The organism is Paenibacillus spongiae, from assembly GCF_024734895.1.
Classification (GTDB): Bacteria; Bacillota; Bacilli; order Paenibacillales; family Paenibacillaceae; genus Paenibacillus_Z; species Paenibacillus_Z spongiae.
The window spans coordinates 5,056,096-5,113,766 of record NZ_CP091430.1 but is presented as its reverse complement, the minus strand read 5'-3'; the positions used below and the strand labels follow the sequence as shown (position 1 = coordinate 5,113,766).

Annotated in this window: 49 protein-coding genes (2 of these 49 only partly in view); 40 read left to right on the top strand and 9 right to left on the bottom strand. The window is 51.7% G+C overall.

Annotated elements, in window-relative coordinates; all coding sequences use genetic code 11:
- From L1F29_RS23240 to L1F29_RS23215, 6 genes are all read left to right on the top strand, one after another.
- Window positions 1-42 carry the 3' end of an AraC family transcriptional regulator gene (locus L1F29_RS23240; RefSeq protein WP_258384419.1) on the top strand. Its footprint begins 813 nt before the window's first position, so 42 of the gene's 855 nt are visible here — the last part of the coding sequence; its start codon lies off the left edge, out of view; the stop codon is at window positions 40-42.
- A 1,070-nt stretch (window positions 43-1,112) separates the two neighbouring features.
- The gene (locus tag L1F29_RS23235) at window positions 1,113-2,642 is read left to right on the top strand and encodes a HEAT repeat domain-containing protein (RefSeq protein ID WP_258384418.1); all 1,530 of its coding nucleotides are present in this window, start codon (window positions 1,113-1,115) and stop codon (window positions 2,640-2,642) included.
- A gap of 237 nt (window positions 2,643-2,879) precedes the next feature.
- The gene (locus L1F29_RS23230; RefSeq protein WP_258384417.1) at window positions 2,880-4,001 is read left to right on the top strand and encodes an endospore germination permease; all 1,122 of its coding nucleotides are present in this window, start codon (window positions 2,880-2,882) and stop codon (window positions 3,999-4,001) included.
- Window positions 3,985-5,487, top strand: a complete 1,503-nt coding sequence (locus L1F29_RS23225) for a spore germination protein (protein WP_258384416.1) — start codon at window positions 3,985-3,987, stop codon at window positions 5,485-5,487. Before L1F29_RS23230 ends, L1F29_RS23225 begins: the two co-directional genes overlap by 17 nt.
- Window positions 5,484-6,644 (top strand): Ger(x)C family spore germination protein, encoded by a 1,161-nt coding sequence (locus tag L1F29_RS23220; RefSeq protein ID WP_258384415.1) that lies wholly within the window; start codon window positions 5,484-5,486, stop codon window positions 6,642-6,644. Before L1F29_RS23225 ends, L1F29_RS23220 begins: the two co-directional genes overlap by 4 nt.
- A 177-nt stretch (window positions 6,645-6,821) precedes the next feature.
- Complete coding sequence (locus tag L1F29_RS23215) at window positions 6,822-7,886, top strand: Gfo/Idh/MocA family protein (protein ID WP_258384414.1); 1,065 nt, start codon at window positions 6,822-6,824, stop codon at window positions 7,884-7,886.
- A gap of 110 nt (window positions 7,887-7,996) precedes the next feature.
- On the opposite strand, the gene L1F29_RS23210 is transcribed toward L1F29_RS23215, so the two are convergent.
- Complete coding sequence (locus L1F29_RS23210; RefSeq protein WP_258384413.1) at window positions 7,997-8,617, bottom strand: L,D-transpeptidase family protein; 621 nt, start codon at window positions 8,615-8,617, stop codon at window positions 7,997-7,999.
- Between the two features lie 247 nt (window positions 8,618-8,864).
- Between L1F29_RS23210 and L1F29_RS23205 the strand changes: the two genes are divergently transcribed.
- Together L1F29_RS23205 and L1F29_RS23200 are read left to right on the top strand one after the other, a co-directional pair.
- The gene (locus L1F29_RS23205) at window positions 8,865-9,617 is read left to right on the top strand and encodes an SDR family NAD(P)-dependent oxidoreductase (protein ID WP_258384412.1); all 753 of its coding nucleotides are present in this window, start codon (window positions 8,865-8,867) and stop codon (window positions 9,615-9,617) included.
- A gap of 127 nt (window positions 9,618-9,744) precedes the next feature.
- Window positions 9,745-10,623 (top strand): SMP-30/gluconolactonase/LRE family protein, encoded by an 879-nt coding sequence (locus L1F29_RS23200; RefSeq protein ID WP_258384411.1) that lies wholly within the window; start codon window positions 9,745-9,747, stop codon window positions 10,621-10,623.
- 43 nt (window positions 10,624-10,666) lie between these two features.
- On the opposite strand, the gene L1F29_RS23195 is transcribed toward L1F29_RS23200, so the two are convergent.
- Window positions 10,667-10,951: a hypothetical protein gene (locus L1F29_RS23195; RefSeq protein ID WP_258384410.1), complete on the bottom strand. Its 285-nt coding sequence runs from the start codon at window positions 10,949-10,951 to the stop codon at window positions 10,667-10,669.
- Window positions 10,952-10,984: 33 nt separating this feature from the next.
- Between L1F29_RS23195 and L1F29_RS23190 the strand changes: the two genes are divergently transcribed.
- The 8 genes from L1F29_RS23190 (at window position 10,985) to L1F29_RS23155 (ending at window position 18,804) form a co-directional block, all read left to right on the top strand.
- Entirely contained in the window at window positions 10,985-11,839 is an 855-nt protein-coding gene (locus L1F29_RS23190) for a sugar phosphate isomerase/epimerase family protein (protein WP_258384409.1), read from the top strand.
- A gap of 4 nt (window positions 11,840-11,843) precedes the next feature.
- Window positions 11,844-12,893 carry a Gfo/Idh/MocA family protein gene (locus L1F29_RS23185; RefSeq protein ID WP_258384408.1) on the top strand — a complete coding sequence of 350 codons (1,050 nt, stop codon included), beginning with the start codon at window positions 11,844-11,846 and terminating at the stop codon, window positions 12,891-12,893.
- Window positions 12,886-13,656, top strand: coding sequence for a glucosamine-6-phosphate deaminase (locus L1F29_RS23180; RefSeq protein WP_258384407.1), 771 nt, complete (start codon window positions 12,886-12,888; stop codon window positions 13,654-13,656). Before L1F29_RS23185 ends, L1F29_RS23180 begins: the two co-directional genes overlap by 8 nt.
- A gap of 7 nt (window positions 13,657-13,663) precedes the next feature.
- On the top strand, window positions 13,664-14,818 hold the full coding sequence (locus L1F29_RS23175; RefSeq protein WP_258384406.1) for an N-acetylglucosamine-6-phosphate deacetylase: 1,155 nt from the start codon (window positions 13,664-13,666) through the stop codon (window positions 14,816-14,818).
- 283 nt (window positions 14,819-15,101) lie between these two features.
- Window positions 15,102-15,953 (top strand): sugar phosphate isomerase/epimerase family protein, encoded by an 852-nt coding sequence (locus L1F29_RS23170; RefSeq protein WP_258384405.1) that lies wholly within the window; start codon window positions 15,102-15,104, stop codon window positions 15,951-15,953.
- A 92-nt stretch (window positions 15,954-16,045) separates the two neighbouring features.
- Window positions 16,046-16,942 (top strand): helix-turn-helix domain-containing protein, encoded by an 897-nt coding sequence (locus tag L1F29_RS23165; protein ID WP_258384404.1) that lies wholly within the window; start codon window positions 16,046-16,048, stop codon window positions 16,940-16,942.
- Between the two features lie 20 nt (window positions 16,943-16,962).
- A complete protein-coding gene (locus tag L1F29_RS23160; protein ID WP_258384403.1) occupies window positions 16,963-18,051 on the top strand; it encodes a Gfo/Idh/MocA family protein in 1,089 nt (362 codons plus the stop codon).
- 366 nt (window positions 18,052-18,417) lie between these two features.
- Window positions 18,418-18,804: an iron chaperone gene (locus L1F29_RS23155; RefSeq protein ID WP_258389782.1), complete on the top strand. Its 387-nt coding sequence runs from the start codon at window positions 18,418-18,420 to the stop codon at window positions 18,802-18,804.
- 118 nt (window positions 18,805-18,922) lie between these two features.
- On the opposite strand, the gene L1F29_RS23150 is transcribed toward L1F29_RS23155, so the two are convergent.
- Both L1F29_RS23150 and L1F29_RS23145 read right to left on the bottom strand, forming a co-directional pair.
- Window positions 18,923-19,483: a GNAT family N-acetyltransferase gene (locus L1F29_RS23150; protein WP_258384402.1), complete on the bottom strand. Its 561-nt coding sequence runs from the start codon at window positions 19,481-19,483 to the stop codon at window positions 18,923-18,925.
- A 240-nt stretch (window positions 19,484-19,723) separates the two neighbouring features.
- A complete protein-coding gene (locus tag L1F29_RS23145; RefSeq protein WP_258384401.1) occupies window positions 19,724-19,951 on the bottom strand; it encodes a glycine zipper 2TM domain-containing protein in 228 nt (75 codons plus the stop codon).
- 702 nt (window positions 19,952-20,653) lie between these two features.
- Between L1F29_RS23145 and L1F29_RS23140 the strand changes: the two genes are divergently transcribed.
- The 13 genes from L1F29_RS23140 (at window position 20,654) to L1F29_RS23080 (ending at window position 38,818) form a co-directional block, all read left to right on the top strand.
- Complete coding sequence (locus L1F29_RS23140) at window positions 20,654-21,289, top strand: YqaA family protein (RefSeq protein ID WP_258384400.1); 636 nt, start codon at window positions 20,654-20,656, stop codon at window positions 21,287-21,289.
- Window positions 21,290-21,599: 310 nt separating this feature from the next.
- Window positions 21,600-22,256 carry an RraA family protein gene (locus L1F29_RS23135; RefSeq protein ID WP_258384399.1) on the top strand — a complete coding sequence of 219 codons (657 nt, stop codon included), beginning with the start codon at window positions 21,600-21,602 and terminating at the stop codon, window positions 22,254-22,256.
- Window positions 22,257-22,584: 328 nt separating this feature from the next.
- Window positions 22,585-23,058 carry a transcription elongation factor GreA gene (greA, locus tag L1F29_RS23130; protein WP_258384398.1) on the top strand — a complete coding sequence of 158 codons (474 nt, stop codon included), beginning with the start codon at window positions 22,585-22,587 and terminating at the stop codon, window positions 23,056-23,058.
- Window positions 23,059-23,366: 308 nt separating this feature from the next.
- Window positions 23,367-24,512, top strand: coding sequence for a GntR family transcriptional regulator (locus L1F29_RS23125; protein ID WP_258384397.1), 1,146 nt, complete (start codon window positions 23,367-23,369; stop codon window positions 24,510-24,512).
- Window positions 24,513-24,920: 408 nt separating this feature from the next.
- Window positions 24,921-26,351: an ABC transporter substrate-binding protein gene (locus L1F29_RS23120; RefSeq protein ID WP_258384396.1), complete on the top strand. Its 1,431-nt coding sequence runs from the start codon at window positions 24,921-24,923 to the stop codon at window positions 26,349-26,351.
- A gap of 87 nt (window positions 26,352-26,438) precedes the next feature.
- Window positions 26,439-29,390: an extracellular solute-binding protein gene (locus L1F29_RS23115; protein ID WP_258384395.1), complete on the top strand. Its 2,952-nt coding sequence runs from the start codon at window positions 26,439-26,441 to the stop codon at window positions 29,388-29,390.
- Between the two features lie 4 nt (window positions 29,391-29,394).
- Window positions 29,395-30,291 carry a carbohydrate ABC transporter permease gene (locus tag L1F29_RS23110; protein ID WP_258389781.1) on the top strand — a complete coding sequence of 299 codons (897 nt, stop codon included), beginning with the start codon at window positions 29,395-29,397 and terminating at the stop codon, window positions 30,289-30,291.
- Window position 30,292: 1 nt separating this feature from the next.
- On the top strand, window positions 30,293-31,159 hold the full coding sequence (locus L1F29_RS23105) for a carbohydrate ABC transporter permease (RefSeq protein ID WP_258384394.1): 867 nt from the start codon (window positions 30,293-30,295) through the stop codon (window positions 31,157-31,159).
- A gap of 14 nt (window positions 31,160-31,173) precedes the next feature.
- Complete coding sequence (locus L1F29_RS23100; protein ID WP_258384393.1) at window positions 31,174-33,231, top strand: YIP1 family protein; 2,058 nt, start codon at window positions 31,174-31,176, stop codon at window positions 33,229-33,231.
- Between the two features lie 39 nt (window positions 33,232-33,270).
- Window positions 33,271-35,868, top strand: coding sequence for a DUF5696 domain-containing protein (locus L1F29_RS23095; RefSeq protein WP_258384392.1), 2,598 nt, complete (start codon window positions 33,271-33,273; stop codon window positions 35,866-35,868).
- Window position 35,869: 1 nt separating this feature from the next.
- Window positions 35,870-36,766, top strand: coding sequence for a carbohydrate ABC transporter permease (locus tag L1F29_RS23090; protein WP_258384391.1), 897 nt, complete (start codon window positions 35,870-35,872; stop codon window positions 36,764-36,766).
- 15 nt (window positions 36,767-36,781) lie between these two features.
- Window positions 36,782-37,735 (top strand): carbohydrate ABC transporter permease, encoded by a 954-nt coding sequence (locus tag L1F29_RS23085; RefSeq protein ID WP_258384390.1) that lies wholly within the window; start codon window positions 36,782-36,784, stop codon window positions 37,733-37,735.
- 42 nt (window positions 37,736-37,777) lie between these two features.
- The gene (locus tag L1F29_RS23080) at window positions 37,778-38,818 is read left to right on the top strand and encodes a family 20 glycosylhydrolase (RefSeq protein WP_258384389.1); all 1,041 of its coding nucleotides are present in this window, start codon (window positions 37,778-37,780) and stop codon (window positions 38,816-38,818) included.
- Window positions 38,819-39,202: 384 nt separating this feature from the next.
- Here L1F29_RS23080 and L1F29_RS23075 read toward each other — a convergent pair whose 3' ends face one another.
- Window positions 39,203-39,619 (bottom strand): NUDIX hydrolase, encoded by a 417-nt coding sequence (locus L1F29_RS23075; RefSeq protein ID WP_258384388.1) that lies wholly within the window; start codon window positions 39,617-39,619, stop codon window positions 39,203-39,205.
- A 266-nt stretch (window positions 39,620-39,885) separates the two neighbouring features.
- On the opposite strand from L1F29_RS23075, the gene L1F29_RS23070 reads away from it, so the two are divergent.
- The 3 genes from L1F29_RS23070 (at window position 39,886) to L1F29_RS23060 (ending at window position 42,267) form a co-directional block, all read left to right on the top strand.
- Window positions 39,886-40,311 (top strand): MarR family winged helix-turn-helix transcriptional regulator, encoded by a 426-nt coding sequence (locus tag L1F29_RS23070; protein ID WP_258384387.1) that lies wholly within the window; start codon window positions 39,886-39,888, stop codon window positions 40,309-40,311.
- A gap of 30 nt (window positions 40,312-40,341) precedes the next feature.
- Complete coding sequence (locus L1F29_RS23065) at window positions 40,342-41,730, top strand: MFS transporter (protein ID WP_258384386.1); 1,389 nt, start codon at window positions 40,342-40,344, stop codon at window positions 41,728-41,730.
- Window positions 41,731-42,009: 279 nt separating this feature from the next.
- Entirely contained in the window at window positions 42,010-42,267 is a 258-nt protein-coding gene (locus tag L1F29_RS23060; RefSeq protein ID WP_258384385.1) for a copper amine oxidase N-terminal domain-containing protein, read from the top strand.
- Window positions 42,268-42,426: 159 nt separating this feature from the next.
- Here the strand turns inward: L1F29_RS23060 and L1F29_RS23055 are convergent, their stop codons facing one another.
- Window positions 42,427-43,515 carry a bifunctional 3-deoxy-7-phosphoheptulonate synthase/chorismate mutase gene (locus tag L1F29_RS23055; RefSeq protein ID WP_258384384.1) on the bottom strand — a complete coding sequence of 363 codons (1,089 nt, stop codon included), beginning with the start codon at window positions 43,513-43,515 and terminating at the stop codon, window positions 42,427-42,429.
- A gap of 682 nt (window positions 43,516-44,197) precedes the next feature.
- On the opposite strand from L1F29_RS23055, the gene L1F29_RS23050 reads away from it, so the two are divergent.
- Entirely contained in the window at window positions 44,198-45,019 is an 822-nt protein-coding gene (locus tag L1F29_RS23050; protein ID WP_258384383.1) for a phytanoyl-CoA dioxygenase family protein, read from the top strand.
- Between the two features lie 171 nt (window positions 45,020-45,190).
- Window positions 45,191-45,868, top strand: a complete 678-nt coding sequence (locus tag L1F29_RS23045; protein ID WP_258384382.1) for a GntR family transcriptional regulator — start codon at window positions 45,191-45,193, stop codon at window positions 45,866-45,868.
- Between the two features lie 122 nt (window positions 45,869-45,990).
- Here the strand turns inward: L1F29_RS23045 and L1F29_RS23040 are convergent, their stop codons facing one another.
- From L1F29_RS23040 to L1F29_RS23030, 3 genes are read right to left on the bottom strand one after another with little or no spacing between them, the layout of a single operon-like run.
- Window positions 45,991-47,013, bottom strand: a complete 1,023-nt coding sequence (locus L1F29_RS23040; RefSeq protein ID WP_258384381.1) for an NAD(P)-dependent oxidoreductase — start codon at window positions 47,011-47,013, stop codon at window positions 45,991-45,993.
- The gene (locus L1F29_RS23035) at window positions 47,010-47,873 is read right to left on the bottom strand and encodes a DUF6807 domain-containing protein (RefSeq protein WP_258384380.1); all 864 of its coding nucleotides are present in this window, start codon (window positions 47,871-47,873) and stop codon (window positions 47,010-47,012) included. The genes L1F29_RS23040 and L1F29_RS23035 overlap by 4 nt, the downstream gene beginning before the upstream one ends.
- 13 nt (window positions 47,874-47,886) lie before the next feature.
- A complete protein-coding gene (locus L1F29_RS23030; RefSeq protein WP_258384379.1) occupies window positions 47,887-49,005 on the bottom strand; it encodes a Gfo/Idh/MocA family protein in 1,119 nt (372 codons plus the stop codon).
- 171 nt (window positions 49,006-49,176) lie between these two features.
- On the opposite strand from L1F29_RS23030, the gene L1F29_RS23025 reads away from it, so the two are divergent.
- From L1F29_RS23025 to L1F29_RS23000, 6 genes are all read left to right on the top strand, one after another.
- Entirely contained in the window at window positions 49,177-50,364 is a 1,188-nt protein-coding gene (locus L1F29_RS23025; protein WP_258384378.1) for an AraC family transcriptional regulator, read from the top strand.
- A gap of 238 nt (window positions 50,365-50,602) precedes the next feature.
- On the top strand, window positions 50,603-52,864 hold the full coding sequence (locus L1F29_RS23020) for a helix-turn-helix domain-containing protein (protein WP_258384377.1): 2,262 nt from the start codon (window positions 50,603-50,605) through the stop codon (window positions 52,862-52,864).
- 181 nt (window positions 52,865-53,045) lie between these two features.
- A complete protein-coding gene (locus L1F29_RS23015) occupies window positions 53,046-53,981 on the top strand; it encodes an ABC transporter permease (RefSeq protein ID WP_258384376.1) in 936 nt (311 codons plus the stop codon).
- Window positions 53,982-53,997: 16 nt separating this feature from the next.
- Window positions 53,998-54,882, top strand: coding sequence for a carbohydrate ABC transporter permease (locus tag L1F29_RS23010; protein WP_258384375.1), 885 nt, complete (start codon window positions 53,998-54,000; stop codon window positions 54,880-54,882).
- Between the two features lie 71 nt (window positions 54,883-54,953).
- Window positions 54,954-56,591 (top strand): type 2 periplasmic-binding domain-containing protein, encoded by a 1,638-nt coding sequence (locus L1F29_RS23005; RefSeq protein ID WP_258384374.1) that lies wholly within the window; start codon window positions 54,954-54,956, stop codon window positions 56,589-56,591.
- Between the two features lie 648 nt (window positions 56,592-57,239).
- A protein-coding gene (locus L1F29_RS23000) for a sulfatase family protein (RefSeq protein WP_258384373.1) crosses the window boundary here: on the top strand, window positions 57,240-57,671 show its 5' end (the start). It continues 1,077 nt past the right edge of the window; 432 of the gene's 1,509 nt are visible here — the first part of the coding sequence; it begins with the start codon at window positions 57,240-57,242; its stop codon lies off the right edge, out of view.

Here is a 57,671-nt window from a genome sequence, read left to right as displayed (position 1 = left end):
TTCCGCAGACAGTATGGGTTAGGGGAGGAGTCGCTCTCTTGATCGCATACGGCGTGCTTTAACAGAAGAGGCGGTGAAAGCGGGAGGCTGTTGAGCCTTGTTGACCAGTTAACCGGTTAAAGGCTGACTTATTGATCCCTGTTGACCAGTTAACCGGTTAAAGGTTGACTTATTGATCCCTGTTGACCAGTTAACCGGTTAAAGGCTGACTTATTGATCCCTGTTGACCAGTTAACGGGTTAAAGGCTGACTTATTGATCCCTGTTGACCAGTTAACCGGTTAAAGGTTGACTTATTGATCCCTGTTGACCAGTTAACCGGTTAAAGGTTGACTTATTGATCCCTGTTGACCAGTTAACCGGTTAAAGGCTGACTTATTGATCCCTGTTGACCAGTTGATCGGTTGAAGGCTGACTTATTGATCTATTGAGTGTTGTTGACCGTGGTGGTCCTTGCTCGCAGCCTCTCCGTTGTGCAGGAGTGGTGGAGTGAGTTATCAATGTGTACGGCGCTGTAATCAAGATATAGTTTATCCATGAGTGGAGTAATCGGGAGATCATCGTATCCTGTAAACAGGCAATGAAACACCATTGTATGCAGGAGTTAAGATGCGAGTCGTTCATCATACGCAGCGATCAAGATACCTAGCCAAAAACCGCGATCCATATCGTGGTTTTTGGTGCTTAGGGGAGTATACAGCTACATATACCAACATCCGGCTGTATGACCGAAAAACGGCTCTACAGCCGGCCGTGGTGCGATCGAACGGGTCTGTAACGCCGGAAATCGGTCTTACAGAGCCGGATCAGCTCACGCGTGCGGCCGAAGGAAAGCTGTAAGACCTTAAAAAGGCGATACAGCCAGGCGCGGCGAGGCCGAGCGGGTCTGTAACGCCGAAAATCGGTCTTACAGAGCCGGAAACCAGCTCGCTCGTCCGCGATGCGCGAAAAACGGCGTGATTGCATCCATAATTGAGGCCCTTTACCGGTACCAAAACTGTTTAATTACTCCTTGACAAATTATATATAATAACAGTAAATTAAATAATATAATAACGTCGAATATAATATTCAAGCTTCAATAACGCTGATTATCGAGGGGAGCGATGGGTGATGAGCAACAGGCTGACGCTATTATCTGATGAACAGATTCAGCAATTTATTACGAACGGTTATCTGATCTTGAACGCGGAACTTCCAGCCTCATTTCATGAAAGCATTCTGAAACAAATCGAGGAGGTATACGACCGGGAAGGCAATGTGGGTAATAATCTTCTGCCGCGTATCCCCCAGATCGGGGAGATCTTCGAGCATCCGACCGTTCGAGGGGCGCTGACCAGCCTTCTTGGAAGCGGATACATCATGAGCAGCCATAGACACGGGCATCTGACCAAGCAAGGAACCGGCAGCGTGTTCTGGCACAAGGATAACTATTGGTTCAATGAGAAAATACGCAACCACCGCCCTTGGTCGGCCTTAATCTTTTATTACACCCAGGACGTAACGCCCGACATGGGGCCGTCGTCCATTATGCCCGGCACTCAGAACTACTATAATCTTCGCGGCGATGAATCGGAGTCATGGCTTCGAGTTTGCGGAAAGGCGGGAACGCTGGCATTGATCGATTATAATTTATGGCATACGGCAACCGAGAATGTCTCGAACATCGACCGTTACATGTTTAAGTTCCAATTCTTCCGCATGGAAGCTCCGGCCGCGCCCGAATGGGATAATCGAAATCCGGTCTGGATCCCTCCATCCGATCTGAAAGGAATTGATGAGCACCGCTTGCAGTGGCAATCCTACTGGAACTGGCTCTCAGGAAGCCCGTCGAACACGGAACCATACGCTGCTGCTGCGTCTGAAGGCATCATATCGGAGGAGCAGGACAGCTTGAAGGTCTATCGGGACAATCTGAATGCCGAGGATCGTCATATCCGTCTAAGGGCTATTGACGATATCGGGCTGCTGGGAGCCGCCGCCGCTGAAGCGATACCCGATCTGGCGCGTCTTTTGTACGATACGGACGAAGGGATTTCCCTTAACGCGGCCTATGCACTTGGAGCGATAGGAACGGAGGCGATTGCATCCTTAGTCGAAGGCTTGCGATCTTCATTCCATCCGACCGCCTGCAATGCGGCACATGGCCTGATCGAATGCGGTCCGGAGGCGGTTCCGGCATTGATCGCATTGCTCGAAGAAGGAGAAGGGGCAGGAGACGCCCGCGCTTACGCGGCTCTAGCATTGGGAGAGATCGGCCAGGAAGCCTCTGTCGCGATTCCGATGCTGATCGAGCTCCTGCAGGATTCGTCTCCATTCGTCCGCCAGCATGCAGTAGAAGCCTTTGGCATCATGCGAACGGGTGACTCAGAGGCGATTGAAGCGGTATGCAAAGTCCTTCTTCAGGATCCACAGGATTTTATCCGTTTCCAAGCGGGGCTTTCGATCGCCCGAATGGGTCCGCTTGCGGAGCAAGCCATCCCGGCCCTGAAGTCCGCTCTGACTGACCGTTATCGATATGTTCCGTCTATTACGGTAGACGCGCTTGACCGCATACACACCCCAGAAGCCATTACCCTCCTGCTATCTTTCCTCAAGAAATCCAGATGGTGTCCGGCCACCAATCGATCCAGCACTTTTTGAGTGATATCTATCATCCAGGAGTCCCGTCATTGCGATCGGCGACTCCATGTGGATCCGAGCCCTGATCGAATATTCGAAGCAGAAACGTTTGTCCAATCCACAAATTATCCAAAACCCTCTATCCGGCATTCGTCCGAATAGAGGGTTTTTCTTATGCACAATATGGTTCTTTTGTATAAGATGGTAAATTTTTGAGAACCCTATCCGCATCATTTAAGGGTGGGAGGAGTACCGTTCATGCATAGGCGAAGAGGCCAAATCAGCATCTGGCTCGCTTTTTCCATCATGCTGTTAAGCGGCGGTCTTGTCAGCCATGTACAAGCGATTCCGATTCTGCTCGGGGTTGCCGGACGCGATGCATGGGTAGCCGTATTGGTTGGAACACCGTTATTTTTGCTCTGGGTTCTGTTGTTCTTTTATATTTTGAAACAAATCCAAGGACAGCGGCTGCCTGACTGGATCGCGCGCGAGTACGGGGTTGTTGTATCGTGGATTTTCCGAATAGGTGCGGTATTGCTGCTGTTCACGATGGGGACCTATACGCTGGAAGATACGACCACATGGGCCGTCGTCACTTACATGCAGCAAACCCCTTTGTCCGTTATCGTGGTCGTGGGGGTGCTTGTATCCGCCTTGGCAGCCGGCAAAGGATTGCAATCCATTGCCATGACATCCAGCATCCTGCTGCCGGTAGTAATCGTTCTTGGTTATTTTGTCATGTCCGCCAACACCAAGTATAAAAACTATCATGTTCTGTTTCCTGTGCTGGAGAATGGCTGGATGCCGGTTCTTCAAGGCGCCTTCTACAGCGTGGCGGGCTTGATTGAAATTTGGGTGCTGATGCTGTATCAGCATCATCTGAAGAAGAAGCTTCGCTGGTGGCAGATGTTCCTGCTCGGTTTGTTCCTGGTCATGATGACGATCGGACCAACGATCGGCGCCATAACCGAATTCGGTCCGATGGAAGCGGCCAAGCAGCGGAATACGGCCTTCGAGCAGTGGAAAATATTACGGCTGGGCCAGTTATTCCAGCATGTCGACTTTCTGTCGATCTATCAATGGCTGTGCGGCGCTTTTGCCCGTGTATCCTTATCGCTGTATTTGATTACGGATTTGTTGAATGTGCGTAAGCCGTCGAAGCGATATTGGACGATACTCACGATTTCCGCCGCTATGAGCATCATTGCCATTCAACCTTGGAGCGATAGCCAGAGACTGGCCTTTATGACCTATATCCAGTTCCCGGCTTCGTTCATTTTCATTATGGTAACGACGTTGCTTCTTGCTCTGGCTGTGCTGATCAAGCAGCTTAAACAACGAACCAATAAGGAGGCTGCATCCAATGAGTCAGCAGGATAAAAAAGCAGCAGCGGATGATCCGTTCATTATAAGCGAGCATTCGCTTCAAAGCTTGTTCGGCCACTGCAACGACGTGCTTGTGCAAAGCAGTTATTTCGGGAAGCCGCCGGAAATTGCGCAGGTCATTCTGGTCTATTGCAGCGGGATGACGGATACCGGCATCATTAACGATATCATCCTGCCCGACTTGAAGAACGTCTATAACGCAACGAAATTCATCCGCAAGGAGGAAATGGCCCGGGAAGCGGAAGTGCAGTGGACCGAACTCGAATCGCTGACGCCGGAATTGCACCAGAAGATGATTACCGCCAACGTATTCGAAGGCCATCTGCTCATCTGTTTTCCTTCCCTGCAGAAGATCTGGACGATCGATATCTCCAAATTCCCGAGCCGCAACCCGGAGGAACCATCTACAGAGGTATCCATACGCGGACCCAAGGACGGCTTTGTCGAGCTTGTCACCATTAATGTCGCTCTGATCCGCAAGCGTCTCCGCTCTCCCTCGCTGGCATGCGAATATCATCTCATCGGGGAGAGAACGACGACGAAGGTCGCGTTTATGTACGTCAAGGATATCGCCGAACCGTCGATGATCCGATATATCAGACGGAAGCTGAAGCGGGCGGACATCGAATCGCTGCTGTCCACCAATCAGATCGACGAGCTGCTAAGCGAGACGAGTCTAAGTTTGTTCCCGCTTACGCATTACACCGGCAGACCCGATTTTGCCGTCGAATGTTTGCTAAACGGACGCTTCATCGTTCTTGTGGACGGCAATCCGACGATTCTAATTGCTCCGGTCAATCTATTCCTGCTGCTCAAATCGGCCGAGGACACCTATATCTCGTTCCTGGGTGTTAATGTAGGCCGCCTTCTCCGTCTGATCGGTCTGCTGGTGACGATTTTTCTTCCGGGATTCTATATTGCGCTGACGGTATTTCATCTCGATCAGGTCCCGTTCACGCTGCTGGCTACGATCTCCTTGGGGAGGGCGGGTCTGCCGATGGAATCCGGTTTGGAGATGTTCTTTATCATGTCGTTAATGGAGCTCTTCCGCGAAGCCGGGGTAAGGCTCCCAAGCACCATCGGACAGACGCTGACGGTCGTAGGCGGACTCATTCTCGGAGACGCCGCCATCCGAGCGGGCTTAGTATCGCCGCTCATGATCGTCGTTACCGCGGTAACGGTAGTAGCAGGCGCGACGCTGGTCAATCAGGTGCTGATCAGCACCTCGATCTTTCTCCGGTTCGCATCGTTTATTCTATCGGCTACATTGGGGATGTACGGTTTCATCCTCTCCGTGATTCTGCTCGTGATTTACTTGACGGGACTCAAGTCATTCGGCGTTCCCTATCTCGCTCCGGTAAGCCCGTTGAATTTGAAGTCAGCGGTGAATTCGCTGTTCAGGCTGCCGTTCATGTGGAGGAATCGCCGGCCATCCTACCTCCATACCCAACAACCGGTAAAGAAAGGAAGGAAGGAATGAAACGGTTGCGTCAGACTGCGTCTATTCTTGTCACGGTCATGCTGCTGTTCCCGTTATGCGGCTGCTGGAGCGCCAAGGAAATTCAAGTCCAGGGCTACGCCAAAGCAATCGGAGTCGATTTTGTGGACAATGAATATGTCGTCTATATCCAAATGCTTGATTTCACGAGTATAGCCAAATCAAGCGGAATAGGCGGCCCGGCTGCAAAATCGCCTGTCTGGGTGGCCAAAGGCCGAGGGAGTACATTGAACATGGCGTTCGACGATATCTATAAAAGCTCCCAGCTTCCGGTCTCCTGGGGGCACGTGACGGCGATCGTATTGTCCGATAAGGTGTTGGCGGCCAAGAACGAGCATCTCTTGGACATGATTAATCGGTATCCGGAAATCAGGTACAACGCATGGTTTTTCGGAACGAGAACGTCATTAGACCGGCTGCTGAGCGCCACGCCCCAGTTCAATCTGTCGCCGCTCGTATCGATTCTGCACAGTCCGCGGCCGAATTTCGAGCAATATTCGCTGTTCAATCCGGTACTATTCTTCCAATATATTACCGATTACAATGAACCCGCCGTATCGGCTTATCTGCCGAGCTTATCGATTACGAAGAAGCAATGGAGGGATGCCGAGAAGCCGCATGATATGCTGATGATCGACGGCGCCTTCTTTGAATCTGACGGCAGGTTGAATGGGTTTCTGGACCGAAGCCAGCTTGTCGGCTATCACTGGCTGCTCCAGGATATGGCACGGGCGCCGTTAACGATCGAGAAGCAAGGGACCGTCTACGGGGGGTTGACGCTATCGCAACGCAGCACTCAAATTAAACCGGTTATAAAGGGGTCGGAAGTCCGGTTTCATGTGAAAGCGACTTATTATGGGGCGATGTACGAGTATATCGAGCCGATGACGTCCGAAGAAATGAATCGAATCGCAGAGGAAACCGTCCGCAAGCAAATTATGGACACTTACCGGGAAGGGCTGCGGATCGGCGTAGATATTTTTGGGCTGGAGGAAAAGCTGTACCGAAAATATCCTCACATGTGGAATCGATTAACGCATCATGGTAAGAAGCTGCTACTCAAATCGGACTCTATCGAACAGCTCGATGTGAAGGTGATTGTTCCTTATTACGGGAAATACAAGCGCAAATTACATTAATATCCAGCTATGAACGCACCTTGAATCATCTTCTCTTGTTCATCAGGCCGGTCTGCCCCGTTTGCTCATAATTGTCGCGATCCACTACGAAATTGTCGCTGCGAGTGTGTATGATGAAGAGGAAGGGCAAGCGACTGCCCATAGTGTGATCAATCCGATTTCGAAAGGGGTAAGAGGATGAGCAAGATGATTCAAGTAGGCGTGCTTGGTTTCGCGCATGGTCACGTCAACGCCTATTGTGACGTGTGGAGAGACCCTGCATACGGCATTCAAGTCGTAGGAGGCTGGGATCATGATCAGAGCCGGCTGGAAGTCGCTCGCAGCGCGTTCGGTTTGAATGCTTACTCAGAGGCAGCCGAACTGCTGGCGCAGGAAGACATTCAAGCGGTTGTGGTGGCATCGGAAACCTCGATGCATGCCGAGCTTGTCGAGCAAGCCGCAGCCGCAGGCAAAGCCGTTATTCTCCAGAAGCCGATGGCGCTGACGATGGAAGAAGCGAACCGGATCGTTGCGGCGGTCAATAAGTATGGCATTCCGTTCACGATGGCGTGGCAGATGCGGGTGGATCCGCAGAACCTTCAGATGAAGCAGTGGATGGATAGCGGGGAGCTTGGCAAAGTGTTCTCCATCCGTCGCAGACACGGTCTGGCGATGGGACTGCATGCCGACTTTGCGCAATCCTGGCATGTCAAGCCGGAATACAATCGGGATATCTGGGCAGACGATGCTTCGCATCCGATCGATCTGCTGCACTTCTGGCTGGGCGTTCCGGACAGCGTGACGGCAGAGATCGAATCGCTCTACAATCCGGATATTCCTCATGATAACGGCGTAGCCATCTTCCGTTACAAGGGAGGCCCGATCGCCGAGGTGAACTGCTCCTTTACCTGCAACGCCGCAGAGAACACGACGGAGATCGTAGCCGAGCGGGGTACGGTCGTGCAAAATTTCGGCGACGCGCCGAGCTGCAATGCCGTCCGTTCGAGCGAAGGCCCGGGATTGAAGCGTTATGATGCCGCAGCAGGCGCGTGGATCGGTAGCGATATCGAAACGCCGGATAATCATGGCTATCGCATTCGCGGGCTCGCCAAGCCGCTGGCGGAATTTCTGCATGGCGAATGTAAAGCGCTTGCAAGCGCCGAGGAAGGCCGGACCTCCCTACGGATGGTATTGGCCTGCTACGCTTCCGCGAAGCAAGGCCGTAGAGTAACGCTGGACGATCCGATGATCGACGAACTCTAGGGCGGTAATCTCTCATCATCCTGTCAGCCGGCATAGCGGATCCGGCCAAGCTTTCGTATTCTTGAGCATAACCCTCAGACTTTGATAGCGTCTGAGGGTTTCTTCGGTATTTAGTTAGAATGTAAAGCGAACTCTACAGCCGGATTCTTGGCCGGATCCAGCCATAGCAGCACCTTCAGCATGGCTTCTCTCGACATGCCCAGGCAACCGGCTGTCGGCCCTTGTGAGATGTGCATGAAGATCGCGCTTCCCGCACCAGGAACCCGCTCCTTGGTGTTGTATCCGATTACGCTGCCGTAATCGTAAACATCATTGTCGAGGAGCATGAATTCCGCGGATTGCCATCTGCCCTTGCTGGGCAGCCGCTGAAGCGTGTTGTACAGCGGTGACGACGGATCGTCCACCCAAACATCCTCATCGTCCATCTGCCGATAATTCATGGATGTTCCGGGATTCTCGTACTTGCCGAAAGCCAATTCAAAAGGATAGACGCCGGCCGGCGTTTTCCCGTCTCCTTCCCGTTTCTCTGAAGCTGCCGTTATTCCGTTTTCTCCTACGAACCCTATACAAGAGAAGAACGAATTCCAGCTGCCTTCCTTCTTCTCATAGGCTTGAATATGGACTTGATTAATGCGGCCCTCCACCAATGAAACATAAATATACTGCTCGCATCCATTGCGATCGACATCCGACGGGGAAAAGTTCTTTCTGCTCGGTTGACTGGTCTCCATATAAGTACATATTCTACAAGTGTATCGAGGGAACCTCTTTCGGCGGATCATCGCATGCATTGAAAATCAGCTGAATGCCGGCAGGGAATGGAACGCGGTTAGCGAACTATTACAGGAAGGGTATGCGAATGCCTCCGTATTTTTCCTGGTAACTGGTATGATCCGGCCAATGCAGCGTAACCGATAAAATTTCGAATTTGGCGCATTCGTCCATAAACCTTAATAATTGAAGGCGGGAGGAATCCATATGAAGCGGTTTTCCGGCCGTATCGTGCTCGTGACCGGCGCTGGACAAGGAATCGGCCTGGCGACTGCAGAGCGGTTCGCAGCCGAAGGGGCTCACGTCGCAATGGCCGACATCAACCAATCGGTGCTGCAGCAGGCCGTAGAACGGTTGAATGCGGCGGGATATTCCGTATCGTCGCGCGTATTGGACGTCTCCGAGGCGGAGCAAGTCGACGATGCCGTGCGCAGCATACACCAGGAGCATGGCGCCATACATATTTTGGCCAATAATGCGGGAATCGCTTGGCAGGAGCCGTTCCTGGACATGAAGGACGACAATTGGAAGCGCATGCTTGACGTGAACCTGAACGGAATGTTCTACGTGGCCCAGCGCGTCGCCCGGATTATGAAGGAGCAGGGCGGAGGCTGCATCATCAATATGGCTTCCACCAACGGTTTAGCGGGTGAAGTTAATTACGCGCATTACAATGCATCCAAGGGCGGTGTCGTGCTGCTGACCAAGACGATGGCTCTTGAACTTGGCCGATCGGGGATCCGCGTCAATGCGGTATGCCCGGGTTATATTCAGACGCCGTTGTCGGAATCGATAGACAGCCCCGAGACGGTCCGCCGGTATATCGAGCGTAACATTCCGCTGGGCAAGGTCGGCAAGCCGGAGAACGTTGCAGGCGTCTTCGCCTTCCTGGCTTCCGACGATGCGGCTTTTATTACCGGCGAGTGCATCGTTGTCGACGGCGGGCAGCTGGCGTATTGAAGCTCGGTGGAAGGCGTGCCCGATGATGGCATGGGTTCGGCAGAGAAGGAACTAAGCTTGGGATGGATAGTTATTAAGAAGACGAGAAACGCGATAATTCGCGTGGGAGAGGAAAGGTGCGACAATTATGAAACCGATTTCAATTGCGGAACCATTGTCCCAGATCGGCGAAGGCCCTTGCTGGGACGACAACGAAGGGCAGCTGCTCTGGGTAGACATCATGAAGGACCGCATACACCGGCTCTGTCCGGAAACCGGCAGCGTGGAGACGATAGATGCGCCGAAGCTGGTCAGCACGATCATTCCATGCGCTAGCGGCGGCTGGCTTGTCAGCGCCTATCATAGCATCTTTCATTGGACGCCGGGCAAGAAGGGCTTCGAGGAAGTGCTGCGGCTGGAGAACCTCCCTTCCGATGTCCGGTTCAATGACGGCAAGGCCGGTCCGGATGGCGCATTCTGGGTTGGGACGATGGATATGGCCGAAGTGAAAGCCAAAGGGATACTCTATCGGATCAGCCCCGATTTTCAGTACGAGGAAAAGATCAGCGGCATCATCTGCTCGAACGGTTTGGATTGGAGCCTGACTCATGACGAGATGTATTATATCGACTCGCATGTTCCCCGCATCCAAGCCTATGCCTTCGATTCCAAGAACGGTACGCTGGGCGAAGCGCGGACGGCCGTTACGCTGGATGAGAAGAGCGGTTTGCCGGACGGAATGAGTATCGATCACAAAGGGATGATCTGGGTAGCGGAGTGGGGCGGATCGCGCGTCGTGCGCTGGAATCCGGCCGATGGCAGCCAGCTATCGGTTCTTGAGATGCCGGTGCCGCAGCCATCCAGCTGCGCTTTCGGCGGAGAGAACTATGAAACCCTGTACATTACGAGCGCCTACCAAGGCATGAGCGATAGCAAGCGTTCCGAGCATCCGCTCGCAGGCGCTCTATTCCATATGTCCACCAGCGATATGGGAATTCGCGGCAGACGCCCGTTCCGTTTCGGTTAAGCGTAAGGGAACATACTAGTCGTCCGGCATCCAAGCAGGGAGCTCATGCCGGAGTGCGATATATCATAGAAGAGTCCATCGTTCGCTCGAGGGGCTCTTCTTTTTTTTCTAGATAAGCAGGTATAAGTTTTACGCCAGCACTTCTCTGATTTTGCTGCTGTTCTGGAGAGAAACTTGCTTCGATGCTGTCGACGGCGAAAAGACGTTTCTTTCGATCCCAAAAAAAATGCTCAATGGGTTCGAAAGAAACGTCAACTATTGAGCGGAACATCTTGATATAGTGAATAAGAAGGATGATGATCAGATTTTTAGGAAGCGTTGTCATCACGATTATTAGTCGCTTTATGAAGGAGGTTATTCCGTGATATTGGACCGGCTCGGCGTACTGACGGACGAAGTATCGGCCGATTTCGAAGAAGCGCTGGATTGGACGGCGAAGCAAGGCTTGAAGCATGTTGAATTGAGAGTCATTAACGGGCGCAACGTGGTGGAGCTTCAGGACGACGAGCTGCGCGAGGTTCGCAGGCTGGTAGAGCAGCGGGGCTTATACATCTCGGCGGTAGCCTCGCCCGTCTTTAAATGCAAGCTGGATCCGTCCAGAAAGTCTGCTCACGGAGATACCTTCGGCCAGCAGGAAGAGAGCGTTGACGCCCACTTTGCCAAGCTTACCCGCGTCATTGATATTGCGAAGCTGCTCGGAACACACCGTATTCGCATCTTCTCCTTCTGGCGGGAAGAGAATGCAGCGCAGTACAGAGAGGAAGTTATCGGTCATCTCAAGAGAGCGGCGGAGACTGCGGAGCGCCAAGGCGTCCTGCTCCTGCTGGAGAATGAGCCTGCATGCAACGGTGGCTTTGCCGAAGAGGTCGCGGAGCTTGTCCGCGGCACCGGTTCCCCTGCGCTTAAGGCTCTATGGGATCCGGGCAATGAAGCATACGGCGGCCGTGAGGCATTCCCGGCGGGGTACGCGGTTATGAAGGAACTGGCAGCTCATATCCATCTGAAGGATGCCTATATTCGGGAAGACGGAACGGCGCGCTGCGTGCCGCTCGGATCCGGAGCAGTCCCTGTCATCGCGCAGATGAAAGCATTATTGGCAGACGGCTATGATGGCCTGTTCACCCTTGAAACGCATTTCATACCCGAAGGCGGCACACGGATGACCGGAACCCGCATGACACTGGATGCGCTCCGGACCCTTCTGAAGGAGGTCTAAGCCGTTGAAAACGTGGAATTTCGGAATCATCGGATGCGGAACGGTCGCCGATTTTCATATTCAAGCCATTCGCGATATCGAAGGTGCTCGCTTAGCCTGCGTATCCAGCCGCAGCGAAGCCAAGGCTAAGGAGGTAGCACATCGGGAGAATTGCGCATGGACAGCTGATTATCGCGACTTAATCGGACGACCGGATATCGATATTGTGTGCGTTACGACGTCGAGCGGCAGCCACGCCGCCATCGGCCTGGACGTATTGAAGGCCGGCAAGCATCTGGTCCTCGAAAAGCCGATTGCCATGAATGAGCGGGATGCAGCCAAGCTTGTGCAGGCGGCAAGAGAGTGCGGCAAGCAGCTTTCCGTCATTTCGCAAAGGCGGTTTGAAGCCCAGCATCAAGCCGTGAAGCGGGTGCTGGATGAAGGAGCGCTCGGCAAGCTGCTGCTGGCCGAAATATCGCTTCCCTTCTATCGGACGCAAGCGTATTACGACAGCGCGGATTGGCGCGGGACGCTTGCGGAGGATGGCGGAGCGCTAATGAATCAGGGCATTCACAGCCTGGATCTGCTGCTATGGTTCGCGGGCGAGGTGCGGACCGTCTTCGGGCAGCTGGCGACCCAGACCCATGAGATGGAAGCGGAGGACCTCGGGCTGGCCATCGTGCAGTTCAAGAGCGGCGCATTCGGTACGATTATGGCTTCGACGAGCATTCAGCCCGGTTTTGCCGCTTCTATTCAGCTCTATGGCGAAAGAGGGACCATCAAGCTGGAAGGCTCCTCGATCGTACACTGGTCGGTCCCGGGCTGGAAGGAGCCGAGCGCCATTCATTCCGCTTCCTATGGCGGGGTAACCGATCCAAGAAGCATTGTCAGCGATTTTCATCAGAGCCAGCTGATTGATGTCATATCTTCGATCGAAACGGGCACGCAGCCGCTCATCACGGGCGAAGACGGCTTGCGCGCCGTGCAGCTGGTCGAAATGATTTATAAAAGTGCGGCCGAAGGCGTTCAGCTTCGCGTAGGTGCCGATGCCGGAGAGGAGAATGCCAATGATTGAGAAGCAGCCAGTGCAATCGGAAACAGTGGACTTATTGCAAGTTCAAGTCTATCGGGATCGGGCTTCGATGGGCGCGGCGGCTGCCGCTGACACGGCTCAGCAGATACGGGAGCTGCTTGCCGTCAAGCCCGAAGTACGCGTGATATTCGCGGCGGCCCCCTCGCAGAATGAGCTGCTAGAGCATCTTGCGAAGAATCCGTCGATAGACTGGTCCCGTATAACAGCCTTCCACATGGACGAGTACATCGGTCTGCCCAATAACGCGCCTCAGCGCTTCAGCCGATATTTGCAAGAGCATCTATTCGATCGGGTCAAGCCGGGCAAGGTGCATCTCATCGACAGCTCAAATGCGGTGGAGGTTGAATGCAGCCGGTACGGCAAGCTGCTCCAGGAATCGCCGATCGATATCGTCTGCCTTGGAATCGGGGAGAACGGACATATCGCGTTCAATGATCCGCCCGTAGCCGATTTCAACGATCCGCAGGTCATCAAAGCGGTGGAGCTGGATGAGGTCTGCCGTCGGCAGCAGGTGAACGACGGCTGCTTCCGGGACATCTCGGATGTTCCGACGCACGCCTTGACGCTCACGATACCGGCATTGCTCACTGGCGCTCGGCTCTACTGCGTCGTTCCGGGTCCGACGAAGCGCCAAGCCGTTGAGCGGACATTGAACGGACCGATCTCGACGGCATGTCCGTCTACGATTCTAAGAAGGCATCCCGGCTGTACACTATACGTAGACCGCGATTCATATGGCAGGTGAAAAGGCGATGATTAGAGCAATTCATTATGCTACAGGCGGTCAGATTGCGATTTCCATGGAGCAGGGGATCATCACGGGGATCGAGGCGGTTCCGGAAGCGGCTCCGGATAAGGATGCTTTGCCGATCGCAGCACCCGGTCTTGTCGATTTGCAAATTAACGGATACGCTGGGCTGGATTTCAATCAGCTCCCCATGCCTGAATCACTGCTTAGCGATGCCGTTACCCGGCTGTGGAGCCAGGGGGTGACCGCTTGTTATCCAACGGTCATCACTAACCGGGCGGATGTCATACATAAACTGCTGGGGCAGATTGCCCGGGCATGTGACGAGGATCCCATAGCTGCTCGCGGGATTGCGGGCATTCATCTGGAAGGCCCGTTCATCTCGCCTCAGGACGGTGCCCGCGGCGCTCATGCGCTCGAGTATGTCATGGCGCCGGATTGGGAGCTGTTCTGCAGATGGCAGGAAGCAGCCGGCGGACGCATCGGGATTGTGACGATATCGCCGGAATGGCCGGGGAGCGCAAGCTTTATCAGAAGCTGTGCTGACAGCGGCGTAACCGTCTCAATCGGCCATACGTCCGCGACTCCGGACCAAATCCGGGAAGCTGCCCAAGCAGGGGCGCGGATGTCCACCCACCTTGGCAACGGCGCTCATCTGATGCTGCCGCGTCATCCGAATTATATATGGGAGCAGCTTGCTCAAGACATGTTATCGAGCTGTGTGATCGCCGATGGTTTTCATCTGCCGGATCAGGTGTTGAAGGTAGTGATCAAGGTGAAGGGCAAGCAGGCGATGCTGGTCAGCGACGCGGTCTCCTTGAGCGGCTTGGAAGCAGGGACATATACGACGCATATCGGTGGGCAAGTGGTGCTGACTCCGGAGGGAAGGCTTCATCTTGCTGAGAATGAGAAGATATTGGCCGGATCGGCTCAGATGCTGCTGGCCGGCATCGAGCACCTGACCGGCCGCGGTCTCGCTGAATTGGCCGAGGCGTGGGACATGGCATCGGTTAGACCGGCCACGGTCATGAAACTGCCTTCGGCAGGAGGCTTGGAGGCAGGAGCCCCGGCTGATCTCGTACTGTTCCGCCGGGAGGGCAGCCGGATCCGCATCGAGCAAACGTATAAAGGCGGGGAGCGGGTTTATTCGAAATCATAGCTCATGAACCAGGATAATAACCGCTGCTTCGCAGGCAGAATGTTCTTCCGATCGCTGTTGTTCCCGGATTTCCTTGATCTTTGTTTATAGGTGTTGAAATCCGGAAACAAAGGCGACCGCTGAGGCTTCTTCAGAATTATTCTTCCTGCTTGGCTCATTGTCTCGATTCGCTCCTTCGGAAGCGAAAGTATCCACAAAACTAAGCCTATGCTTTCGAAGTAAGTTTTGTCTCAAATTCGCTCCTTCGGACGCGAACCCTTCACAAAACTTTAGGAGGATCCCTATGAAATTTGCGGTATTCAGCGGTGTGTTGATAGACTACAGCATCCAGGAAGCGATGCGGTTAACGAAACAACTGGGCGCAGACGGGATTGAAATTGCCGGCCGCGAGCCGCATCTCTCTCCTTCCACCAGCAGGCAGCGCGTGAAGGAGATGAAGGCGGTCGCCGATAGCTTGGGCTTGGCCATTCCCGTAATCGCTTCCTACGTGGGCGGGTTCTCCACCGCCAGCGACAAGGAATGCGGGCAAGCCCTCGAAGATTTCCGGCGTATGCTGGATCATGCGGCCGAGCTCGGCGCATCCAAGCTGCGCGTGTCTCCCGGCGGGCCGAATGCGTTCTTGGCTCAGGATTATCATTTTGCCAAAGCCGCCTATTGGATGGACCGCTGCGCAGCGGAAGCGAAGGCACAGCAGATCGATATCATCATGGAGATCCATAATGAATCGCTGGTCGAGACTGCGGACAGCAGCCAGCGCCTTCTAGGTATGCTGAAGCAGGACAATGTCGGCATGATTCACGATGCAGGCAATATGTATATTACGGATACCGATTATGGCCGCGATTCGGTCTATAAGCTCGGCGAGCACCTCTGTCATGTGCATGTGAAGGATGAGCTGCGGATCGACAAGGCGGGGGCACCGGGTACCTTCGTCAATCTGACGCATAGAGGCGAGGAGTATTTTTTGCAGAGTCGCATGGGCGAAGGGGGAGCCGATCACCAGCCGCTATTCGATGCTCTTCTTGAAACGAATTATCAGGGCTGGATAACACTCGAATGCCATGCCCCGTTCCCGGCCTATGAACGCTTGGAGCATGATTTTCAAGTCGTCAAAAGGCTGCTGGGCCGGTCTTAATTCGATCGATTCTACTGCCAACTAATGGTTGTTCCTTCAGGCGGTTTGAAATATGCTAGATGCAAGACTAGCTTTCGACTGGTGGTATGATCATGGATGCTCATTATTTTCGAAGCAAGGATCAGCTCTGTCAGCAGTTTCCGTTCAAAATATTGCGTTATTCGAGCCAGCTTCTTAAGCAGCCCCTGCATACGCATGAATATATCCAAATCGCCTACGTGCTTAGAGGGGTGTGTACCCATCAGCTTCGCGGCAAGGCGCTGACGGTCAGCAGAGGGGACATCTTCGTCATTACCCCGGGGGCCGAGCATGGAATAAGCGCTATTGATGATAAAGAGTACGAGATGGTGCTGCTCGATTTCATGCCGATCCTCGTGCGCGATCAGTTGAAACCGCCCTTCTCCGATACGCTGCTTCCGCTATTGCAGCAGCCGGAGGCGGGCAAGAATGCTCCGCTGCACTTGTGGCTCCATATCGGCAAGAGCAAGCAGCCGCTGGTCGAGCATCTGCTTCAAGATATTCAGGATGAATTCGAACATCGCGAAGCAGGGTTTGAATTTTCCGTGCGCATGAGTCTGGTCAAGCTGCTGATCATCATCGATCGGGAATTCCGCAAAGAAAGGCGGAAGCCGGCCCGGCAGCCTTCGCTCGTGAACCAGCACCCCATCGATGAGGTGAAACGGTACATCTACGATAATTTCAGCCAAGACATTCCGCTTGAGCACGGAGCGATGATTGCGAACATGGCGCCCGCTTACTTCAGTCATATCTTCAAGAAAGAGACCGGGCAGACCTTCGTCGACTTTGTGAACGAAGTGCGGATTGAACGGGCCATGGAGCTGATTCGCCAGAATTCACATACGATCACGCACATCGGCTTTCAGGTCGGCTTCCATCATTTGGGCCATTTTATCCGCACGTTTAAGAAGCGTACCGGCATTACGCCTACGGAATATAAGAAAACATTCGGTATTCAACAACCTAATTAAGGGAAAGAGGGTTTTCAGGAATGAGCCAGAAAACGCTGAAAGTGGGCATTATCGGGCAAGGACGAAGCGGACGCGATATTCACGGCAATTTGCTCGCGAAAATTCCGGAATACTTCACAATTGCTGCTGTTGCCGACTCGATTGTCGAACGCCAGGAGCTTGCGAAGAAGGAGTATGGTTGCAGCGCTTATGCGGGATGGGAGGAGATGGTGGCTCAAGAGGAGCTTGACCTTATCGTGAATGCGTCTCCGAGCCATATGCATTACCCAATCTCGCTTGAATTGCTCAACCGCGGCTATCACGTCTTATGCGAGAAGCCGCTGGCCAAAACAGCGGAAGAGGTTGACCGTTTGATCCAGGCTTCCGAACGGTCCGGCAAGGTTCTGGCCGTATTCCAGCAGTCCCGTTACCAGCATGCGTTCGTGCAAATTCGGAAAATTATCGAATCCGGCGTGCTGGGCCGCATCGTTCAAGTGAATTTTACGCTGAATGGCTTCGCGCGGCGCTGGGATTGGCAGACGCTGCAGAGCAATAATGGCGGCAGCCTGATGAACACGGGACCGCATCCGCTCGATCAAGCGCTCCAGCTGTTCGGGACGGATATAATGCCCCAGATCACATGTATCATGGATCGTACGAACACGTTTGGCGATGCGGAGGATTATGTGAAGCTGATCTTGAGAGGCGAAGGCCGGCCGACGATCGATCTTGAAATCTCTTCAACCTGCGCATATGGCCGCGAGCAGTTTAATATTCAAGGCACGAACGGCGGAATTCGGGGAACGGGTCAGGAATTGGAATGGAAGTATTATAAGCCGGAAGAGGCTCCCGTACAGCAGCTAACGAGAGAGCCGCTCTTTAACAGCAACGGGCTGCCGGCGTATTGCCACGAGACCTTGACTTGGCATACCGACAACTGGGCTTTATCTGTTCCGGAAGGCAGGTCCTCCTTCGAGGATATGACGGAACAATTGTACATGATGCTGTACCGTCACATAAACGAGGGAGCGGAGCTGGAGATTACCCCGCAGCAGGTTCGGCAGCAGATGATGGTCATGGAAGAGTGCCGGCGCCAGAATCCGCATATTTATGCGGTTCCCGTCAACTAATTCGATGATAGTAATGAGGATATCGTAACCGCCTATTCTAGATAGCTGCTGCTAATGACGAGTGGCGTCTCCGATAGCAGGAAGGTACAAACATGACCTGTTGGAGAAATCAGCTCGACGTTTGCATTCTTCCTTAAGCGAATCTGCAGTTCGCGATCGGAATGAGAATTGAAGGCGTTCCAGCCCTCTCAACAGTTGAGAGGGCTATCTAACGTGATATCATCGTGCATGACAGAATGGTAGGGGCTATACTGAAGAAAGGAATGCGTTGAGCATCGAAAATGGCGGTCAGCTAGTAGAAGAATGAGTAGTTGAAGTATCGGTCACGCGATACGAAGACGATTTCGTATGATGAAAGGAGAAATTATGGAAGGAAACAAATCAGCGTTTACATCTATCGACGATTATATTTCTACATTTCCTCCTGATGTTCAAGAAATTCTTAGTAAGTTAAGAAACGTGATCAAAGAAACGGCGCCGGATGCGGAAGAAAAGATCAGCTATCAAATGCCTACCTTTGCTTTGCATGGCAATCTGGTGCACTTTGCCGCCTATAAAAACCACATCGGCTTTTATCCGGGCGCTAGCGGAATTGAAGCATTCAAAGATGATTTATCGGGATACAAGGGAGCGAAAGGGTCGGTTCAATTTCCTCTAGATAAGCCGATACCTTATCCATTAATAAGCCGTATCGTTAAATATAGAATAGCTGAGAATATAAAGAAGGCAGAACGAAAAAAGAAGAAGAAATGATTGGTAATGACCGATTAAACCCGAAAGCTTGAGCCGACTGATGGCTTGAGTTTTTTTATTCGATGCAGGAGGAGGATCTGAGGCGGGCGCGGCAGCGCGGGAATGCTAGTAAGTTGAATCATTCATCGTTGTTCGAGATGAATGGATCCCTTTCGATGCTCATGAAATGAACAGGCCCAGGCTCGCCGGAGATGTCTTGAACGGTCTTAATGATCCGATAACCAACTTTCTCGTAGACGCGGATCGCGGCCGAATTGCTCACTTCCGGATTGATAACACAACGGACTACGCTCGGATCGGCAAATACATAATCACGGAGAAAACGCGAAATAATGCTAGAACCTAAACCTTTGTTCCGGAACTCCGATAGTCCTATGAAAAGGTCTATGCTAGCCGCATGTGAGAGATCCACATATTGTTCATACTCTGGGTAATCGATCCATTGAAACGTTTGTATATAACCTATGGAGGTTTCACCATAGAGAATCAAATAGGGTTCAGTCGGTTCATCCCCGTTTACGTAGCGTTCAAACTCTCTTGTCACTTCTTCATATGGCCCCTGATGGGCATAGCCCCAGAACCGTTTTACTTCGGGATCATTCGTAAGCCAATCATAAATTTGGGACAAATCGTCTAACCTCACTCGACGAAAATGGATCATTTCTTTCTTGATTTGCATGGTGGGGCACCTCCTGCGGCGGTTATAGCGGGTGCGAAAGTCTGCGATCAATCAAATGGTGATTTTTATTGTCCGATAGGAACAATTATAGGTTCGTGGAGAAGAGTGCGTCAATATAATAAGCAATCATGAACGATGACGTGTTTGTAAGCACGGCTCTAACGGGAAAGGTCTGTAAACACATAAACAAGGCTGCCGAGAGCCGGCAGCCTTGCTTACCTTGATGAAGCTAATGCTCATTTATTCATTACTTTCCGCATTGTCGTTGTCGCCATCAGCAGCCTCGCCCATCTTGTTGCCCAGCGCTGCGCCTGCAGCACCGCCCGCAACTGTGCCAAGAGGACCCAAAGCAGAACCCACCACAGCACCCACGACGCCACCGCCCACCGATCCTACAGCTTCTCCAGCGGTAACATCTGCATCTCGGTCAGAACCTCCGTTACGATTACGGTCGTTATTACGTGCCATCTGTTTCACTCCCTTATTATGTGATAGGAAATGCTGATGCATTGCCAGCCCGTTCCAGAACATATCTTGCCCTAACCGGGCAAGTAGGATTCATGAATCTTTCCATATCCCATTATGATCATTGATATGAGCCGAAACCAGGGAACAACAGCGATTGAATTCACTTTCTGCATGAACAAATGAGTAAACCGGTTAGATTAACAAGAAACAAAAACAGATCCAGTTGAGGGTACGCGTACCTTCACTGGATCTGCTGCGTTCTCGATCGAAAAGTTCTATTCGCGATGCGCATCGATCAAGGTGACGGCAGCACGAACAACTTCTGCCGCCGGGCTGTCCGCACCGATAAACCGCGAGGACATACAGAACCCTTCCATGAGTACGAATAACTGCCTGGCAACAATGGGGGACGCTATTTTTTCTTTTTTATACAAATTAGTCGCAATAGTATAGCATGCATCCAGAGTAAATGAGATAATAAGAAGGATTGTTCGATAGAAGGGGGACAAATTGACTAGAAGAACATAAGGCCAGGCTGGATGCCCGTAAAAAAAAAGGGCGAAATTCCTGAAACCATTTGGTACCCCTATGTCGTATTATAAGAGATTAGCTTTATATTGAAGTCTGCTGGGGGAAGTGAGAGCAGGGTTCATCTTGAGCCAGCATGTTAGATATAGAAATTGCAGGGATAGGGGTTTGCATATGATTCAAGACCTTCTGAATTTTCTGATGGACTTTGGCGCGTGGGGGCTGTTCTTCCATTCGTTCTTGGATGCCATCATCATGCCGGTACCGGCATTTTTTCTCCAGGTTCCTCTAAGCTTCGCCCATCCTTCGAATGCTTTGTGGCTTGCTACGGTCGGCTACCTCGCCTGTTTGTTAGGAACTCCGTTCGGCTACTTGATCGGGAAGTATGTGGGAAACTCCATCCTCTACAAAATTCTAAAAAAATCATGGGTAGATTCCGCGACGCAATTGTTTCAGAAGAATGGGGAAGCGGCCATATTGATCGGCTCGTTCACGCCGATTCCGTTCAAGGTATTCACCATCATGTCCGGGTGCATGAACTTTCCGTTGTGGCGGCTGATGGCTTATGCGGCGGTTGGCAGGGCAGTCAAGTTCTACGTTGTCGGTCTCTTGTTCTATTATTACGGCAGAGCTGCGGAAGGCATGGTAAAGGATGTCTCGATGTACATTTTCGTTATTGCCGTCCCAATCCTCGTTATCTTCCTGTTCCTAAAGAAAAGATGGAATAAGAAAAAAGCCGGCAAGCAGGAGCCTCAAGATCAGATCGAGCATGTTGCGCCGCGGCAAGCGGATTTGGACAGAACCGTCTAACCCATCCGCTGCGTCTTAAGTATTTGCTGCAATTTTCGTTTCTTTCATATTATTCTTATAGACCGTCAGGGCGAGGGCAAGGGCGGTCTATTTGTCGTTGTATCACAAATGTATGGAAGAAAGCCTTTATGACGAATGCTTCTGGAAGTTAGCGGCCGAGAACCAATTTGCCTGTGCAATGGTCGATGTTCAATATCAGTCATTGCTTTTCTGAATATGAAATAATTTTCTTGATAGATAATCATTGCTGTGCTACGATGCCAATATATACAACCTGATTCTTAAATAAACCTGCAGGAGGAATCGGCTAATGAACGAGAAAGAATTATTCGACAGAATGACTAATGAGCTGTACACGGCTGTAATTTGCGATGCATTGGACGAAGTCGGTTACCGGAATCAATCGTTAAAATCGGGCATCGTGCCTCTTGATCATAATTGGGTGGTCACCGGCCGGGCGAAGACGATCCATGCGGTGGACGTCAGCGAGGTTCACGGCAATCCATATGATAAAGAAATCAAGGCTGTAGACAGCATCAAAGAAAATGAGGTCGTCGTCGTGTGCACGAATGATTCGGAGAAGAGCGGGATTTGGGGCGAGCTTCTCTCGACGGCTGCGAAGGTGAGAGGCGGAAGAGGCGCGATTGTTGACGGCTTAATACGAGACAGCAAGAAAATTATCGATATGAACTTTCCCGTCTTCACGAAGGGGATGAATCCGCTGGATTCCCAAGGTCGGACGTATGTCATCGATTATGATGTTGCGGTTACATGCGGAGGCGTTACGATTTATCCGAATGATGTGATCTTTGCGGATCGGGATGGAATCGCTGTCATTCCGCATGCCGTGCTGAATGAAGTGCTGGATAAAGCCTTCCGGAAGGTTAATCGCGAGAACAGCACCCGGGATGAATTGCTTGCCGGCAAATATTTGCAGGATGTATACGATAAGTACGGTGTCTTATAGAGGGCGAGGGTGAATGAATATTGGCTCTCCCTGAAATAGCTGCTTTACCCGGTTGAAGTCAAGCTCATGCTTCGTATGACGAAGCATGAGCTTGACTTTGCAATAAAGAACGAATTGCTGGGGAATAACGGAGCTTAGTAGCGTGTAGGTCTTTAGACAGAATATATGGACACAATACCTAAGAGAAGATCGAAGGATAAGCTCTACCGGGACTATATTGCCCGGGCAATAGGGCAGTATATATTTCGCTCGCATAATGACCATAGATCATGTAAAATTGATTAGAGTGTAGGTATAGAAAAAAAAGGATCAAATAGGAGTTGTATGGATGCAGCAGGAAGATATTATTCTAACCCGGGAAGGGTTGGAGAAGTTAAAGCTTGAGCTTGATGAGCTAAAGACGGTCAAGCGCAAGGAATTGGCGGCTCGGATTAAATTAGCGATCAGCTACGGCGATTTGAAGGAAAACAGCGAATATCATTCGGCCAAGAATGACCAGGCATTCATGGAAACCCGAATCTTGACCCTGCAGCATATGATTAACAGGGCGCGGGTGGCTGATGTGGCAAGCTTGGATACGGTTCAAGTGGGCTCCATTGTCGTTCTTAACGACAAGGAACTAGAAGAGAAATTAGAGTACAGGATCGTTGGTCCTGCCGAAGCGGATGTTCTGGAGAATAAAATTTCATACGAGAGTCCCCTTGGCAAGTCGCTCATGGGGCAGAAGGTCGGCGATATCATTACGGTAGCCGCGCCGATGGGAACGATTGAATATGAGCTGCTTGAAATAAGAGCAGAATAATGAATGAAGCTGGACGACAGAGAAAGTATGTGTACTGCGATTCAATCTTTCGTTTATCTTAACGATTGACGGTCTTAGGCTGGGCGAGAATGAATATATTCAAATTCACTTCGATGTGTTCAATGAGGAGCTGCAACGACAGCTTCTCTTTTTTTAAATTTGCATCGTTGGTCTATATCAACTATCCTCGCTCGAACCGATAATGATCTTGTATTTGATAATTTGATATATTTAATTTACAATCGAATTATTCAACATGGATCGTATTACGATGTATTCGACATGGGAATGGAGTGAAGTGACTCGACGTGCATGATAACAGACCGTTATATCAGATCATATTTGACGACTTGAAGGACAAAATCGAAGCAGGTCTATATGCGCCGGAGGCACAGCTGCCGACAGAAGTTGAGCTTGCCGAACAATTTGGCGTAAGCCGTATTACTTCGAAGCGGGCGTTGATCGAGCTTGAGCGGGAAGGTCTTATCTATCGTAAACGGGGGAGCGGCAGTTATGTCAAGCTGCAGGATGAGACCGATGCGATTCCTTACAATGGGTTTTCGGGCGCAAGTCCAATCGTTTCCATGATCTTACCCTACATGGCGACGAAAGAGTTTGAATATGTTGTAGCGGCTACCGACTATCTCGACGCACACGGCTATTATTTAAGCATTCATAACAGCAATTGGAGCAAGGAAAAGGAGAAGGAGCTGCTCTCCAAGCTCGCCAAGAGCGGACTGAGCGGCGTTATTCTATATCCGTTAAGTACGATCAGTAATGTAGATGTCGTGAATGCGATCAGCAGCAACGGGTATCCGCTTGTGACAATGGATCAATATTTCGACAGCTTGAACATAAGCAGCGTCGTATCCGATAATTACACGGGCGGGTACCTTGCGGCGAGCAAGCTTATTGAGCTTGGCCATGACCGCATTGCTTTTGTTTCCAGCGTCAGCATCGAGTACCGCAGCTCCGTGAGAGACCGTTATCTCGGCTATTGCCAAGCATTGAAAGACCATCGGATATCGATTGATTCGGATTGGATCTATACGGATTTCTACCGGGAAGTAAACGAGAAGAACGCGAAGACGTTCTACCAGGCCTTGTTGACCAAGCTTCTCAGCAAGAAGGTGACCGCGATCCAGGTCGAGCATGATCACTTGGCTGTCGACCTGCTGAACAACGCTTTGGATGCGGGGATTAGCGTACCGGGCCAACTGTCCATTGTGGGATTCGACAATCATGAAGTTTCATGGCACGCTGAAGTTCCGTTAACGACGATTGCACAGAATTATTATGAATTAGGCCGCAGTGCCGCGGAGCTGATCGTGGCCGGTATTGAGAACAGCGGTTCCCAGCCGCGGCAAATAAAAGTTCCTGTTCAGCTGATTGAACGGCAAACGACCGGACCCAGGCCCAACCGGGAGGATATGTTCCTGTCCAGGACCGACTAATCAAATAGCATTCAAGAGCCTTTCCTCGCTGCGAGGGGGCTCTTTTTCTTTGGCTACACGAAGAAAGTAAATATATAATATTGATTTTGAAAAATAAAAGATATATCTAATATTTACAAACGGGATTAACGTAGATATAATACAAACAGAAATAAGTTATATGGTATATCATATCATGGGTTGTCCCGGGTGAATGAGGTTCCTTGCATCATGAAAGGATGATTCATTTGCCGGGAAAAATCGCTTATGACAAATGGCGGATATACCATATGCTGCATATTTCGTTTCGCAAAGGCTTTCATCCTTTTAAGACGAGGAGGCAAAAGAGGGTTTTAGGGGGCATCCGGTTATTCGCAATGGATTCGCAAACATCTATTTTTCAAAAAAATGAATGATGGAGGAGTTCAAATGAAAGCGCTTAAAACACCTGCTATCCTAATTGCACTAATTTTTATGCTGGTTTTGACCGCTTGTTCCAGCGGTTCGGGCAAAGAAACGAATGAAAAACCGGACAATACAACCAATCAAGGCACCGAGCAGACAGGCAATAACGCAGAAAAGCCTGAAAATGACCCCCCTGCCGAGCCGGAAGAGAAAGCGTATGATTTGAAAGGGCAGACCGTCAAAATCGGATTATGGTGGGATGGCGCCGATCCGCGGGAAACGAAGCCGGAGGATTCTACGGCTGCTATCGAGGCGCAAATCAAGAAAATCGAAGAGACGGAAAAGAAATTCAATGCCAAAATCGAATTCGTCAAATTCGGCGATTACGGTAAATACGTCGAGAACTTTACAACAACCTCCCTTGCCGGGGAACCGTTCGCCGATATTGTCGTATTGGAGCTGTTCTGGGCGTTCCCGACGCTCGTCAATAAAGGCTTCATTGAACCAATCGACCAATATCTCGATATGAGCGACCCGAAATATAATGATTGGATGAAGACAGGCGGCAGCTTCAACGGCAAGCAGTACGGCTTCTATGATTCCTCACCATCGCCTTACGGCTTTTTCTACAATAAAACGCTTGTACAAAAGTTCGGTCTGGAGGATCCTTATGAGCTGCAGCAAAAAGGCGAGTGGACCTTCGAGAAATTCCGTGAATATGTAAAGACGGCTACGAAAGACACAAATAGCGACGGAAAAACGGATGTTTATGGCATTGCCGGGGCGTATGGCAAAGTCAATTCGCTGACGGAGCAGTTCCTTCATGCGAACAATGCTTCCGTTGATAAAGATGCCAGCGGCGAGATCAAGTTCTCGTTAGACAGCGAGAATGCGGTCGAAGCGCTTCAGTATGTATCCGATCTGTTCAATGTGGATAAATCCATCATGCAGCCGGTTCCGGAAGATGCAACCAAAGAGTTCATTGCCGGCAAAGGCGTCTTATATGGCGGATTCAGCTGGGAGCTTGGCGGCCTGATGGACAATATGAAGGGGCAGGAGCTTGGCTATGTCTTCTTCCCGAAAGGACCGAAGGCGGACAAATATACGAGCTACACGCCTTTCGGCAATATGTACATGCTGTCGAAATATTCGAAAAATCCGGAAGCGGCCATTCTAATCATGGATGCCATCAGCCTTCATGAAGAAGGAAGAAAGCTCTCGGAACAAGCTTGGGAGACGTCGTATCCGAACAAAGAGTCGCTTGATACGCGCAAACAAATGGCTGACAACATCGGTTACATCTCCTACTACGCCATTCCGGATGCAGGCACGCTGTTCGATAAAGTCATTCAGGACATTACGGTAGGCAAAGTGTCGCCGGCAACGGCAGTCGATAAGGTCAAGCCGCAATTCGAAGCCAACATCAACAAGCTTCTGGAAGATGCAAAGAAATAACCAGTCAAGCTATAGAGCGCTTCCGCACATATACCGCCACGATGAGTGGCGGTATATGCGGGAGAGCGAATGAAGAGGGGGAAGATAATGCGGCGGCCGATTTATTTAATCATTGGTATCTCGCTTGTAGTCATCGCGGCCGTATCCGTATCGTTGTCGCGGTCCGGCAGCTCTGGCCTTCAGGCCGTTATGGCCGGGAACACACAGATCGACACGGCGCAGCTTGCGGATCGAGGTGACTCCTATAAGAAAGGGAGCTACGACGAGTACCTGTCGAAATTCCGATCGTCCGTAGAACGACCCAACCTCGACTTTATCATTGAGGGAGAAAGCTATACGAACTCTCGGGATATGGCCGTATCTGTTGTCGATCATCAGGATGGCGGAGACGGCAAGGCCATCATGACGGAGGAATCCGGCACGGTGGAATGGGAAATTGACGTTACACAAGAAGGTTTGTATAACCTGCAGCTTAAATTATTGACACCGGAAGGCAAAGAATCCGATGTGGAACGAGAGCTTCGAATTGACGGCGAGCTTCCGTTCTCCGAAGCAAGAAGCCTGATCTTCAACCGGATATGGAAGAATGAGACGAACGAATTCATTCGGGATGACCGCAATAATGATTTGATTCCGAATCAGGTTGAAGTCCCGATGTGGCAGGAAGTACGGCTAAAAGACGCAACGGGCTATTATACGGAGCCGTATCTGTTCTATTTCACGAAAGGTAAGCACACCTTGTCCCTAACATCCGTGAAGGAACCGTTAATGATCGATTATATAAAGTTAACGAACAAGGAAGCAATGCCGACTTATGACCAGTTGGCTGCAATATATAAGGAGAAGGGTTATCAGGCAGTTAAGAATGTATCGATCAAAATTCAAGGCGAGCATACGGCCAATAAGTCGTCGGCGACCTTGCTCCCTTATAACGACCGATCCAGTCCAGCCATCGAACCGTATCATGTATCGAAGCTGAGAAATAATGCGATGGGCGGCTGGGGCTGGCGGATGCCGGGCCAGTGGATCGAATGGGAGATCGAAGCCCCTGAGGACGGGCTGTATCAGATTGCTTTCAAGAACAGGCAAAACTATTTGCAAGGCGGATATGCGCTCCGCAGCTTATCCATTGACGGGCAAATTCCATTCCAAGAGGCAGGCACGCTCCCGTTCGCCTATTCTCCGGATTGGCAAATGGGGGTCGTAAGCAAGTCGGCCGATGAGCCGTATCTGTTCCACCTGACCAAGGGGAAGCATACGGTTCGTCTGGAAACGACGCTGGGCGACATGGCCCCGATCATTCGGTCGGTAGAGTCCTCGATTCTGCAATTGAATGCGATGTACCGTCAAATTATCAGCTTCACGGGAACGGTCCCGGATACGTTCCGCGATTATCAGCTGGATAAGCGAATTCCGCATATGAGCGAGCTGTTTCGCAAAGAAAGCGATTTGCTGTATCAGGTCGCGAAGCTTATAGACGGTTCTGGCGAAGGAAGCGACCGTTCGGCTGTTCTGAAATCGCTTGCTTACCAGTTGAATGATATGGCGGATCGTCCGGATACGGTACCGTCTAGGATCGACCGGTTTAAGACGAATGTCGGAGGTCTTGGCGATTGGCTGAATTCGTTCAAAGAGCAGCCGCTTGCCATCGATTATTTGATCGTCGGCTCGCCAGGAGCGAAGCTGCCGAATCCGGATGCTTCCACATGGGGAAGCGTGAAAGCCAGCATGCAGTCCTTCCTCGCTTCGTTCACCGAGAAATACGATGAATTCACCGATGGCGACGGGGACGGCGAAATCATCACGGTCTGGATGACAACCGCCCGAGACCAGGCTCAGGTGCTCAAACGGCTGGTTGACGATACATTCACGGCGGAGACGGGAATCCGCGTCAATCTGAAGCTGGTCTCATCGGACGTCGTGCTGTCTGCGACCATAGCCGGACAAGGGCCGGATGTCGCTCTGCAGATGGGCAATGATCTGCCGGTCAACTATGCGACCCGCAACGCGGTCCAGGATTTGTCGGCGTTCCCTGATTTCGACGCGGTGAGGAAACAGTTCCATGAAAGCGCTATGGTTCCATATGAATACAACGGGAAGTATTATGCGCTTCCTGAACAGCAGACGTTCCCGATGCTGTTCTATCGGAAGGATATCCTCGAAGATGAGCTGAAGCTCAAGGTCCCTCAAACCTGGGACGATGTGCATGAGTTAATACCTGCGCTGCAGAAGCACAATCTCAATATGGGCTTGCCGCAGCGGCCGCTCGATATGACCGGCAACGAGATTGCCACGACCAACGTTGCGGCGCTTCCGCCGAGTCCGTCCATGGTGATGCTCTTGTATCAGAACGATGGGCAATTGTACAGCAAAGACGGCATGACGAGCCAATTGGACGGAGAGACCGCCATTCAAGTGTTCAAGCGGTGGACGGATATGTATGTGAATTACAAGCTGCCGATTGCGCTCGACTTTGCGAATCGCTTCCGGACGGGCGAGATGCCGATCGGAATCGCAGATTATACGATGTACAACAAGCTCAGCGTATTCGCGCCGGAAATTAAAGGGCTGTGGGAATTCGCGGCCGTACCGGGCACGATGACGGCAAGCGGAGAAATTCGCCGCGACGTCGGAAGCGGCGGTTCATCCGCGGTCATGCTGAAGCATGCGAAGAACAAGGAAGCCGCATGGACATTCATGAAGTGGTGGACAGGCAAGGATACGCAGCTGGCCTTCGGACGACAGATGGAAATCCGTCTGGGCACTTCGGCGCGTTACCCGACCGCCAACCTTGAGGCGATGTCGTTATTGCCGTGGCCAGCCAAGGATTACCAGCAGCTTAAGCTGCAGCAGGAATGGGTGCATGGCATTCCCGAGGTTCCCGGGGGCTATATGACAGGCCGCCATATCGATAATGCTTTCCGCCGGGTGGTCGTCCAGGGCGACGATCCACGCGAATCGATGGATAACTACGTTCGCTATATTAATGAAGAAATAACGCTGAAGCGGAAAGAATTCAAACTTCCCTACAAGGAATGAGGGGATCATCATAAAGACAGTCGTCGAAATCAAGAAGCATAAACAGGCCTATGTATTGATGGCTCCGTATTTCATTATTTTCATTACCTTTACCGTTCTTCCGGTTACGATGTCCCTGCTGCTCAGCTTTACGAACTTCAATATGCTGGAGCCGCCGACTTGGGCCGGATGGTCGAATTATACCCGCATGTTTGTCCAGGATGAAGTGTTTATGCTCGCCCTGAAGAATACGCTGCTGTTCGCGGCGATCACGGGTCCTGTCAGCTACATGGCATGCTTTCTGTTCGCATGGCTGATCAACGAGTTTCCTCCGAAGCTGCGTGCCGTGCTGACGCTCATCTTGTATGTGCCGTCCATCTCGGGCAATACCTACTTGATCTGGCAGCTGCTCTTCGCAAGCGACAGCTACGGGTTTGCCAATGCCTTCTTAATCAACTGGGGTTTCATTCTCGAACCGATCCAGTGGCTGCAGGATCCGCGCTATATGCTCGGCATTCTGATCATCGTGCAGCTGTGGCTCAGCTTGGGAACGTCATTCCTGGCCTTCATCGCCGGACTTCAGAATGTCGACCGGTCCCTGTATGAGGCAGGGGCGATTGACGGTGTCCGCAACCGATGGCAGGAGCTTTGGTTCATTACGCTGCCGGCGATGCGCCCGCAGCTGATGTTCGGAGCCGTTATCCAAATTTCGATTGCGTTCGCCGTCGCTGAAGTTTCCATGCAGCTGCTCGGATTTCCGAGCGTTGATTATGCCGCGCATACCGTTGTTACGCATCTGGTCGATTACGGTACGATTCGATTTGAGCTGGGCTATGCTTCCGCCATTGCGACAGTTCTGTTCTCGATCATGCTCCTGACCAATCTGATCATTCAGACCCTGCTGAAGAAGGTGGGCGACTAGCATGAAGACATTAAAGTTAAATGCAGGGAAGCGATTGAACCGCTCATGGGGCATGGATATCGTGTTGTTTATTCTGATCGGCGGGGTAGCCAGCTTCATGGCGCTTCCCTTGGTATTCACGATCAGCAACGCGTTCAAGCCGATCGATGAAATCTTTCAATTCCCGCCCAAGCTGCTTGTCCGCAATCCGACGTTCAAGAACTTTACCGACCTGATCAATATTTTCTCCGACTCCTGGGTACCGTTCTCGCGTTATGTGTTTAATACCTTCTTCATCACCATCACCGGGACGGTAGGACACGTAATTCTAGCCTCGGCTGCAGCGTATCCGCTTGCAAAAATCAAATTCCCGGGGCGGAACGTACTGTTCAGCATCGTGGTACTGTCCCTGATGTTCACTTCGTACGTGACGCAGGTGCCGAACTACATGACCATTTCGTGGCTGGGGCTCATCAATACGCATTGGGCCATTATCCTGCCCGCATTCGGGATGACGCTCGGACTGTATTTGATGAAGCAGTTCATGGAACAAATTCCCGATGCGCTGCTGGAGGCGGCCAAGATCGACGGCGCCAGCGAATACCGGATTTTCTGGCAAATCATTATGCCGATCGTAAAACCGGCATGGCTTACGCTGATCATCTTCTCGCTGCAAAATTTATGGACGAGCGGATCCGTGAAGTTTATCTATAGCGAGCAGTTAAAGACGGTTGACTATGTGTTCGGGCAGGTCGGAGCCGGCGGACTCGTCCGGACGGGGCCGATGTCGGCCGTCGCGCTTCTGATGCTGACGGTGCCCGTTACCGTGTTTATCGTAACGCAAAGCAATATTATTCAGACGATGTCCACATCGGGCCTGAAGGAATAACAGGGGGGAGCCGATTGAAAAGAACGATTGCCATACTATTTATCATCACGTTCTTGGCCGGGGTGGCAGCTCCTGTATCCGCCGAACCGAAGGACAATTACAACTATAATTTTTGGGGTGAGGCGGTTCCGTCTCCGAGTCCCTATGTATTGGAGCAGCTGGTCACCGGCAAGGATCTGAACATCGGATCATTCGCCACCCCGCAGGATTTATTCGTCGGGCCTGATGACCGTATCTATGTCGCCGATACGGGCAATAACCGGATCGTCGTCATGGATGAACAGCTTCGCATGACGCGAGTTATCGAAACGTTCGAGAACGGCGGCAAGCCGGATGCGTTCAAGCAGCCGGAAGGGGTGTTCGTAGACGGGAAGGGACGCATCTATGTTGCAGATACGCAAAATAGAAGAATCGTCGTCCTGCATAAGGACGGGAAGCTCCTTCGCGTGATCGGCGAGCCGAAATCGATCCTGCTCAGAGCCGGATTTCAGTTTACGCCGATTAAAGTGATCGTAGACCGGGCCGAGCGGATCTACGTCGTCAGCCGGGGATCGTACGAGGGCATCATCGAGTTCGATTCGGACGGGACTTTCATTGGCTTCATCGGAACGAATCGGGTCCGGTTCGACCCGCTCGACTTGTTCTGGAAGCGAATCTCGACCAAAGCGCAGCGGGATCAGATGGAGCTGTTCATCCCGCTCGAGTTCAACAATCTGGATCTGGATGAGAACGGATTCATCTATACGACGACCTCGGAGGAAAATTCCGACCGCCCGCTGAAGATGCTTAATCCATCGGGCGCCGACATATTGCGGAGCAAAGGCTATTTTCCGCCCAAGGGCGACATTAACACGCTGAACATTGGAAGCACGCCGGGCAGCTCGATTCTCGTCGATGTGGCTTCCGATGAAGGCGGCTTGTATAATGCGCTTGATTCCAAGCGCGGGCGGATCTTTACGTACGACAAGGACGGAAACCTGCTGTACACTTTCGGCGGGCTGGGCAGCAAGCATGATAATTTCCGCACTCCGGCAGCCATTGACATGCTGGGTAACCGGGTCGTTGTTCTGGATAAGGATTACGGAAGAATATCGGTGTTCGAGCCGACGCGTTACGGGAGCCTGATCCGCGAAGCTGTCATTGCGCTCTATAACGGGAAGTCGGAGGAATCGAGCCGGGCATGGCGGCAGGTGCTCCAATTGAACGCGAATTTCGAAGTCGGGTATATCGGCATTGGAAAGTCGCTGCTTAAGGCAGGCGATAATCGTGAAGCGATGGCCTACTTCGAGCTGGGCAACAGCCGTGAATACTACTCTGAAGCGTTCAAGCGCTATCGGAAGGAAGTCGTACTCGAGCGGTTCGGTTACATCGTTGCCAGTATTGCGGCCTTCGCCGGCTTGCTGTTCCTCGCTGTCAGACTTGGCAAGAGAAGAATGGCGGGACGGCATTACAATGAAGTTGGAATATTGAAAAATCCGTTCTATACGATGCTGCATCCGTTCAACGGCTTCTGGGAGATGAAGTTCGAGAACAAAGGACGGGTGAAGGTGGCCGTAGGGATCGTCTTCCTGCTGGTCATCGTTACCATCATTAAGCGGCAGTACAGCGCATTTATCGTTAACTACAATAATTTGTCCGACCTGAACAGTATTGACGAATTGCAATATATTTTGCTGCCATTCCTGCTATGGTGCGTAGCGAACTGGTCGCTCACCACGTTGATGGATGGGGAAGGCAAGTTCAAAGAGATTGTGATGGCGACCGGTTATGCGCTCATGCCGCTTGTCTTGATCTACATCCCGCAGGTGCTGTACAGCCAGGTTATAACGAGCGAGGAGAGTTCGTTCTACTACCTGCTGGATGCAATCGCCTTCATCTGGTTTATCGGGCTGCTGTTTGTCGGCACGATGACCGTTCATCAATACAGCGCAGGCAAAACGATCGTTACGATGATCCTGACACTGGTCGTGATCGGAATTCTCATCTTCCTGGGCGTGCTGTTCTTCAGCATGATGCAGCAGATGGTCAATTTCGTCACCTCCATCTATAACGAGCTGGCGTTCCGTGTGTAAGGGTCCAGGAGGAAGCAGAAGAAGAAGGTGGGATACAACGTGAGCGGACGAAAAAAAGCGCTGCTTGGCATTCTTTGCGCCAGTTTAATCCTGGGCGGATTCGCAGGATTACATTCTGCCGGGCGAGTAAGCTCCCAGCAGGCAAGCGGATCGGCACCGGCTTCAACTTCCGGCGATGGGAAAGCGGATGCCGCGGGGCTTGGGTCGACAGCCGTATCAACGGCAGCCTTCAAGGCCAATGCGGCAGCCGCTACGCTCCCTACGGCTGCGGAGCTGCAGGCGCTGGAAGCGATGGAGCTTGCAGCCGAGAGCCGATCGTTGATGCTGTATGTAAACCGGGAAACCGCCGAGATCGCGGTGAAGGATAAGCGCGACGGCTATGCCTGGTTCTCCAATCCGGTCGGCCGCGATCAAGACGCGAAGGCATCTCCGCTGTTCAAGGCGGAGACCGCGTCGCAGGTGCTGGTTTCGTATTATAACGAGAAGGGTCAGATCAACAGCTTAAACAGCTACAATGACAGCGTGCTCAAGAAGCAGTTCGCTATCGACAAGACGGAGCACGGCGTTAAAGTCGTCTATCAGCTTGGCAATGTGTCGAAAGGATTGGACAATATCCCGGCTATAATCGGTAAGGAACGATTCGAGGAGGCGATCTTGAATCAGATCACCGATCAAGATGTCCGTGACAGTGTCGTGCTCCGGTATAGACTTAATGAAGAAACGCAGCAGTATGAAATCCGAAAGCTGCAGGATTATGCGCTGGAGGAGCTGTCTCAGACGCTGGAATCCATCGGCTATACAGCAGAGGAAGCGGCCAAGGATCGCGGAGACGGTGAAGCCGGCGAGGCATCCGCCGATAATCCCGAATTTACCGTTCCGCTCGAATACGTGCTTGAAGACGACCACCTGGTCGTGAAGATTCCGGCTTCGGAATTGAAATACACGAAGTCGTATCCGATATCCTCCCTGCATGTGCTCAAGCATTTCGGTGCAGCCAGCGAGAAGCAGGAAGGCTACATCTTCGTACCCGATGGCTCCGGGGCGCTCATCCATCTGAACAGCAAGAGGCTGAACGCCGAGCCGTACAATCTTCCGGTCTATGGGAAGGACGGCACCTTCGATATGAAAGAACGGACACAGCAGAACGAGATCGCCCGGCTTCCCGTGTTCGGGATGAAGCAGAACGATCATGCCTTCCTCGGCATTATCGAGAATGGGGATGCGATGGCTGAGATCGCTGCGGATATTAGCGGCAGGAACGATTCCTACAATACGGCATCGGCGAAATTCCAAATCGTCTCCATGGATTTCTATACGTTAACCTCCGGGACGAAGACAAGCTCGGTTCCAATGTTCGAGACGAAGCCTTTTCAGGGGGATATCACGGTCCGTTACGCATTCTTAAGCGGCGATTCGGCCAGCTATCCGGGGATGGCCAGCCTTTACAGAGACTACCTGGTGCAGGCTTACGGTCTGAAGAAACTGCCGGATGGAGATGCGCCGTTCATGCTTGAGCTGTTAGGCGCCTTCCCGAGAGAGAAGTCGTTTCTGGGTATCCCGTATGAAGCGACGGAGTCGCTTACGAGCTATGCGGAGGCGGAGCAGGTGCTTCGCCAGCTGAAGGAGGAAGGAGTCGGCAGCATCGCGCTCCGTTACATCGGCTGGTTTAACGGCGGCATCCATCACGGTCGCCCGTCATCGGTTAAGCTGGTCGGAGCGCTTGGCGGCAAAAGCGGATTCAAGTCCTTGGCAGACTATGCCAAGCAGAATAACGTCTCGTTCTACCCGGACACGGCTCTGCTGCAGGCGTACAAGAAGCCGAGCCGGACGGCCACCTTCCTTGACCGGCAGACGGCTAAGATTTACGAATATGATCCGATTCATAATGTGAAGAATACGGCCGCTTTCTCGCATTATATTCAATCGGCGACCGGACTGGACAAACTGACTGACCAGTTTCTCGCCAGCTATACGAAGCTAGGAATCGGCGGGTTGTCCTTGCGGGACTTGGGCAGCGAGGTCAATTCCGACTTCGATCCCGATCATTCGATCAGCCGACAGGATGCGCTGCAGGCGAGCGTGAAAGCCGCCGGCAAGCTGAAAGAGCAAGCCGGGCAGCTGATGGTGAGCGGAGGCAATGCTTATAGTCTGGCCTATGCAACCCAGATTGTGAACGCGCCGACGAAGAGCAGCAGGATCAATCTGGCCGATGAAGAAATTCCGTTTTATCAGATGGCGCTTCACGGCTATATAGACCTAGCCGGCGAGCCCTTCAACATGAGCGAGCGCCAGGACCCTCGCTATTCACTGCTCAAGGCGCTGGAAACGGGCTCTAACGTCTACTATCAATGGAGCTACAGCCCCTCGTCCGACGTGAAGGATACGCCGTTCAACGATATGTATGCTCTTCATTATAAGGATTGGTTCGACGAGGCCGTGTCCCTGTATGCGGAAGCTAACGGCATTCTGAAGCAGGTCCGGAACAAGGCGATTACGGATCACCGCATACTGGAGCGCAATGTCGTTCAAACCACGTTCGAGGGCGGTATTTCGATTATCGTGAACTATAATAAAACCGCTGTACAGGTGAACGGTATTCGTATCGACGCCCACAGCTACAAGCTGGGTGGTGAGTAACATGCTTAAGAAACGATTAACGCTGGATCAGACCAGAGCGATGTGGGGCATCATCTTCTGCGTCCCGCTCATGATTGGGCTCGTCATGCTGTTCCTGCTTCCGCTCATCCAATCGTTCCGGTTCAGCCTAAGCTCCATTGAATTGGTGGAGGGCGGCTTCTCCGTCATCTATGAGGGATTCGAGAACTTCAACAGCTTGTTCACCTCCAATGCGGATTACCCGAGAGCGCTGACGGAATCCGTCGTGAACATGGTAGTCAACGTGCCGATCATCATCATCTTCAGCTTGTTCGCCGCCGTGCTGCTGAATCAGAAGTTCAGAGGACGCGCACTGGCCAGAGCGATCTTCTTTCTTCCGGTCATTCTCGCTTCCAGTGCGATCGCAAGTCTGGATATCAGCAGCTTTGTCGGAGGAGCGGTAGCTTCCTCCGGCGGAGGCGATGCAGGCGGGAACCTGCTGCAAAGCTTCGAGCTGAAGAAGGTCATGCTGGAATCCGGCCTTTCACCGATACTGGTTGATTATGTAACCGGAGCGGTTGACCGGATCTATGAAATCATTAGCTCCTCAGGCGTGCAAATTCTTATATTCCTGGCAGGCCTGCAGTCCATATCGCCATCCCTTTACGAGGCTTCCCGGATTGAAGGGGCGACAGGGTACGAAATCTTTTGGAAGGTCACCTTCCCGATGCTTACACCGCTTATACTGACTAATTTGGTTTACTCGATCATTGATTCATTCAGCCATAACGATATCAATAAGCTAATATCCGAGACGGCCTTCCGTACGTTCGATTTCGGCTTGAGCGCCGCGATGTCATGGGTTTACTTTGCCGTCGTCGGTATCGTTCTGCTCCTATCGACCTGGCTGATCTCGAAGAAAGTGTTCTATTATGACTGACGGGAGGAAAGGAAGATGAAAGGACCCGCCGCTTACGCCGAACAATTCGTCATCACTTACAATCCCGCGGAGAAGACAAAGAAATGGGTATGGATTATCCTTCGCGCACTGCTGGTTACCGGCTTCTGCTTCATCATATTGTTTCCGCTGTTTCTCCGGCTGTCGGTCGCGTTCCGCAGCAAAGCAGATATTTACGACCCGACCGTCCTGTGGATTCCGAAGCATTTTACGCTGGATAATTTGAAAATTGCCATCGAAACGACGGAGTATTTCTCGACGCTTCTGAACACGGTGCTTATATCGAGCGGTACGACGCTGATTCAATTGGCGTCATGCGCTCTGGCGGCCTATGCCTTCGCAAGACTCAAATTTAAGGGCAGCGGCCTGCTGTTCGCGCTGGTCATCTTCACCATTGTCGTTCCGCCGCAAACGATCATGATTCCGCTTTATCTGACCTATCGGTACTTCGATTTCTTCGGACTCGTCGATCTGTTCTCCGGCAAGGAGAGCGTCAACCTGATCGACACCTTCTGGCCGTTCTTGATTTCATCTGCGACTGCCATGGGGCTTAAAAATGGACTGTATATTTATATTTTCCGCCAGTTCTTCCGAGGGATTCCGAAAGAAATTGAAGAGGCTGCGCTGGTAGATGGAGCCGGTGTGTTCAAGACCTTCTATCGAATCATGATTCCGAACGCAATCCCTGCGGTCGTTACCGTTCTGCTGTTTTCCTTCGTATGGCAGTGGAATGACAGCTACTATGTTTCCTTGTTCCTCAGCAAAGTGAAGGTGCTGTCGACAGGACTTATGGACATGGGGGTCTTGATCGGCGGCGAGCCGGATCCCGTGTATCAATCGATGCTGATGAATACAGGCGTTTTGCTGACGATGGCGCCGTTGATTCTGTTGTACTTGTTTGTTCAGCGTTATTTTGTCGAGAGCGTGGAAAGAACAGGCTTGGTCGGTTAATCCAATGAGATGGGCATCAATTCATAACTGGAGGAAACAGACATGGAGAAGGATGGACTGCTGCGCGGGTTTCATATGCGATTCGGATCGCATGAAGATGTCGGCAATTTGAAGAGAGTCATTCGGGATGCGTTAGTTCCGATGGGCGTCAATGTATTGATACTGGAGTGCAACACCTCCTTCGTCTTCGAATCCCATCCGGAAGTATCCGGAGGGACGCTGACGAAGCAGGATGCAAGAGAGCTCTCCGCTTTATGCAAGGAGAATGGCATACGTCTTATTCCATTATTAGAATGTTTGGGGCATCAGGGCTGGGGAGGGGCTCGCAATTCGCTGCTGCGGGCTCATCCGGAATTCGATGAAACGCCGCATGTTCCTGCCGATGCGAAGTGGCCGGATTTCTATTGTCCGAGCTGGTGCCCTTCACATCCGGATATCAATCCGCTCGTCTTCGATCTGATGGATGAGCTGCTCGATGCATTCGAAGCCGATGCCCTGCATGTCGGCATGGATGAAGTATTCGCCATAGCCGATGAGCACTGTCCGCGCTGCAAAGGGAAGAACAAAGCGGAGCTGTTCGCGCAGGCGGCCTGCGACTATTATGAGCATCTCGTCAAGAAACGGAACGTGCAGATGCTCATGTGGGCCGATCGGCTGATCGATGCCGAGGGCATGGGCTATACGCAGTGGGATGGGGACGTGTACGGCATTTGGCCGGCCGTGGACCGCATTCCGAAGGATATTATTCTGTGCGACTGGCATTACGATAAGCTCGATGCGTATCCGTCCGTTGGACATTTATTGGATAAAGGATTTACGGTATGGCCATCCAGCTGGAAGACGCCGGAGGCTGCGCTGGACCTGCTTGAGCAATCCGTCCGGCAAGCGAAGGAGCGCGACGCATTCGACCGCATGCCGGGCATGCTGGTGACCGGATGGAATGCAACGGGGGAGAAGCTGGTCGCAGCCCTTTTCGGCGATGGGGATTTGGGTGAGGACCCGGGCGATATTCGCGGCATAGCGGCTACGCTGCGAACGGTAATGGAGAAGCTGGAGACGGATTTTCGAACCGTGAAGGAATAATTATTGATATTGGAAAACCTGTTGGATTGATCAAGCCTCGGGTTGCACAGGAAGGACTTCACCTATTGGATGTGAAGTCCTTTTTAATTTCTGCAGAGTTTATATCGCCATTGGCAAAAAGGGGCTGTAAGATCGAAAAAGGGCGTTACAGCGGCGCCCGCAGTCGGAGGAAGGAGCTGTAAGTCCGTTTTAAGGTCTTACAGCCTCCGTGGCACGGGTCCGCACCAGCGAAACGCGTACTCGTCAGAAGTCAATAAATGATACGAGTCTCCTCTTTGCCCGGATGAAAGCTTTTTTGCTCGTAACGGATCAGCTCCCGAAAACGCAGCGAGGCTGCCGCAGCGTCTCTGCGGCAGCCTCGTGGCGGTATCGTACCGTATTCATTTAGTCAGCAAGAAATAAACTTTTGCTCATTTTTACTTGTTCAATCATATGACCGATATTTCCTTCGCCAGCAAATTGACTCATATCAAAAAAGTCTTGATTCAGATCAGACCAGAATAATTCATTTTCATCCCCGGAGATTACCGCGTCACCCTTCAACTTACCCACATAAACTTCAACATAACAGCTCTGAACATAATATTTAAAATCCATTAGATGATGCAAAGTAACGTCGTCTTTGGATATGCTGCTTTCCTCAAATAATTCTCTATATGCGGCTTCAATCCCCGATTCACCGCTCTCGATTTTTCCGCCAATCAGATTATTTAATCCTTTATAGGGATTCTTTAAACGTTTGCACATAAGCAGCCGAGTCATATCTTTATTGTATATCATAAGAACGTTATATCCTTGCATGATCCAGATGTACCCCCCCTACTTTTCAAATATATTCTTGTCATAATTCGGTATCTTTTCTCAATTATCCTGCCCGATCGTTCAACGCTGACCATTAATGATCCGCCTCAGCGATTCAATGCGTGCATCTTTGTGTTGTTTATCCATCTCATGCTGAACCCCTTATCCAGAAAACTGTGAAGGTCTCAAGTTATTGACAGTATAGGAGTCTATCCATATAATAGTCATAGCAATTATCGCTATGTCAAGTAAAATGGAGGCTGAACTTGGAACTAGACAAGTATATCGGTGTTCTTGTCCATCGGGCAGATCTGAAGCTATCGAATTATTATCAAAAGACGGTCAATCCCTTCGATATTACGATCGATCAGTGGGAGATTCTGGTTGTGCTGTGGGATCATGAAGGCATCACGCAAAAAGAGCTCGCGGAACGACTCTACAAGGATCAGACCAACGTCGCGCGAATGCTCTTCAAGCTGGAGAATAAAGGGTTCATCCAACGTCAGATTCATGAGACGGACCGGAGAGCGCTTCGGGTGTATCTGACGGATAAGGGCCATGCGGTCAAGGACGATATTCTGGAGATCTCGATACAGGCGTATCAACGGACGATCGCAGGCTTGACTGAAGAGGAAGTCGACCAGTTCAGAAGGACCTTGTCCATCATTCACGACAATGTCAAAGATTTATAAATCAGGAACGAGAGAAAGTGCAGGTACATCATGAAAACGACGACAATAAGCATACCCAAGGAGAGCATATTCGACGCGCCTTACCGGGCTTTGACAATCGGAATCATACTTGCCGTAACAACCGTCGCATTCGAAGGGCTGGCCGTCACGACAATCGCTCCCAAGCTAGCGCAGCAATTGAACGGAATCCAGCTCTATGGCTGGATTTTCACCGCCTTCATGCTCGCGCAAATCATCGGGACGATGGTTATGGGCAAACAAGTCGACAAGCGCGGCGTCGTGCAGCCTTTCATTTGGGCGATCGCCATCTTTGTAGTAGGAATCGTAATCGCGGCATTATCCTTTAATATGCTGATGTTGATTGTCGGCCGGGCGTTTCAGGGGTTCGGAGCAGGCTCCATTATTACCTGTGTCTACTATAGTATTACGCTCAGCTATCCGGATAAGATCAGAACGAAGATTTTGGCTGCATTCTCTAGCGCTTATATTTTGCCTGCATTAATCGGTCCTTATATAGCCGGATTGTTAGCCGAGTTCATATCATGGCGGTTTGTGTTCTGGTTTGTTCTTCCGTTGATCGGTTTGGCTGTTTTATTGACGCTGCCTTCATTCCGCAGTATTCAGACGAGCAAGCGGACTCCTGCCCGGAAGGGCGGCAAAACCGAGCTGTACGCGATTCTGCTGGCGGCCGGAACAGGGCTGCTGCTGACCGGTTTGGGAGCGATTACGGAATGGAAAGGGATTGCCCTCGCCATCGTCGGGATGATTCTCATGCTTCGTCCGTTAAGGCACCTTCTCCCGGAAGGCAGCTTCCGCGTGAAGAGGGGATTAGCGGCGACGATCATTACAAGAGGCTTATATTTTGCCTGCTATATTGCTGCTGAAAGCTATGTGGTGTTGGCCTTCACGGAATTAAAGGGCTATACGGCGGATATTGCGGGCTTAATCGTCGCGGCAGGTTCGCTTGCCTGGTCGTTCGCAGCTTGGCTGCAGTCGAAGCTGGATGAGAAGGACGGCGGCAGCGGCAGGGAGAAGCGGGTTATCGTCGGAATTGGGATTATGATCATCGGAATCGTAATGGTCCTTGCGACCGTCGGGTGGTCAGGCGGCGGGATTATGCTCGGGGCAATGTCTCAGGTACTCGCAGGCTTCGGAATCGGCTTCGCGAATCCAACGACGGGCGCGATTGCCCTGCAGCATGCAAGCCACGGCAAGGAAGGCGAGGTTTCGTCGAACATTCAGTTTATTGATGCGTTCGGACCCGGTCTCGGCATCGGTATAGGGGGCGCGCTCATCGCCATCAGCGAATCGTTAGATTGGGGCATCTATACCGGGATCATGCTGGCAATATCGATTCAGCTGATATTCCTTCTTTTAAGCTTTACGGTTGCTTTCCGGATCAAGACACGGAGAAGCTAATGGAAAATGGAACGTTCTTTGTGAGCAGCTTGCTTGCTCGGGAACGTTCCTTTTTTTGTGCCAATGGAATGAAGCGAACGAAGTGACGGTGGAGTATCCAGGCAGCGGTCGGTGTACGAATAATCCTTCCGAACGATAGATTAAGGGATTCTTTTTGCCAGGGGGCTCAAGCGCTGCGCTATAGACTTGGGAGGGATTACTCGATAAATAGACCTAGAGCCTTCCGTTCGTATTCAGCCTTTCGATGGGAATAAAGTATCAATTGTAAAAATTAGGAAGGTGCTATGGCTCGGGGCGACGGTCGTATGGAATCCGAAGGACAGCTCCATTACGGCCAAGAAGGCGGACACGACGATCCAATTGAAGCTCGGCAGTGTACGGGCGAAGAAGAATAACCAGGAGATCACGCTCGGGGCTGCCGCCCAGCTGGTCAACACGCACACGATGGTCCCGCTGCGCTTCATCAGCGAGTCGCTAGGGGCCGATGTCAAGTGTGATCCGACTACAAAGACCATCACGATCACGACGCAAGGCTAAAGCGGCATTCAGGTAGATCAATGAAATAGAGGGGTTGGAGTAGAGGCCGCCGGGCAGGCGGATTGAATCCGATCGTTCAAAATAGTTAACCAAGAAGGCCTCCCTAATTGTGGAGGCCTTCTTGGTATTAAACTGATGCTCAGGTTGATTCAGTTTCAGTTATCTTACCGAAAGCGAATGGAATAATCCGGATTGCTGCACTTCGTTATAGAAGCGGTTGAATTCTTCGATATTCAGCTGTTGGGCCGCATCCGACAAGGCGACTGCAGGATTCGGATGAACCTCTACCATAATGCCGTCCGCGCCTGCGGCAAGAGCGGCTTTGGCGCAAGGGGCGAGTATATCTTTGCGACCCGTCGAATGGGTGACATCCACGAGAACAGGCAGATGGCTCTCCTGCTTCAAGATCGGCACGGCGGAAATATCAAGCGTATTTCGCGTTGCTTTCTCGTAGGTGCGGATACCGCGTTCGATCAGCATGACCTGTGTGTTCCCGCGCGACACGATGTACTCCGCTGCATGCAGGAATTCGTCGATGGTGGCCGCCAATCCGCGCTTAAGCAGAATAGGGGTGCGTACATCGCCGGCTGCCTTCAGCAGCTCGAAATTTTGCATGTTCCGCGCGCCGATTTGAATAACGTCGATATAATCGCACGCAAGCTCGATATGGGCGGGATCGACGATTTCACTGATGGTTTTCAAGCCGAATTCATCGGCGACTTCCTTCAAGATTTTCAAGCCCTCGATTCCGAGACCCTGAAAATCATAAGGGGATGTACGGGGCTTGAAGGCGCCTCCGCGCATGACCGTTACGCCTGCCTGCTTCAGCGCCGCAGCGACTTGGCGCACCTGCTCGTAGCTCTCGACCGAACATGGTCCGGCGACCATCATCGGCTTGCCGCCTCCGACGCTAGCCTCTCCAAGCTGAACAACCGTATCTTCCTTCTGTCTCTTACGGCTGACAAGCAGCTGCTTCTTGACGTCCGTTTGCTGCAGGTTCAAGGATGCTTGAAAAATTTGCTTGAACAGCTGACGAATCGTATTGTCATCGAACGGTCCGGAATTGCGGGCTGCCAATTCCTCAAGCATGCGCTGCTCGCGGACAGGATCAAACTTCGGCACACCCTGTTTTTCTTTTTCATGTCCAATTTGCTGGGCAATAGCCGCCCGTTCCGACAGCAGTTCCAGCAGCTGCATATTGATGACGTCCAGTTTTCCTCTAAGCTGTTCCAAAGTTCCTTGGCTCATAGCCTTCCACTCCTTTTCGTTCTGTTTGTAGTGATGTTGAAAAACAAAAAAGACCCCTCGCCGCAAGGGACGAGGAGCCGTGGTACCACCCTAATTAGACATCTGCGCCTTGGCCTATGGGGCAAGGAACCGATCTCTCACTTTGCCCTTTAACGCAGGGGATACGGGTATCCTTCGGGGTTGCCCGCAGGGGGCAGCCGTTTGGGACCGGCTCGGGAGTGAACTTCGGCGGGGGTGTCTGCTCGGGTGCTCTCAGTCGATGGCACTCCGTTCCTGTTAGCGGCAATCCCTGCTTACTCTTTCCGTCATCGCTTTAAATACATTTGATTGAGACTCATCTTAAACCGTTGATCCGGTTTCGTCAAGCCCATGTTTTACCGCGTGCTTGCTTTGTCGCAGTGAATGATCTTTGTAACCGCTATGCAAAAAATGAATGTCTTCATGTCAAAATGCATAGAGTCTCGAAATAATGTATACAATTAATAAATTTAGTTGACATTCAATCATGACTGATTTATATTCTAGTTGATATTGGAGCGCTTTCATCCCGTATTTGCTCGCGGTTTGACGCTTGACGCCGCTTGCGATACCGTTAAGAGGCTGGTACATTTGAGCGGCATGGATGGTCCTGGCTGAAGGAAGCGCATCTTATTCCAATCCAAATTATAGGGAGAGTGTTTGCATGCGTTTGACCGAAGCCCAGATTGATTTTTTTGAAACATTCGGATTTATTAAATTTCCGCAGCTGCTGGCCGACAGTGTCGATTGGATTACAGACGAGTTTACGAAGACATTTCCCGATTACGAAGGAATTAAGCCGCATGACGGAACGCAGCGTACTTGTATAGCGCGTTTTATCGATCAGCGTGAGAAGATGAACACGTTATTGGACGATCCGAGAATCAAAGCGATTGGCCAAACTCTGGTTGGCGACGATTTCAACTACATGGGAAGCGACGGTAATTATTATTCAGGCGAAACCGGCTGGCATCGCGACGGCTATCATCATAAATACAGGCATATCAAAATTGCGTTCTACCTGGATCAACTGGGCGGCAACTCGGGCGCGCTCCGTGTTATTCCGGGCAGTCACCGGCTGGATGACCAGTACGGCAAGGATTTGACCGAGAAAATGCGCAAAAGCAGCGAGCTGTGGGGAATCACGGGCAGCCAGGTACCGTCGGTAACATTGGATGTGACGCCGGGCGATCTCCTCGTGTTCGACCACAATACATTCCATGCTGCGTTCAATGGCGGTCCGAACCGCAGAATGTTTACGATGAATTTATGTGAGCGCTACCGGGAAGAGGATCTGCAGGAGCTTCGCGATTATATCTCCGGAGCGGCACGCTTCTGGATCGACCGGGCCTTTACCGACATCATGATGAATACCGCATCGCCAAGCCGGATGGTCCATCTCGAACAGGTTATGGCCAATGACGGTCATCTGGCTGAACTGAGCGCCAGGATGCGTGAAACGATGCCCGAGCCTGCCCGCGGCTAATCGAAGCTAGCCTCACCTGATCGGATACCCCCTTCTAAAGTTATAAGGAGGGGGTTCGTTGTATTCATACATCCAAGCCGCTTCTATTGTTGACACTATTTGGCGATAACTGATAAAATTATTTGGATAAGTGCGTATAGGCAGCTGACTTATGGCAGGGGAGGCAGACGAATGACAAAGTACGACGATCCTTTGGCCAGAACGATGTACACGAAAGATATCGTCAAGAAATTGCGGACCGATATCATACTAGGCAAATATAAGCGGGGTACCCGACTGATCGAGTCGAAGATTGCCGAGCAAATGGGGATAAGCCGTGCGCCCGTTCGGACCTCGCTCCAATTGCTGTCGCAGGAAGGGCTTGTGCTGAGCCTGTCCAATGGCGGAACGGAAGTCGTCGGCTTCTCGACGCGGTACTGCACCGATTTATTCAACCTTCGGTTAACGCTGGAGCTTCAGGCCGTCGAGACTTTGCTGGCTAGTCCGACCTTTCATTACCGTCCGATCTTCGATATGATGGAACAGTTCGAACAGCTCATGAACGAGAAGACGGAAATAACGAGCGGGCTGACTTCGCAGCTCGATATTCAGTTTCATCGAAGCCTGTTGATTATGTCAGGAAACCAGCCTCTTCTCGTTGCTTGGAATACGATGGCGAATATTCTTCAAGCCGTTCTGGAAATTACGAACATGACAAAAGACAGCTTCACGGAATTTTATGAAGATCACCGCAGAATCGTGGATCTCATTATCCAAAGGAATCCAAAGTGTTTGGATGAATTGCGTGAACATATTACGATCGCCCGCAATATTATTACGGATCGGATCAGCAAGACGTTGGAAGACTGACAGGTTCAGCGTCGTTTCATTCTGGTCATACATGCGAAAGGAGGCGCCAACGGGGCGCCTCCTTTTTTATTCGTCCTATGCACGTAGAACATTACGGTTATTGTTCCAGCTTTTCGTTCAAACTACCGAGGCAGAAATTGATCGATCAGCTTATCTGCGAACAGATAGTTGGCTTCCTTCGTGCGTCCGGCATTATGCGGCGTGTGCACGACGTTATCCCGTCCCAGCAGCGGATCATTAAGCGGCAAAGGCTCGATATCGAAAACATCGGCAGCCAGACTCAATTCATCGGCCAGCACGCGTCTGCGCAATTCGGTCATATCGCAAATATCCGCACGGGTTGCGAGAACGACCAGCGTTCCCGTCGGAAGCGCCCGAATATGCTCGGCGGTTACAAGTCCCCGGGTCTTCTCGGTCAAAGGCACCATCGGAACGAAGATTTCCGCGTCCTGTACCAGCCGGTCCAGATGCCATTCTTTCCGCGATCCGGCTCTATGGAAGGAAGGCTCGGTCGCGAATGGATCCCAGGCTGCCACATCTGCGCCCAGCATATTGACAAAGCTGGCATAGCGGCTGGCGATGTTGCCGGCACCGACGATCCGGATCCGCTTGCCTTCTACAGTACCGTTCGTGAACCGCGGGTCATCTCCGAATTGTTCACCGCGCGCGCCGGGCCTGCCAATGCCGTCAGGCGGCGAATACGACCATGGCTGGTGGCTCGTAATCATCTCGTGATGCGTTTGCGGGATCCGCCTCAAGCCGCATAAGGTGAGCGCGAGCGCAAACTCGCTGACCGATTGCCCCCAGAAGCCTTCAGACGGATGGGAGTATAGGCGGACATTCCGCTGCTTCAGCGATTCGACCAGCTCGGCCGTAGGCGTGAATTCATACCCTCCTGGAAGGATGACGGCCTCCTCAAGCGCAGTGAACCCGTTCAAGCAATCCAAGGTCGCGGGTACCTGCAGCAGGACCAGCCGAACGACGGATTCCGGGTTGTCGGCTACATCGCCAAGCTTCTGGGTGGAATGAGGGTCGAGCCGGATGAGAACGGCATCTCCATCCTTCTGCAGCTGCTGTTGAAACCGGTCGGCCGCATACGGCCAGGTACGATCAAATGAAGGGTGAACGACAATTAAACTTTTCATCTTTCTTGCCTCCCTGAATATCGCTGCCAGTTAGATTCTATAGCAGCTGATTGAATATCTCCATTGAAAACATAAACGCGATAGCGGGACGTGGAGGATTGACCATCAGCCAGTTGCCAAGCTCCCGCTATAGAACGGCTCGGCGCTATGCCGAACTGATAATCCACCCGCCAAGGGGATGGATGCTCCTCATTGTCCGGATGGTCCATGATGGCGATACCGGCAACGTCCTCACGGCCAACGATCGGCATGCTGACGGCTCCCCAGCGGGCACGCTGGCCTTCCGCTTCCTCGCGCCCCATTCCTTCGCTATTCGTGAAGCAGCCCCCGAGTTCCTCCCGGTAAGGCATGCGCAGAAACAATCCTCCGTATGGCGATTCACCGAAGCGGATATCTTTCTCCGCTTGCAGAGTCCATTCCATATCCAGTTCATAATCGGTGCCATTGTCGGTGAAGGTCCACTGCTGCCGCTCCACCAGGATCGCCTCGCCGCCCGGCTCGCGCCATTGCGTCTTTACGGTCCAGCCGGCCCGATTATCCGTTGCGTTGACATGGCTAATTGCAAGAGGATGGAACGTGCCATCCGAAGGAGCGCCCGTTAAGCCCTCCGACCAGAACCCGAAGCCGTTCACGTCATTCAGTCCGACATACAGTCCATGCTGCCAAGGATGATGAGGAGGCGCATCCTCCGTAAGGATGCCGATTCCGTCCGGAGCGAGTATTGGGTGTATGTACGGACGTTTGTCAGGCTCGGCCAGCTGTACGAGGAGCGGCGTGTCCTGTCCTTGGCGGTATAGAGCAAGCCGATGATCCTTGCACTCGACACGCAGAGCGCCCGTTTGCATAATATTTCCGTTCATGTATGCGCCTCCATTATTGTCCGAATTCGGTGCGGAAATCAGGCAGCTGCACCGGCTCGCCGTTCTGCATAGCGGATATGTGCGCGCATAAGCCGGCACAGGTCCAGTTCGCCGAGGTGAACGCATCCGGGAACGGCGCGCGCTGCTCGAGAATGCTCATGACAAATTCATGCGCCAGATGAGGATGCGAACCGCCGTGACCGCTTCCCTGCTTGAACGAAAGATGCTGGTTTTCGTCCGAGTCGTAGATGCCTTCCATCGTATACTTGCGGATTCCTTCCGGAAGCAGGTGGGCATAATCCGGAATTTGAATGCGCGCGCCGTCTTCTCCGTTAAATATGACGGGCTGCTCCGCTTCCAGCTGCTGCCATTCGAAGCTCTTCTTGTCCGCATAGACGTCGAAGCTTTCTACGTATTCGCGGGACGTCTCGAATAACGAGCGCGTAACCTCCATGGCCAGGTTGGAATCCTTCAACCGGAAGAGCGCGGACTCGACTGCGAAGGGGGATTGATAGACTGCGGCGAGCCGCTCCGCAATTTGTCCGGAGCCGAGACAGTAAACCCGTTCCGCTTCCTTCTCTGCCAGCGCCAGCAGCGGACTTACCGCATGCGTCGCATAATGCATGGGGGGAAGTCCTTCCCAATAGCCGGGCCACCCGGCCATCTCCTGCTGATGGGCTCCGCGCAGAAACTGGATTCGTCCCAGTTCTCCGCTGTCCCTAAGGCTCTTTACATAAAGAAATTCACGCGTATAGACAGCCGTTTCCATCATCATGTAGTTCTTGCCGGATTCTTGCTGGGCAGCGATAATCCTGCGGCAATCCTCGATCGAGGTCGCCATCGGCACCGTGCAGGCCGTATGCTTCCCGGCCTTCAGCGCGGCAATCGATTGCTCGGCATGATCGGGAATCGGGGAATTGATATGCACGGCATCAATGCTGTCGTCCTGAAGCAGCTCCTCGAAGCTTGTATAGCGTTTGGCAATGTTGAAACGGTCACCGATAAGATTCAGATTGTCCTTCGAACGTTGGCAGATAGCGACCAGTTCCGTGTCGGGGTGATTCTGATAAATGGGAATAAATTCTGCGCCGAAACCTAGGCCGACGAGGGCGATCTTAATTTTTTTACCCATGCTAAAAACCTCCCAGCTATGAATTAACCTAACTATAGTACATGGCCGCAACGAATTGAAGGAACTTTTACGCAATTCAATTGTGATTATTTACCTTGACGGTTAGAGGAGAAAAAGCTTATAAATTGGTTAGGTTCTAGAATCGAAAAGGTTGACTGAGGGGGACTTGTCTTGCGTTTTTTAGAGGAGCTGTCCATAGCCGGCGGGGGAACGAGGAACCGGCAGATCGCCTTGTTGATCGAAACGTCCAATGAATATGGGAGAGGGCTGCTGCGCGGCATTCATTCCTATATTCGCGAGAACAAGCCCTGGTCGATCTACATGGGCGAGCAGAGCCGGAGCCAGACCGATTTGACCTGGCTGAGCGGCTGGCAGGGAGATGGCGTTATTGCAAGAATCGAGAATGAAGAAATCGCTGCCCACATCCGCCGCCTCGGACTTCCGACCGTGGATCTAAGCGCTTCCCGGCTTATTCCCGAGCTTCACTGCGTTGAGACGGACGATCAATCGATCGCCCGGCTTGCCGTACAGCATTTGATGGAGAGGGGTTTCAAGCACTTTGCTTTCTGCGGCGAGGAACGTTTTACGTGGTCCAGACAGCGACAGAATCATTACGTAAGGCTGCTGGAGGAATACGGCCTTTCCTGCAGCATCAACAGCTTGGTATACGGGAAGACGTGGAATGAGGAGCGGCGGGATATGGCAGCATGGGTGAAGTCGCTGCCGAAACCGGCGGGAATTCTAGTCTGCTACGATATTCTGGGGCAGAAGCTGCTGGAGGCCTGCCGCCTTGCGGGGGTAGCTGTGCCTGATGAAGTCGGCATTATCGGAGTGGATAACGATGAGCTGCTCTGCAATTTATCCGACCCGCCCTTATCCAGCATTGTGCCGAATGCGCTGGAAACGGGTTATCGGGCGGCGGCGCTGCTCGAGCAGATGATGAACGGCGAACGGATCGAGAGCGGCATTACCTCGATCCAGCCCCTTGATATCGTAACGCGGATGTCGACGGATGTCGTTGCCGTGGAGGATAAGCTAGTAGCGGATGCCGTACGCTTCATCCGCGGCAAGATTTATGAAGATATCAATGTCGGCGATCTGCTGAAGGTGTTTCCTGTATCGCGGCGGTCTTTCGAGGGCCGGTTCGAGCGTTCGCTCGGACGGACGCCGCATGCTTTCATCGTCGAGATGAAGGTCAAGCTTATTAAGGAATTTCTGACGGAGACGGAGCTGAACTTATCCATGATTGCCGAACGGATCGGCTTCAAGCATCTAGAGTATATGAGCGTGTTATTTAAACGGGAAACCGGGATGACGCCGAACGATTATCGGCAGAAGGCCAAAGGAAAAACCGATTAGCATGCCGCACGGACACCATTAATCCATTTCGCAAATGGGATATCCGTTTCACATATATACGTCTGTAAGCGATTGCAGTATAGTAGGTACTCATTCAATAGACTTTTCGCCTATTCACATAATACGTCTCGCATACTTCGGTTGGTTAGCATTCATCATTCGGAGGTGCCGTAAGGAAATCATGATGTTGAATAGGAAACAGCAGAGAGAGAATAAGCAACTAAGGGGACGAAGAAAATTGAAGAAGATACCGCTGTTCTATAAATATTTGATCTCTTATCTTGCGCTCCTCATCATCCCGCTGATGCTGATCGGACTCCTTGTTTATAATCACTATGTAGCGATCCTGCAGGATGAAATAACGTCCAACCATCAGCGGATGCTGGAGCAGATTCAAGATTCCTTCGACACGGAAATCATGGAGCTTCATAAGATCTCCGCTGAAATCGCTTTCAAGCCGGAGCTGACCCCATACCAATTGAAGCAAAATATGTACAATGCGGTTAAAGCGAAAAATTTATTCCTCAACTACACATCCGCCAATGCATTCATTAAAGAGGTTTTTCTCTATATAAAGGACCAGCCCTACATCTATTCCGGATCGAGCACGTACCCGGCGTCGTTGTTTATCGACACGTTCTACCGGTATGAGGACTGGACCTTCGAGCAATTCACGAAGGATATGAATACCCTCAGCCGGCCGGTGCTCCGGCATTCGGAGGCGATTACATCGGAGCGGTTGACCGATGACCGGGTATTGACGTATATGGTGCCGCTTCCCTTGAACAGCGTATCGCCTTATGGCTCCGTAATTTTCATGATTGAAGAGCAGACGGCACGCAAGATGCTGCAGGGACTTCATGAGAACAGCGACGGGAATACGATCATCCTGGACGACCGGGGGGAGTTAATCGTCTCCTTGCGCGATGCGGCATATTTGGATCAGCCGGGCTTCTATCAGTCGGCGCTGCAGCTTCCAAGCGGGACGAGCACGAAGCAGGTAGACGGCAAGGAATATGCGTTCTCCACTGTCCGGTCGAACGAATTCAATTGGACCTATATCACGATGCTTCCGATCGAGCAATTCATGGAACGCGTCGATGAAGTGAGAACCAGAGCGCTCTTATCGCTCGGCATGGTCTTAGTGATCGGGAGTGTGCTTATATATGCGCTGATGCATGTAAGCTATCATCCGCTCAGACGATTCTTGCTATTCGCGGGCAAGCAATGGGGCGAGTCCTACCGGAATTTGAACGATGTTACACATGCGGTCCACAAAATAACCGAAGAAAAGCAGAGCATGGGTCGTGCCTTGATCGACAGCCGGTTAGCCGTCCATGAACATATGCTGGTCACGTTAATAACCGGCCGGGTGACGGATCCGGAACCCTTCATGGAGAAGGCCGGGGAAGCGGGCATCCGCTTCACCAAGCCATGGCTGCTCGTTGTCCGGCTGGCGGTTCGCGATATGGAAAGCTTTCCCGGACAGCAGCAATCCGACATGCTGCGGGGAATGGAGCGGCTGATGCGGGATCGATTCGAATGCTACCGGGTCGTCGGACTGGAGGGACCGGTCGTCAATTATATCGTTGCGATCGATTCCGAGGAAGGCGATTGGGCAATTGAAATGAAAGCCGTGCTCGGCGGCATCCGGGAGCTCTACGGCATTGATATTACAGCGGGCGCAGGAAATCGCCGCCAAGATATCCGCCAGCTCGGGAAGTCGTTCATCGAGGCTTCGACGGCGCTCGATTTCAGGCTGCTCAAGGGCTACAACGAACTGATTCTGTACAGCGACATCGCCATGCAGACGAACCTTGGCTACACCTATCCAAGACAAGCTATCGAAGCCATGGAGGTATTGATTCGCCAAGGGGACACGGAGTCGCTCAAGAAGGCGGTCAGAGGCATCCTGGGCACCATTGAATCCAGTGCGATGCCGCTTCATATGGTGAGATGCATCTGCTATGACATGATCAATTGCATCATTAAAGAAATGTACCGGATAAAAGGGACGCTTGATGCAGGGAAAGGACCGTATCCCGACGTGTTCAGCTTGACGAAATTCGATACGATTCAGGAGCTGGCAGCCGTTATTGAAGTGATGTGCGAGCGCTTGTGCGCGGATATCGTTCAAGCACAGGCGGAATCGAAGTCCGCCGGGCAGAAGCAAGAGATGTTAGTTTACATTCAGAACAATTATCATGACCAACAGTTCTCGGTCCAGAACATGGCGGATCGCTTCTCGATATCCGCATCGTATTTGAAGCGTCAATTCAAGGAGCAGACCGGGAAGACCATCACCGATTTTCTTAATCACTACCGGATGGAGCAAGCGAAGCATCTGCTTCGGACGACGGACATGAAGCTGAAGGACATCGTGCAGCGGATCGGTTACTTCGATGTGCCGAGCTTTATCCGCAAGTTCAAGCAGGCCTTTCAGGTTACGCCGGGCGAGTACCGTAAGCTCTACGGATCGAATGAGCATGACAGTGCATAGCTAGTGAAATCAGAGCCTCCGCCAGCTTGCATCTCGCTTGCGGGAGGTCTTGCTTATATGCGGAATCGGTCGCGAATCCGTATCGGCAATCGAGAATACGTTCCGCATATTTACGATTGCCGTTCCCATCCCCTATCGTTAGAGGAGCCGCGGCGTTAACATGTGTCGACTCAAGGGGGTTATGAAAACGAGTTCACCGCAATCAACACTTCTTCTGTCCAAATGGAAGCGGATACGCAAACAATATCAATTGTATTTGTTTCTGTTTCCGACGATCCTGTTCTTTATCGTGTTTCATTATATCCCGATGTATGGCGTCACGATTGCTTTCAAAAATTTCATGGCGAGCAAGGGGATCATGGGGAGCCCGTGGGTCGGATTCGAGCATTTTGAACGGTTCTTCTCCTCGTATAAATTTTCCACCGTAATGTGGAACACGCTCATCATCAACTTGTACGAGCTGATTATCGCTTTTCCGATTCCGATTATTATGGCGCTGCTGCTAAACCAGGTGGCGAACGCAAGATTCAAGAAGCTGGTACAGACCGTAACGTATGCGCCGCATTTTATATCGGTCGTCGTCATTGTCGGCATGCTCTACTTGTTCCTGTCTCCGCGCAACGGATTGCTCAATCAGCTGATTGTATGGTTTGGAGGCGAACCGGTCTTCTTCATGGCCAGCGCGGAATGGTTCAAGACGATCTTCGTCTTCTCCGGCGTATGGCAGAATGCGGGCTGGTCGATGATCATTTATTTGGCAGCATTAACGGCAGTCAGTCCGGATTTGCATGAAGCGGCCGTCGTCGACGGGGCAAGCAAGTTTCAGCGTATTCTGCATATTGATCTGCCGTCTCTCCTGCCTACGATTATGATCCTGCTCATCTTGAATATCGGGAGCTTCATGGCCGTCGGCTTCGAGAAAATCTATCTGATGCAAAATCCGCTCAATATCGGATCGTCGGAAGTGATTCAAACCTACGTCTACCAGACCGGTTTGTTAAGCGCCCAATACAGTTATTCGGCTGCTGTCGGTTTGTTCAACTCCGTCATCAACTTTATCCTGCTTGTCGGATTCAATCAGCTGGCGAAGTCGCTGAAGCAGGCAAGCTTATGGTAGAGGAGCTGAATACGAATTGACAATTAAAGCACACGCCAAGGACCGATGGTTCGACTTTCTGAATTACAGTTTCCTGACGCTGCTGATGCTGATCGTCTTGTATCCTTTATACGTGATCGTCATCTCGTCCGTAAGCGATCCGAACAGCGTCAATGCCGGCCAAGTATGGCTGCTGCCGAAAGGGTTTACGCTGGAAGGCTACGAACGCATCTTTCAGGATGAGCGGATCTGGAGAGGCTACAGCAACTCCTTGCTCTATACCTCGCTTGGAACCGCGATTAACGTTGTGCTGACGCTCACGGCCGGTTACGCGTTATCCCGGAATATCGTCGGCAGGAACTGGTTTATGTTTCTTATCGTATTTACGATGTTTTTCGGCGGGGGCCTTATTCCGTCTTACCTGTTGATCAAAGAGCTCGGTATGTATAATACCATCTGGTCACAAGTGATCCCGACCGCAGTCGGCGCGTGGAATATCATTATTACGCGAACGTTCTTCGCCCAGACGATTCCGAATGAATTGCACGAAGCGGCTGAAATGGACGGCTGCTCGGATGCGGTATTTTTCTGGAAAATCGTACTGCCTCTGTCAACGCCGATTATTGCGGTTATGGTGCTGTTCAGTGCCGTGGGACACTGGAATTCATATTTTCAGGCATTGATTTACTTAAGAGAGGAAGCGCTCTATCCGCTCCAAATCGTCCTTCGGGAGATATTGATCGTGAATGAAACGCAAGAGAATGCGTTAACGGCCGCGCAATCCGATTCCGAGATGCTGCGGATCGTCGACGTCATGAAGTATGGGATTATTATCGTCGCCTGCTTGCCGGTGCTCGTCCTGTACCCGTTCCTGCAGAGGTATTTTGTCAAAGGGGTCATGATCGGGTCGATCAAAGGATAAGGACAAGGGCGGTCATTCAACCTTACAGATAGAAACATCGAAACATCATTCGAGAGGGGATCTATAGGCCTATGAAAACGAAGCAATGGACAAAAATCGGGCTCATCACGACGCTGGCTTTCTCGCTTCTCTTATCAGCCTGCTCGTCCGACAAAAATACTAACGCCGGCGGCGCGGCGGATAAGAACGGTGCGAAGGGTGCGGACGCATTGGGAGTCAATATGACCGGTTTGCCGATTGCATCGGACCCAATCACGTTGAAATTTATGACGACGAAGGCCGCCCAGCAGAAGAAGCCGCATGAAGAAATGAAGGTCGTCAAGGATTTCGAAGCGACAACCAATGTGCATATTGAATGGGATGCTGCCGTTGAAGGGTATGCGGAGAAGAAAAACCTGATGTTTGCCGGCGGCGAACTGCCGGACGTCTTCTTCGGCGCGGAAAGTCTGACCGACGACGATCTCATGAAATACGGCCCGCAGGGGATGCTGATCCCGCTGGAGGATTTGATCCCGACTTACGCGCCTCACATTCAGTCGATTCTGGAAGCCAATCCGGAGATCAAGAAGATGATTACGGCACCGGATGGACATATTTATTCGATTCCGCAAATTCAGGAAGGTCCGGAGCAGGCGCTGGGCGATGTCATGTTTATTAATAAAGCTTGGCTCGACAAACTCGGACTGCCGGTTCCGTCGACGTTGGACGAGTTCGAGCATACATTGAAGGCCTTCAAGGAGAAAGATCCGAACGGCAATAACAAAGCGGATGAAATTCCGTTTAGCTTCCTGTATGAGAATGCGTTGAACGGAATCTCGTCCTTCCATGGCGCCTTCGGCCTGCTTGACTCGCCGGCTCATATATCGGTCAAAGACGACAAGGTAATATTCAATCCGGCGCAAGCGGAGTTTAAAGAAGCAACAGCCTTTCTGGGCAAGCTGTTCAAACAAGGGCTGATCGACAAGGAAGTGTTCACGCATGACCGCAACGTTTATTTCGCCAAAGGGAAGAACGAAGGCGTTCCTCTCTACGGGGTATTCAGCGGATTCCGCGCGGTCAACGTAGTCGGTCCCGGTTACATGGATCAATATGTCCCGCTGCCGCCGCTGAAAGGAGCAAGCGGAACGCAGCTGTGGAACGGGTTCAACCCGCATTACTTTACCCGTGCCGGATTTGCGATTACGTCCGTGAACGAACATCCGGAAGCGTCGCTCCGGTGGATCGATGAGCTGTACAAGGAAAAGAATGCGCTTCAATGGACATACGGACCGATCGGCACGACATTGAAGGAAAACCCGGATGGCAAGTATTCATTCCTGCCAACCCCAGAAGGCATGAATTTCGACGAATTCAGACATAGCGAAGCGCCGGGCAATACGACGGCGACAGCGATTCTGATGGCTACCGCCGATAAATTGGAGAGCAACGAAGCGAAGCTGGAACGCATGGAGTACCTGAAGGTATACGAGCCATTCATGCAAAATACGACCTATCCGAACATGCTCTTCTCTGCGGAAGATACGGAGCGTATGGCCATTCTGAAAGCGGACGTGATGAGCTACGTGCTGCAGATGCAGCCGAACTGGATCATGAACGGTTCGGTGGACAAGGAGTGGGACGGCTACATCAAGAAGCTAGACGATATGGGGATGAAAGAAATGCTGGACATTCTCCAATCGAATTATGACCGTTACCAATCGTTGAAATAACTTGCATTCCAACCGTCCCCGATATTGGTTTCCGATATCGGGGCGAGCTTATTAACTAAAGCATAGAACACAACCGCAGGGCAGGCCTAAGTTGAAATGAGCCAAAGCACAGGAAACAACCGCTGCGCAGGCAGAACGTTCTTCCGATCGCCGTTGTTCCCGGATTTTTTTGAATCAGTGTAGGTATAAGTTGAAATCCGGGAACAAAGGCGACCGCTAACGCTTCTTCAGAATCATTCTTCCTGCTCCGCTCGTTGTATCATGCATAGGTTCATTATCATATAGACATGCCCTATGAAACTAAGCTATGCTTCCGATGATAGTTACTCTTGGCTTCTTCTTCAGAAGCATTGATTTCTCAAAACGAAGCTCGTCTTTCGAAGAGAGATTTGCACTAAAATGCTACTTCGTCAGCGGTGCATCCACAAAACTAAGCTTATGCTTTCGAAGTGAGTTTTGCTCAAAACCGCACCTTCGGCAGCGGTGCATCCACAAAACTAAGCTTATGCTTTCGAAGTGAGTTTTGCTCAAGACCGCACCTTCGTCAGCGGTGCATCCACAAAACGAAGCTTATGCTTTCGAAGAGAGTTTTGCTTTAGACCGCTCCCTCGTCAGCGGTGCATCCACAAAACTTTAAGGAGGCAAACAATGGCCAAGAAACCGAACATTCTATTGATTACGAGCGATCAACAGCATTGGAACACGATCGGCGCGTTCAACGATGAAATCTCGACGCCCAATCTTGACCGTCTGGTGCGCGAAGGCACTGCATTCATGCGGGCTTATTGTCCGAATCCGACTTGTACGCCCAGCCGGTCGTCGATCATTACGGGGATGTATCCGAGCCAGCACGGCGCCTGGGCGCTCGGGACCAAGCTGTCCGAGGACGTCAGGACGGTAGGGGACGATCTGCAGGCGGGCGGTTATCGGACCGCGCTTGTCGGCAAAGCGCATTTTCAACCGCTGGCTTCGACGGACGAGCATCCGTCCGTGGAGATGATGCCGCTGCTGCAGGATTTGGATTACTGGCGCGATTTTACCGGACCGTTCTACGGCTTCGAGCATGCCGAAATGCTGCGG

Excerpts from the sequence above, each read along its gene's own strand:
- L1F29_RS23235 (WP_258384418.1), top strand. The coding sequence starts at position 1,113 with ATGAGCAACAGGCTGACGCTATTATCTGATGAACAGATTCAGCAATTT.
- L1F29_RS23230 (WP_258384417.1), top strand. The coding sequence starts at position 2,880 with ATGCATAGGCGAAGAGGCCAAATCAGCATCTGGCTCGCTTTTTCCATC.
- L1F29_RS23225 (WP_258384416.1), top strand. The coding sequence starts at position 3,985 with ATGAGTCAGCAGGATAAAAAAGCAGCAGCGGATGATCCGTTCATTATA.
- L1F29_RS23220 (WP_258384415.1), top strand. The coding sequence starts at position 5,484 with ATGAAACGGTTGCGTCAGACTGCGTCTATTCTTGTCACGGTCATGCTG.
- L1F29_RS23215 (WP_258384414.1), top strand. The coding sequence starts at position 6,822 with ATGAGCAAGATGATTCAAGTAGGCGTGCTTGGTTTCGCGCATGGTCAC.
- L1F29_RS23210 (WP_258384413.1), bottom strand. The coding sequence starts at position 8,617 with ATGGAGACCAGTCAACCGAGCAGAAAGAACTTTTCCCCGTCGGATGTC.
- L1F29_RS23205 (WP_258384412.1), top strand. The coding sequence starts at position 8,865 with ATGAAGCGGTTTTCCGGCCGTATCGTGCTCGTGACCGGCGCTGGACAA.
- L1F29_RS23200 (WP_258384411.1), top strand. The coding sequence starts at position 9,745 with ATGAAACCGATTTCAATTGCGGAACCATTGTCCCAGATCGGCGAAGGC.
- L1F29_RS23180 (WP_258384407.1), top strand. The coding sequence starts at position 12,886 with ATGATTGAGAAGCAGCCAGTGCAATCGGAAACAGTGGACTTATTGCAA.
- L1F29_RS23175 (WP_258384406.1), top strand. The coding sequence starts at position 13,664 with ATGATTAGAGCAATTCATTATGCTACAGGCGGTCAGATTGCGATTTCC.
- L1F29_RS23170 (WP_258384405.1), top strand. The coding sequence starts at position 15,102 with ATGAAATTTGCGGTATTCAGCGGTGTGTTGATAGACTACAGCATCCAG.
- L1F29_RS23165 (WP_258384404.1), top strand. The coding sequence starts at position 16,046 with ATGGATGCTCATTATTTTCGAAGCAAGGATCAGCTCTGTCAGCAGTTT.
- L1F29_RS23160 (WP_258384403.1), top strand. The coding sequence starts at position 16,963 with ATGAGCCAGAAAACGCTGAAAGTGGGCATTATCGGGCAAGGACGAAGC.
- L1F29_RS23155 (WP_258389782.1), top strand. The coding sequence starts at position 18,418 with ATGGAAGGAAACAAATCAGCGTTTACATCTATCGACGATTATATTTCT.
- L1F29_RS23150 (WP_258384402.1), bottom strand. The coding sequence starts at position 19,483 with ATGCAAATCAAGAAAGAAATGATCCATTTTCGTCGAGTGAGGTTAGAC.
- L1F29_RS23145 (WP_258384401.1), bottom strand. The coding sequence starts at position 19,951 with ATGGCACGTAATAACGACCGTAATCGTAACGGAGGTTCTGACCGAGAT.
- L1F29_RS23140 (WP_258384400.1), top strand. The coding sequence starts at position 20,654 with ATGATTCAAGACCTTCTGAATTTTCTGATGGACTTTGGCGCGTGGGGG.
- L1F29_RS23135 (WP_258384399.1), top strand. The coding sequence starts at position 21,600 with ATGAACGAGAAAGAATTATTCGACAGAATGACTAATGAGCTGTACACG.
- greA (WP_258384398.1), top strand. The coding sequence starts at position 22,585 with ATGCAGCAGGAAGATATTATTCTAACCCGGGAAGGGTTGGAGAAGTTA.
- L1F29_RS23120 (WP_258384396.1), top strand. The coding sequence starts at position 24,921 with ATGAAAGCGCTTAAAACACCTGCTATCCTAATTGCACTAATTTTTATG.
- L1F29_RS23115 (WP_258384395.1), top strand. The coding sequence starts at position 26,439 with ATGCGGCGGCCGATTTATTTAATCATTGGTATCTCGCTTGTAGTCATC.
- L1F29_RS23105 (WP_258384394.1), top strand. The coding sequence starts at position 30,293 with ATGAAGACATTAAAGTTAAATGCAGGGAAGCGATTGAACCGCTCATGG.
- L1F29_RS23090 (WP_258384391.1), top strand. The coding sequence starts at position 35,870 with ATGCTTAAGAAACGATTAACGCTGGATCAGACCAGAGCGATGTGGGGC.
- L1F29_RS23085 (WP_258384390.1), top strand. The coding sequence starts at position 36,782 with ATGAAAGGACCCGCCGCTTACGCCGAACAATTCGTCATCACTTACAAT.
- L1F29_RS23080 (WP_258384389.1), top strand. The coding sequence starts at position 37,778 with ATGGAGAAGGATGGACTGCTGCGCGGGTTTCATATGCGATTCGGATCG.
- L1F29_RS23075 (WP_258384388.1), bottom strand. The coding sequence starts at position 39,619 with ATGCAAGGATATAACGTTCTTATGATATACAATAAAGATATGACTCGG.
- L1F29_RS23065 (WP_258384386.1), top strand. The coding sequence starts at position 40,342 with ATGAAAACGACGACAATAAGCATACCCAAGGAGAGCATATTCGACGCG.
- L1F29_RS23055 (WP_258384384.1), bottom strand. The coding sequence starts at position 43,515 with ATGAGCCAAGGAACTTTGGAACAGCTTAGAGGAAAACTGGACGTCATC.
- L1F29_RS23050 (WP_258384383.1), top strand. The coding sequence starts at position 44,198 with ATGCGTTTGACCGAAGCCCAGATTGATTTTTTTGAAACATTCGGATTT.
- L1F29_RS23045 (WP_258384382.1), top strand. The coding sequence starts at position 45,191 with ATGACAAAGTACGACGATCCTTTGGCCAGAACGATGTACACGAAAGAT.
- L1F29_RS23040 (WP_258384381.1), bottom strand. The coding sequence starts at position 47,013 with ATGAAAAGTTTAATTGTCGTTCACCCTTCATTTGATCGTACCTGGCCG.
- L1F29_RS23035 (WP_258384380.1), bottom strand. The coding sequence starts at position 47,873 with ATGAACGGAAATATTATGCAAACGGGCGCTCTGCGTGTCGAGTGCAAG.
- L1F29_RS23030 (WP_258384379.1), bottom strand. The coding sequence starts at position 49,005 with ATGGGTAAAAAAATTAAGATCGCCCTCGTCGGCCTAGGTTTCGGCGCA.
- L1F29_RS23015 (WP_258384376.1), top strand. The coding sequence starts at position 53,046 with ATGAAAACGAGTTCACCGCAATCAACACTTCTTCTGTCCAAATGGAAG.
- L1F29_RS23005 (WP_258384374.1), top strand. The coding sequence starts at position 54,954 with ATGAAAACGAAGCAATGGACAAAAATCGGGCTCATCACGACGCTGGCT.